General features: G+C 57.1%; 58 protein-coding genes and 3 tRNA genes (1 of these 61 only partly in view). 21 read left to right on the top strand and 40 right to left on the bottom strand.

The genetic code is table 11. The annotated features are described in order from the left end of the window. The 11 genes from LLF79_RS17075 to hpaG all read right to left on the bottom strand — a co-directional run. On the bottom strand, positions 1-403 hold the 5' portion of the coding sequence (locus LLF79_RS17075; protein WP_008501309.1) for a YafY family protein. Its footprint begins 515 nt before the window's first position; the window shows 403 of its 918 coding nt (coding positions 1-403); it begins with the start codon at positions 401-403; its stop codon lies off the left edge, out of view. A gap of 177 nt (positions 404-580) precedes the next feature. Then, the gene (locus tag LLF79_RS17070; protein ID WP_044597195.1) at positions 581-1,093 is read right to left on the bottom strand and encodes a 4-hydroxyphenylacetate 3-monooxygenase reductase subunit; all 513 of its coding nucleotides are present in this window, start codon (positions 1,091-1,093) and stop codon (positions 581-583) included. A gap of 17 nt (positions 1,094-1,110) precedes the next feature. Then, positions 1,111-2,673 carry a 4-hydroxyphenylacetate 3-monooxygenase, oxygenase component gene (gene hpaB, locus LLF79_RS17065; protein ID WP_008501307.1) on the bottom strand — a complete coding sequence of 521 codons (1,563 nt, stop codon included), beginning with the start codon at positions 2,671-2,673 and terminating at the stop codon, positions 1,111-1,113. A 195-nt stretch (positions 2,674-2,868) separates the two neighbouring features. After that, positions 2,869-3,759, bottom strand: a complete 891-nt coding sequence (hpaA, locus tag LLF79_RS17060; RefSeq protein WP_008501306.1) for a 4-hydroxyphenylacetate catabolism regulatory protein HpaA — start codon at positions 3,757-3,759, stop codon at positions 2,869-2,871. After that, entirely contained in the window at positions 3,731-5,083 is a 1,353-nt protein-coding gene (gene hpaX / locus LLF79_RS17055) for a 4-hydroxyphenylacetate permease (RefSeq protein ID WP_023345388.1), read from the bottom strand. The genes hpaA and hpaX overlap by 29 nt, the downstream gene beginning before the upstream one ends. Before the next feature lie 21 nt (positions 5,084-5,104). Further along, complete coding sequence (gene hpaI, locus LLF79_RS17050) at positions 5,105-5,902, bottom strand: 4-hydroxy-2-oxoheptanedioate aldolase (protein ID WP_063617508.1); 798 nt, start codon at positions 5,900-5,902, stop codon at positions 5,105-5,107. A gap of 9 nt (positions 5,903-5,911) precedes the next feature. Next, complete coding sequence (gene hpaH / locus LLF79_RS17045) at positions 5,912-6,715, bottom strand: 2-oxo-hept-4-ene-1,7-dioate hydratase (protein ID WP_032675898.1); 804 nt, start codon at positions 6,713-6,715, stop codon at positions 5,912-5,914. Between the two features lie 106 nt (positions 6,716-6,821). Beyond that, positions 6,822-7,202, bottom strand: a complete 381-nt coding sequence (locus LLF79_RS17040; RefSeq protein WP_008502110.1) for a 5-carboxymethyl-2-hydroxymuconate Delta-isomerase — start codon at positions 7,200-7,202, stop codon at positions 6,822-6,824. A gap of 9 nt (positions 7,203-7,211) precedes the next feature. After that, a complete protein-coding gene (hpaD, locus tag LLF79_RS17035) occupies positions 7,212-8,063 on the bottom strand; it encodes a 3,4-dihydroxyphenylacetate 2,3-dioxygenase (RefSeq protein ID WP_008502109.1) in 852 nt (283 codons plus the stop codon). A 2-nt stretch (positions 8,064-8,065) separates the two neighbouring features. Beyond that, complete coding sequence (hpaE, locus tag LLF79_RS17030; RefSeq protein WP_219369257.1) at positions 8,066-9,532, bottom strand: 5-carboxymethyl-2-hydroxymuconate semialdehyde dehydrogenase; 1,467 nt, start codon at positions 9,530-9,532, stop codon at positions 8,066-8,068. Beyond that, positions 9,529-10,806: a 4-hydroxyphenylacetate degradation bifunctional isomerase/decarboxylase gene (gene hpaG / locus LLF79_RS17025; RefSeq protein WP_227879954.1), complete on the bottom strand. Its 1,278-nt coding sequence runs from the start codon at positions 10,804-10,806 to the stop codon at positions 9,529-9,531. The genes hpaE and hpaG overlap by 4 nt, the downstream gene beginning before the upstream one ends. 270 nt (positions 10,807-11,076) lie before the next feature. Between hpaG and hpaR the strand changes: the two genes are divergently transcribed. Next, on the top strand, positions 11,077-11,517 hold the full coding sequence (gene hpaR / locus LLF79_RS17020; protein WP_008502106.1) for a homoprotocatechuate degradation operon regulator HpaR: 441 nt from the start codon (positions 11,077-11,079) through the stop codon (positions 11,515-11,517). An 83-nt stretch (positions 11,518-11,600) separates the two neighbouring features. Continuing rightward, entirely contained in the window at positions 11,601-13,265 is a 1,665-nt protein-coding gene (gene tsr / locus LLF79_RS17015) for a methyl-accepting chemotaxis protein (protein ID WP_023293346.1), read from the top strand. Positions 13,266-13,403: 138 nt separating this feature from the next. On the opposite strand, the gene LLF79_RS17010 is transcribed toward tsr, so the two are convergent. The 17 genes from LLF79_RS17010 to LLF79_RS16930 all read right to left on the bottom strand — a co-directional run bounded on the left by LLF79_RS17010 (position 13,404) and on the right by LLF79_RS16930 (position 28,222). Continuing rightward, positions 13,404-13,910, bottom strand: coding sequence for a GNAT family N-acetyltransferase (locus LLF79_RS17010; RefSeq protein WP_227879953.1), 507 nt, complete (start codon positions 13,908-13,910; stop codon positions 13,404-13,406). A gap of 29 nt (positions 13,911-13,939) precedes the next feature. Further along, on the bottom strand, positions 13,940-14,413 hold the full coding sequence (locus tag LLF79_RS17005; protein ID WP_025912120.1) for a hypothetical protein: 474 nt from the start codon (positions 14,411-14,413) through the stop codon (positions 13,940-13,942). A 2-nt stretch (positions 14,414-14,415) separates the two neighbouring features. Then, a complete protein-coding gene (locus LLF79_RS17000) occupies positions 14,416-15,156 on the bottom strand; it encodes a winged helix-turn-helix domain-containing protein (protein WP_023326651.1) in 741 nt (246 codons plus the stop codon). Positions 15,157-15,282: 126 nt separating this feature from the next. Next, entirely contained in the window at positions 15,283-16,239 is a 957-nt protein-coding gene (locus tag LLF79_RS16995; RefSeq protein WP_023293343.1) for a spore coat protein U domain-containing protein, read from the bottom strand. Next, entirely contained in the window at positions 16,230-18,362 is a 2,133-nt protein-coding gene (locus LLF79_RS16990; protein ID WP_227879950.1) for a fimbria/pilus outer membrane usher protein, read from the bottom strand. The genes LLF79_RS16995 and LLF79_RS16990 overlap by 10 nt, the downstream gene beginning before the upstream one ends. Positions 18,363-18,438: 76 nt before the next feature. After that, the gene (locus LLF79_RS16985) at positions 18,439-19,215 is read right to left on the bottom strand and encodes a molecular chaperone (protein ID WP_227879948.1); all 777 of its coding nucleotides are present in this window, start codon (positions 19,213-19,215) and stop codon (positions 18,439-18,441) included. A 2-nt stretch (positions 19,216-19,217) separates the two neighbouring features. Beyond that, positions 19,218-19,712 (bottom strand): spore coat protein U domain-containing protein, encoded by a 495-nt coding sequence (locus LLF79_RS16980; RefSeq protein ID WP_023293340.1) that lies wholly within the window; start codon positions 19,710-19,712, stop codon positions 19,218-19,220. Positions 19,713-19,890: 178 nt separating this feature from the next. Next, the gene (locus LLF79_RS16975) at positions 19,891-20,529 is read right to left on the bottom strand and encodes an EAL domain-containing protein (protein ID WP_021240598.1); all 639 of its coding nucleotides are present in this window, start codon (positions 20,527-20,529) and stop codon (positions 19,891-19,893) included. Between the two features lie 180 nt (positions 20,530-20,709). Then, the gene (opgB, locus tag LLF79_RS16970; RefSeq protein WP_227879946.1) at positions 20,710-23,001 is read right to left on the bottom strand and encodes a phosphatidylglycerol--membrane-oligosaccharide glycerophosphotransferase; all 2,292 of its coding nucleotides are present in this window, start codon (positions 22,999-23,001) and stop codon (positions 20,710-20,712) included. A gap of 270 nt (positions 23,002-23,271) precedes the next feature. Continuing rightward, a complete protein-coding gene (locus LLF79_RS16965) occupies positions 23,272-23,754 on the bottom strand; it encodes a DUF2501 domain-containing protein (RefSeq protein ID WP_021240596.1) in 483 nt (160 codons plus the stop codon). Positions 23,755-23,837: 83 nt separating this feature from the next. After that, entirely contained in the window at positions 23,838-24,575 is a 738-nt protein-coding gene (gene dnaC / locus LLF79_RS16960; RefSeq protein WP_008502094.1) for a DNA replication protein DnaC, read from the bottom strand. After that, a complete protein-coding gene (gene dnaT, locus LLF79_RS16955; protein ID WP_227879944.1) occupies positions 24,572-25,117 on the bottom strand; it encodes a primosomal protein DnaT in 546 nt (181 codons plus the stop codon). Before dnaT ends, dnaC begins: the two co-directional genes overlap by 4 nt. Positions 25,118-25,265: 148 nt before the next feature. Further along, positions 25,266-25,694: an organic hydroperoxide resistance protein gene (locus tag LLF79_RS16950; protein WP_008502092.1), complete on the bottom strand. Its 429-nt coding sequence runs from the start codon at positions 25,692-25,694 to the stop codon at positions 25,266-25,268. A gap of 84 nt (positions 25,695-25,778) precedes the next feature. Further along, positions 25,779-26,231: a MarR family winged helix-turn-helix transcriptional regulator gene (locus LLF79_RS16945; protein ID WP_023293337.1), complete on the bottom strand. Its 453-nt coding sequence runs from the start codon at positions 26,229-26,231 to the stop codon at positions 25,779-25,781. A 41-nt stretch (positions 26,232-26,272) separates the two neighbouring features. After that, positions 26,273-26,914, bottom strand: coding sequence for a TetR family transcriptional regulator (locus LLF79_RS16940; RefSeq protein WP_008502090.1), 642 nt, complete (start codon positions 26,912-26,914; stop codon positions 26,273-26,275). Positions 26,915-26,981: 67 nt separating this feature from the next. Beyond that, positions 26,982-27,455: a threonine/serine exporter gene (locus tag LLF79_RS16935; RefSeq protein ID WP_008502089.1), complete on the bottom strand. Its 474-nt coding sequence runs from the start codon at positions 27,453-27,455 to the stop codon at positions 26,982-26,984. Next, positions 27,446-28,222 (bottom strand): threonine/serine exporter ThrE family protein, encoded by a 777-nt coding sequence (locus tag LLF79_RS16930; RefSeq protein WP_021240591.1) that lies wholly within the window; start codon positions 28,220-28,222, stop codon positions 27,446-27,448. The genes LLF79_RS16935 and LLF79_RS16930 overlap by 10 nt, the downstream gene beginning before the upstream one ends. 410 nt (positions 28,223-28,632) lie before the next feature. Here LLF79_RS16930 and LLF79_RS16925 point away from each other — a divergent pair, with 410 nt between their 5' ends. Together LLF79_RS16925 and bglJ are read left to right on the top strand one after the other, a co-directional pair. Further along, complete coding sequence (locus tag LLF79_RS16925; RefSeq protein ID WP_227879943.1) at positions 28,633-29,370, top strand: response regulator transcription factor; 738 nt, start codon at positions 28,633-28,635, stop codon at positions 29,368-29,370. Then, on the top strand, positions 29,367-30,002 hold the full coding sequence (bglJ, locus tag LLF79_RS16920; protein ID WP_032622978.1) for a DNA-binding transcriptional activator BglJ: 636 nt from the start codon (positions 29,367-29,369) through the stop codon (positions 30,000-30,002). The genes LLF79_RS16925 and bglJ overlap by 4 nt, the downstream gene beginning before the upstream one ends. Positions 30,003-30,040: 38 nt before the next feature. On the opposite strand, the gene LLF79_RS16915 is transcribed toward bglJ, so the two are convergent. Continuing rightward, positions 30,041-30,499, bottom strand: coding sequence for a YbaK/EbsC family protein (locus LLF79_RS16915; RefSeq protein WP_008502085.1), 459 nt, complete (start codon positions 30,497-30,499; stop codon positions 30,041-30,043). A 328-nt stretch (positions 30,500-30,827) separates the two neighbouring features. On the opposite strand from LLF79_RS16915, the gene LLF79_RS16910 reads away from it, so the two are divergent. After that, complete coding sequence (locus LLF79_RS16910; RefSeq protein ID WP_008502084.1) at positions 30,828-32,174, top strand: PTS cellobiose transporter subunit IIC; 1,347 nt, start codon at positions 30,828-30,830, stop codon at positions 32,172-32,174. Positions 32,175-32,257: 83 nt separating this feature from the next. Here the strand turns inward: LLF79_RS16910 and fhuF are convergent, their stop codons facing one another. Continuing rightward, on the bottom strand, positions 32,258-33,046 hold the full coding sequence (gene fhuF / locus LLF79_RS16905) for a siderophore-iron reductase FhuF (RefSeq protein WP_021240589.1): 789 nt from the start codon (positions 33,044-33,046) through the stop codon (positions 32,258-32,260). Between the two features lie 95 nt (positions 33,047-33,141). Further along, positions 33,142-34,206, bottom strand: coding sequence for a GGDEF domain-containing protein (locus tag LLF79_RS16900; protein ID WP_227879942.1), 1,065 nt, complete (start codon positions 34,204-34,206; stop codon positions 33,142-33,144). Positions 34,207-34,421: 215 nt separating this feature from the next. On the opposite strand from LLF79_RS16900, the gene LLF79_RS16895 reads away from it, so the two are divergent. Next, entirely contained in the window at positions 34,422-34,691 is a 270-nt protein-coding gene (locus LLF79_RS16895) for a DUF1435 domain-containing protein (RefSeq protein WP_175441116.1), read from the top strand. 39 nt (positions 34,692-34,730) lie between these two features. Here the strand turns inward: LLF79_RS16895 and LLF79_RS16890 are convergent. The 4 genes from LLF79_RS16890 to rsmC all read right to left on the bottom strand — a co-directional run bounded on the left by LLF79_RS16890 (position 34,731) and on the right by rsmC (position 36,262). Then, positions 34,731-34,817: transfer RNA gene (locus LLF79_RS16890), tRNA-Leu, on the bottom strand. A 42-nt stretch (positions 34,818-34,859) separates the two neighbouring features. Further along, positions 34,860-34,946, bottom strand: a tRNA-Leu gene (locus LLF79_RS16885). 28 nt (positions 34,947-34,974) lie between these two features. Continuing rightward, positions 34,975-35,061: transfer RNA gene (locus LLF79_RS16880), tRNA-Leu, on the bottom strand. A 172-nt stretch (positions 35,062-35,233) separates the two neighbouring features. Further along, positions 35,234-36,262 carry a 16S rRNA (guanine(1207)-N(2))-methyltransferase RsmC gene (gene rsmC, locus LLF79_RS16875; protein ID WP_008502080.1) on the bottom strand — a complete coding sequence of 343 codons (1,029 nt, stop codon included), beginning with the start codon at positions 36,260-36,262 and terminating at the stop codon, positions 35,234-35,236. A gap of 102 nt (positions 36,263-36,364) precedes the next feature. Here rsmC and LLF79_RS16870 point away from each other — a divergent pair, with 102 nt between their 5' ends. The 8 genes from LLF79_RS16870 to LLF79_RS16835 all read left to right on the top strand — a co-directional run bounded on the left by LLF79_RS16870 (position 36,365) and on the right by LLF79_RS16835 (position 42,727). Beyond that, positions 36,365-36,778 (top strand): DNA polymerase III subunit psi, encoded by a 414-nt coding sequence (locus tag LLF79_RS16870; protein ID WP_008502079.1) that lies wholly within the window; start codon positions 36,365-36,367, stop codon positions 36,776-36,778. Further along, a complete protein-coding gene (gene rimI / locus LLF79_RS16865; RefSeq protein ID WP_008502078.1) occupies positions 36,747-37,190 on the top strand; it encodes a ribosomal protein S18-alanine N-acetyltransferase in 444 nt (147 codons plus the stop codon). Before LLF79_RS16870 ends, rimI begins: the two co-directional genes overlap by 32 nt. A 20-nt stretch (positions 37,191-37,210) precedes the next feature. Next, a complete protein-coding gene (gene yjjG / locus LLF79_RS16860; RefSeq protein WP_008502077.1) occupies positions 37,211-37,888 on the top strand; it encodes a pyrimidine 5'-nucleotidase in 678 nt (225 codons plus the stop codon). Positions 37,889-37,979: 91 nt separating this feature from the next. Beyond that, a complete protein-coding gene (gene prfC / locus LLF79_RS16855; protein WP_008502076.1) occupies positions 37,980-39,569 on the top strand; it encodes a peptide chain release factor 3 in 1,590 nt (529 codons plus the stop codon). A 299-nt stretch (positions 39,570-39,868) separates the two neighbouring features. After that, the gene (osmY, locus tag LLF79_RS16850; protein ID WP_008502075.1) at positions 39,869-40,486 is read left to right on the top strand and encodes a molecular chaperone OsmY; all 618 of its coding nucleotides are present in this window, start codon (positions 39,869-39,871) and stop codon (positions 40,484-40,486) included. A 127-nt stretch (positions 40,487-40,613) separates the two neighbouring features. Next, entirely contained in the window at positions 40,614-40,775 is a 162-nt protein-coding gene (locus tag LLF79_RS16845) for a DUF1328 domain-containing protein (protein ID WP_003856556.1), read from the top strand. 120 nt (positions 40,776-40,895) lie between these two features. Next, positions 40,896-41,948 (top strand): patatin family protein, encoded by a 1,053-nt coding sequence (locus tag LLF79_RS16840; protein ID WP_008502074.1) that lies wholly within the window; start codon positions 40,896-40,898, stop codon positions 41,946-41,948. Then, positions 41,945-42,727 carry a TatD family hydrolase gene (locus LLF79_RS16835; RefSeq protein WP_227879936.1) on the top strand — a complete coding sequence of 261 codons (783 nt, stop codon included), beginning with the start codon at positions 41,945-41,947 and terminating at the stop codon, positions 42,725-42,727. The genes LLF79_RS16840 and LLF79_RS16835 overlap by 4 nt, the downstream gene beginning before the upstream one ends. Here the strand turns inward: LLF79_RS16835 and LLF79_RS16830 are convergent. Together LLF79_RS16830 and LLF79_RS16825 are read right to left on the bottom strand one after the other, a co-directional pair. Then, positions 42,722-43,582 carry a YjjW family glycine radical enzyme activase gene (locus tag LLF79_RS16830; RefSeq protein WP_227879931.1) on the bottom strand — a complete coding sequence of 287 codons (861 nt, stop codon included), beginning with the start codon at positions 43,580-43,582 and terminating at the stop codon, positions 42,722-42,724. The two genes, LLF79_RS16835 and LLF79_RS16830, sit on opposite strands and share 6 nt — an antisense overlap. Continuing rightward, on the bottom strand, positions 43,557-45,104 hold the full coding sequence (locus LLF79_RS16825) for a YjjI family glycine radical enzyme (RefSeq protein ID WP_227879929.1): 1,548 nt from the start codon (positions 45,102-45,104) through the stop codon (positions 43,557-43,559). The genes LLF79_RS16830 and LLF79_RS16825 overlap by 26 nt, the downstream gene beginning before the upstream one ends. A gap of 262 nt (positions 45,105-45,366) precedes the next feature. Here LLF79_RS16825 and deoC point away from each other — a divergent pair, with 262 nt between their 5' ends. The 4 genes from deoC (at position 45,367) to deoD (ending at position 49,670) form a co-directional block, all read left to right on the top strand. Next, positions 45,367-46,146: a deoxyribose-phosphate aldolase gene (gene deoC, locus LLF79_RS16820; protein ID WP_003856543.1), complete on the top strand. Its 780-nt coding sequence runs from the start codon at positions 45,367-45,369 to the stop codon at positions 46,144-46,146. 101 nt (positions 46,147-46,247) lie between these two features. Then, positions 46,248-47,570, top strand: a complete 1,323-nt coding sequence (gene deoA, locus LLF79_RS16815; protein ID WP_032635526.1) for a thymidine phosphorylase — start codon at positions 46,248-46,250, stop codon at positions 47,568-47,570. A 53-nt stretch (positions 47,571-47,623) separates the two neighbouring features. Next, positions 47,624-48,847 (top strand): phosphopentomutase, encoded by a 1,224-nt coding sequence (gene deoB / locus LLF79_RS16810; RefSeq protein ID WP_023326663.1) that lies wholly within the window; start codon positions 47,624-47,626, stop codon positions 48,845-48,847. A 103-nt stretch (positions 48,848-48,950) separates the two neighbouring features. Beyond that, positions 48,951-49,670, top strand: a complete 720-nt coding sequence (deoD, locus tag LLF79_RS16805; RefSeq protein WP_003856538.1) for a purine-nucleoside phosphorylase — start codon at positions 48,951-48,953, stop codon at positions 49,668-49,670. A gap of 85 nt (positions 49,671-49,755) precedes the next feature. Here deoD and lplA read toward each other — a convergent pair whose 3' ends face one another. Further along, positions 49,756-50,772 (bottom strand): lipoate--protein ligase LplA, encoded by a 1,017-nt coding sequence (gene lplA, locus LLF79_RS16800; RefSeq protein ID WP_039023920.1) that lies wholly within the window; start codon positions 50,770-50,772, stop codon positions 49,756-49,758. 39 nt (positions 50,773-50,811) lie between these two features. After that, positions 50,812-51,456 (bottom strand): YtjB family periplasmic protein, encoded by a 645-nt coding sequence (locus LLF79_RS16795; RefSeq protein WP_227879927.1) that lies wholly within the window; start codon positions 51,454-51,456, stop codon positions 50,812-50,814. 117 nt (positions 51,457-51,573) lie between these two features. Here LLF79_RS16795 and serB point away from each other — a divergent pair, with 117 nt between their 5' ends. The 3 genes from serB (at position 51,574) to nadR (ending at position 55,270) form a co-directional block, all read left to right on the top strand. Continuing rightward, positions 51,574-52,542 (top strand): phosphoserine phosphatase, encoded by a 969-nt coding sequence (serB, locus tag LLF79_RS16790; RefSeq protein ID WP_008502066.1) that lies wholly within the window; start codon positions 51,574-51,576, stop codon positions 52,540-52,542. Positions 52,543-52,616: 74 nt separating this feature from the next. Beyond that, positions 52,617-54,002: a DNA repair protein RadA gene (radA, locus tag LLF79_RS16785; protein WP_003856523.1), complete on the top strand. Its 1,386-nt coding sequence runs from the start codon at positions 52,617-52,619 to the stop codon at positions 54,000-54,002. Positions 54,003-54,037: 35 nt separating this feature from the next. Beyond that, positions 54,038-55,270 carry a multifunctional transcriptional regulator/nicotinamide-nucleotide adenylyltransferase/ribosylnicotinamide kinase NadR gene (gene nadR, locus LLF79_RS16780; RefSeq protein WP_006810194.1) on the top strand — a complete coding sequence of 411 codons (1,233 nt, stop codon included), beginning with the start codon at positions 54,038-54,040 and terminating at the stop codon, positions 55,268-55,270. A gap of 54 nt (positions 55,271-55,324) precedes the next feature. Here nadR and LLF79_RS16775 read toward each other — a convergent pair. Then, positions 55,325-55,854: zinc-binding dehydrogenase (locus LLF79_RS16775; RefSeq protein WP_227879925.1), on the bottom strand; the 530-nt coding region annotated here is incomplete at its 5' end.

Raw genomic sequence — 55,854 nt, 5'->3', positions numbered from 1 at the left:
TCGATTTCTCGATTTTCGTTAAATGACGGCGAATATCGCGTTCTACCGTATGTTCCGCTTCATTGCCAAGAATAAGAATATGGTTTTCGTCTACGCGCGTTTCAAGCTTTTGCCAGAATTCCATATTTCTTTCAGGGAAAAAGCTGTCGGCATTCAGAAAGTTAGCCAGAGTGTGATGCAATCCTTGCCCACCCGGCGATTGTGCGGAATGAATCAGCCGATATAGACCGTTACCGGTATGTTCAACAATGGGCGAGAGGGCATTTAAATCCCGGTAGACGGTGCGTTCGGTAATTTTAAATTTCTCCATTAGCGCACCGCGGTTTACCACACCGTTTAAATGTAGCTCAAGGAGAATATCGACCAGACGTTCAGCCGAGCGGCTCCGCGTCGTTTTAGCCATAAGGTCATCCTGTATATATAGGTATGCGCTGAATGATGCGGGTGCACTGACAGGCGGCGTCAGTATTCAGGCACAGAAAATTTCTCTTATGGGTATATAACGGCGTGATTTAGCGGAAACCTTAGGAGTTTTTGCAGAAAGCGGCGCTGGCCGGAAAAAAGGCCAGCGCGAGGGGGGTCACACGGCGACTTCCGTCTCCAGCATGACCGGGTGGAAGCGGCGCCTGAAGTAGATCAGGCCGTGGCCCGCGTCACTCAGAATGATGTTTTTAATTTCAACCAGATAAACCAGATGCGTGCCGATGGTTTGCACCTGGCTTATTTCGCCTTCAAGGCTGGCCAGCGCGCCCTTCAACACCGGCTGCGCCAGCGGCCCTTTCTGCCAGCAGGAGAGGGCAAAGCGCTCTTCCATCGTCATACCGGTCATCCCGGCGAAATGGCGCGCCATGATCTCCTGCTCGTGGTTCAGCACGTTAACGCACAGCCTGCCGTTGCCCTGGAATACCGGGTTCATGGCGCTGTTGGCGTTGATGCACACCATGACCGACGGCGGGGTGTCCGTGACCGAGCAGACGGCGGTGGCGGTGATGCCGCAGCGGCCCGCCTCGCCCTCGGTGGTGACCACGTTAACCGCCGCCGACAGGCTACTCATTGCGTCGCGAAAACGCAGGCGTTGTTCATCTGAATGCATTGCAACCTCCCGCTGCGCTATTTCAGCAGCTTGTCCAGCATGTTGATATCGCTGTTGTTGTGCAGGTGTGGCACCGTCCAGCCGTGTTGGTCGTATTCGGACATACAGCGGTCGACCATCGCCATCATCTTGTCCATATTGCCGGAGCTCTGCGCCTGGCGCAGACACTGCAGGCGAATTTCATCCTGGCTGCCGGAGTAGTTAATTTCGTACAGCTCGTGACGGCCGCCAAACTCGCTGCCGATGGCGTCCCACATCAGCTTCAAAATCTTGATGCGTTCGACGTGGTCCATGCCGTTGGAGCCGCGCACGTATTTCGCCAGATACTGGTCGATCTGCGGGTTGTTCAGGTCCCGCGCGCTGGACGGCAGGTAGATCAGCCCGGAGGTGACGTTACGCTCGATGATGTTCTTGATCTTGGCGTAGGCCATCGGGGCCATCACGCGGTAGGTCTGCAGCGCGGCGTGATCCGGCAGATACGCACCGTTGACCCACGGGGTGGCTTCGGAACACATGGAGTCGCTCAGCGCCCAGAACATGTTGCGCCAGGCCACCACTTCGCCGAGATCCGCCTGCACGCCGCGGAACTCCAGGGTGCCGGTACACTCCAGGGATTTCTTCAGCAGGGCGGTGATGAAGTCGAGCTTCACCGCCAGGCGCACGCAGGCCTGCAGCGGGTACATGCGGGCGAAACCGCCTTCCATCGTCCAGCGGCGGCAGCGGTCGAAATCGCGGTAGATCAGCACGTTTTCCCACGGGATCAGCACGTGATCCATTACCAGAATGGCGTCGTTTTCGTCAAAGCGGCTGGAGAGCGGGTAGTCGTACGGGGAGCCGGTTGCGCCTGCCACCATCTCGTAGGAGGCGCGGGAGATCAGCTTCACGCCCTCGGCATCCATCGGCGCGACGAACATCAGCGCGAAGTCCGGGTTTTCGCCCATCACCTGCGCGGAGCCGAAGCCGATCATGTTGTAGTGGGTCAGGGCGGAGTTGGTGGCCACCACTTTCGCGCCGCTGACGATAATCCCGGCGTCGGTCTCTTTCTCCAGCTTGATGTAGACGTCTTTCACCTCGTCCGCCGGCTTGTGGCGGTCGATCGGCGGGTTAACGATGGCGTGGTTGAAGTACAGGCCGGTTTCCTGAATGCGGGTGTACCAGTTCCGGGCGTTCTGCTCGAACTGGCCGTAGAAGGCCGGGTTGGCGCCCAGCGCGCAGCCGAACGCGGCTTTGTAGTCCGGCGTGCGGCCCATCCAGCCGTAGCTCAGGCGTGACCACTCGGCGATGGCGTCGCGCTGCTGGCGCAGGTCGTCGGCGCTTTTCGCCACGCGGAAGAACTTGTGGGTATAGCCGCCGCTGCCGGTGTCGGTGCCCCAGCACAGCGTGTCCTGCATGTCCGGCTTGTGCAGCGCGTCGTACATCTGCGCGATGGAGGCCGCCGCATTGCGAAACGCCGGATGGGTGGTGACGTCTTTGACGCGCTCGCCGTAGATGTAAATCTCACGCCCGTCCTGCAGGCTTTTTAAATACTCTTCACCGGTTAACGGGCGTTTGGCGTCTGCGCGGAACTCTTCAGGCTTCATAGGGACCTCGTATCGGAATTGTGTTGTTAAATTTATGTTTTGTTTTTGTTGTTTAATTGAAGCCTGAGAGGGGCGTAACGTGAAGGGACGATTGGGACAACGACGGGTACTTTTCGGGTGGGTTGTGGTTTTGTGATCTGTGCGGCTTTTCGGCGGGTGGCGCTGCGCTTACCCGCCCTACGAACCGTGATGCGTTCAGGAAACCGGTACTTTCTGGGCCCGGTATGCGCTCGGCGAGCACCCCACTAAGCGATTAAAAAAGCGGGCGAAATAGGCCGGATCTTTGAACCCCAGCTGCCAGGCAATTTCGCTGACGGTGCTGTCGGAGAAGAGCAGCAGGCGTCGGGCCTCGCGCAGCTGGCGGTCGAAGATCAGCCGTTTTGGCGGGCGGTTGGCGAAGCGGCGACAGATATCGGTCAGGCGGGATTCGGTCAGGTGCAGCTCGCTGGCGTATTCCGGCACCGTCCAGTGCTGGTGGTAGTGGGTGTCGATCAGCTGGGTAAAGCGCTGGAACAGCTTCAGCTCGCCGCGCATGCCGCCTGACGCGTGGTCGTCGAGCTTCGCGTTGCGCAGCAGCAGGGTGAAAACCGCCTGGGCCAGCAGGACCAGCGTATGCTCGCGCCCGGGCAGCTGCTCCGTGGATTCACGGGCAATCAGCTGCCAGTAGTGCTTAAGCGCCGCCAGCTCGTCCGGCCTGTCGGCCAGCGAGAGGCAGATCCCCGGCAGGCCAAACGCCTCCCGCGTGCCGGGGTAGAGCACCTCAAGCAGCGGCCAGATCAGATCCTCGCGCACCGTCAGCACGTGTCCGTCGCTGTCGGATTCGGTGATAAACGCGTGCGGCACCGACGGCGGCGTGAGGACGAACAGCGGGGCCTGCACCGAATAGCGGTGATCGTCGAGCTGGAGCTCAATCTGCCCGGTATCGAGAAAGTGCATCTGAAAATACTGGTCGTGACGATGCGCCTGCATGTCGCGGCCAAAAAAGGCCGCCATGCGGGCGAACGACTGGTAGTGCACATCGTCGGTGCCCAGACTTTCGTCGTACTCCTTGCTGATATCAATGTTGGCGATAGGGCTCTGGCACATGATCGTTCCTCTGTTGATCCCGCTGCGTCATCGGAATGCGCGTCAGCACCAGCGCGCCGACCACCAGCAGCCCGGCCACAAACCACAGCCCCGAGCTGAAGCTGCCGGTCGCGTCGCGCAGGATCCCAATCAGCAGCGGGCTGACGGCGGAGCCGACGTTGCCGATGGCGTTGATCACCGCCAGCGCCACCGCGCGGGACTGCAGGCTAATCACCCGATCCGGCGTGGTCCAGAATATCGCCATGGCGGTAAACGATCCGGTTGAGGCCATGATGATGCCAAGCAGCTGGATCAGGCTGTGATCGGTCGCGGAGGCCAGCATCCATCCCGCCGCGGCGAACAGGTACGGCAGGATGGTGTGCTTTTTTCGCTCTTTCAGCCTGTCGGAGCGGCGGCTCCACCAGATCATCCCGAGGATGGTGCAGAACTGCGGGATCGCCGCCAGCAGGCCGATGACGATGTTGCTGCTCCCCGTGTTAAAGCTTTGCAGGATTTGCGGGGTCCAGATGTTGATCGCGCTCAGCGTATTGGTCAGGCAGAAGTAGGCCAGCGTGTAGAGCAGTACCGCCGGGGTCAGCACCTCGCGCAGCGTCGAGCGCGGCGTGACGGATTGGGCAATGGCAACCTCCTGCTCGCGGGCGATCATCGTTTTGAGCGCCTGCTTTTCGTCCTCATCCAGCCAGGTGGCCTGATCCGGCGTGTCGTTGAGGTAAAACCAGGTCACCACGCCGAGCACCACCGACGGCAGCCCCTCCAGCAGGAACAGCCACTGCCAGCCCTTGAGGTTCCACAGCCCGTCCATCGCCAGAATGTACCCGGAGAGGATTGAGCCGAGCATCATGGTGACCGGCATGGCAATCATAAACAGCGCGTTGGCGCGGGCGCGGTGATACGCCGGGAACCACCAGGTGAGGTAGACCAGAATGCCCGGCAGGAAGCCGGCTTCGGCAATGCCCACCAGCATGCGAAGGACGTAAAGGGTTTCGGGGCTGGTGGCGAACATGGTGCAGGTGGAGGCAATACCCCACACCACCATGATCCCGGCGATCCAGCGGCGTGCGCCGATCTTCGCCAGCATGATGTTGCTCGGGATCCCGCACAGCACGTAGGTGACGTAAAAGAGCGTCGCGGCCAGGCCAAACATGGTTGAGGTGAGGCCCAGATCTTTGCCCATCGTCAGCCCGGCGAAGCCGATGTTGATGCGATCGAGAAACGAGAAAACAAACAGGATAAAGAGAAAGACGATCAGGCGTCGGAACAGCTTGTGAATGACGCGGTGTTCAACGGCTTTATTATCATGGGCTTGCAGGGTAGAGGTCGTCATGGTGCGCTCCAGATCTTACGTTTAGTAGACGGATTTATTGTTATTAACTGACGTAACCGGTTGTTCGATAAAGCGTGCCGCCAGCGCTTCCGCGCCGCGGGCGAGCAGGGTCGTGTCGACCCCGACGGCGACAAACCGCGCGCCGAGTTCAAGATAGCGTTTTGCCAGCGGCTCGTTCGCCATCAGGATGCCTGGGGCTTTACCCGCAGCGCGTATCTGTGCGATCGCCTGTTCAATGGCGGCCTGCACCTCCGGGTGCTGCGGATTGCCGGCAAAGCCCATGTCGGCGCTGAGATCCGCCGGGCCGATAAACACGCCGTCGACGCCTTCCACGTCCAGGATCTGCGGCAGGTTTTTCAGCGCCTCACGGGTTTCGATCTGCACCAGCACGCACATGGCGTCGTTGGCCTGCTGCAGGTAATCCGGAATGCGGTTCCAGCGCGAGGCGCGCGCCAGGGCGCTGCCCACCCCGCGAATGCCCGCGGGCGGGTAGCGGGTGGCACGTACCGCCTGCCGCGCTTCGTCGGCGTTTTGTACCATCGGCACCAGCAGAGTTTGTGCGCCCACGTCCAGCAGCTGTTTGATCTGCACCGGGTCGTTCCACGACGGGCGGACCACCGGCTGGCTGGGATAAGGGGCGATGGCCTGCAGCTGTGTCAGGACGGTCTGCACGCTGTTCGGCGCGTGCTCGCCGTCGATCAGCAGCCAGTCGAAGCCTGCTCCGGCCAGCAGCTCCGCGCTGTAGCTGCTGGTCAGCCCCAGCCATAGCCCAATTTGCGGACGGCCCGCCTGCAGCGCCGCTTTGAATGCGTTTTGCATGGTTATCTCCTAGACAAAGCGGCAGCTGATGGAGCCCATGTTGCCGTAGTCGACGTGGAAGGTGTCGCCTCTGCTGGCGGGCACCGGGCGGGTAAACGAGCCGCCGAGAACGATCTGGCCAGGCTCCAGCTGCACGTCATACGGGGCGAGCTTGTTTGCCAGCCACGCCACGCCGTTCGCCGGGTGGTTAAGCACGCCTGCGGCGACGCCGGTCTCTTCGATCACGCCGTTGCGGTAGAGCAGGGCGGAGATCCAGCGCAGGTCCAGCGCGTCGGGCTTAATCGGACGGCCGCCGAGGATCACCCCCGCGTTGGCGGCGTTATCGGAGATGGTGTCGAACACCTTGCGCGGGCGCTGGGTGTCCGGGTCGACGTTGTGGCAGCGGGCGTCGATCAGCTCCAGCGCGGGGATCACGTAGTCCGTGGCGTTGTAGACGTCGAAGATCGTGCAGTTCGGGCCGCGCAGCGGTTTTGCCAGCACGAACGCCAGCTCCACTTCAATGCGCGGGACGATAAAGCGGTCGACCGGGATGTCGCTGCCGTCGTGGAAGAACATGTCATCCAGCAGCGCGCCGTAGTCCGGCTCGCTGATCTGCGAGCTGGCCTGCATCGCTTTGGACGTCAGGCCGATCTTGTGGCCCTTCAGCACGCGGCCTTCGGCGATCTTCAGGCTGACCCATTCGCGCTGGACGGCGTAGGCGTCGTCGATAGTGATCGTCGGGTAGTCGAGGGAGATCTGGCGGATCTGCTCCCGGGACTGCTCCGCCTGATGCAGACGATGGGCGATCAGGGTATGGGTGTGTTTATCGAGCATGGCGTATCCTTTATGCGGCTGTTGCCGGGTGGCGCTTCGCTTACCGGGCCTACGTTCGAGCCGTTGTAGGTCCGGTAAGCGAAGCGCCACCGGGCGAAAAAGATGTCTACTTAAACAACGCGTGCACGTTGTTTTGTTTGTAATTAAGCGTCGGGTGCAGCTCGTCCAGCTCAAACGACAGCGCCAGATAGCGGCTCGCCATCAGCGCCGCGAAGTGCGTTTTAATCAGCGCAAACAGCATTTCACCGACCTCTTCCCGGCTCTCCAGACTGCGCCCCGCGCCAATCTTCAGCGTCATATGGACAAAGGCGTAATCGTGCTTGCCGTCGGCCATCTGCCAGGTGTCCAGCCAGTGGGCGCGGCTGCGGATACCGCCGATAGGGAAGATGCCCGTGGCGGCGAGCGCCTCGTTCACTTTGGCGAACAGCCCCGGCAGGTCGGCCTGCTCGCGGATGTTGTCGGTACATTCAGCTATAAAGTGCGGCATGGTGGCTCCTTAGGCGGGCAGCGGGAAAACGGCGTTGACCTGGCCGGTGCCGGAGCTGGCGAACAGCTCGGTGAGAAACTCCACCTTGCCGTCGTATTTGTCCCAGCCGAGCATCCCCAGCAGCATCACCGTGTCGTGCATATTGCCCTCGCCGTAGCAGTAGTCGGCGTACTCCGGCAGCATGCTGCAGAATTCTTTGAACTGACCCTCGCGCCACAGCTTCACCACGCGCTCGTCCATCTGGCGGTCGAACTCCCGGGTGTAGCTGTTCATCCCTTCTTCCGCGCGCTGGTCGTCGATAAAGCGGTGCGACAGCGAGCCGCTGGCGAGCACCGCCACGGTGCCGTCATATTTTTCGATGGCGCTGACGATGGCCTCGCCCAGCCTGCGGCTGTCGGCGAAGTCGTGAACCGTGCAGAACGCCGAGATGGAGACCACTTTGAAGTGCTTATCCGCGTTCATGTAGCGCATTGGCACCAGCGTGCCGTACTCAAGCTTGAGGCTCGGAATGTTGTGCGCTTTGGCGCGCACGCCACGCTTCACCGCCTCGTCGGCGATCAGCTGGCCGAGTTCCGGGTTGCCGTCGTAGTCGTAGGTCATGTCGCGGATAAAGTGCGGCAGCTCGTTGCTGGTGTAGACGCCCGAAAAATGGTCCGCACAGTTGATGTGATACGCGCTGTTCACCAGCCAGTGGGTGTCGAAGACGATAATGGTGTCGACGCCCAGCTCCCGGCAGCGCTTGCTGATCTCTTTGTGTCCGTCGATGGCGCCCTGGCGGCAGCCGTGGTTTTTGCCCGGCAGTTCGGAGAGATACATCGACGGCACGTGGGTGATTTTTGCCGCTAACGCTAATTTGCCCATTTTCAGATCCCCCACTTTGGAATCGGATGGTCGCCCATGGAGATGCAGACGTTCTTCATCTCCGCGAATACCTCGAAGCTGTACTCGCCCCCCTCGCGGCCGGTGCCGGAGGCCTTCACGCCGCCAAACGGCTGGCGCAGGTCGCGCACGTTCTGGGTGTTGACGAACACCATGCCGGCTTCAATGCTGCGCGCCAGGCGCAGCACTTTGCTGACGTCCTGGGTCCAGATGTACGATGCCAGGCCGTACTCCACGTCGTTGGCCAGGCGCAGCCCTTCCGCTTCGTCCTTGAACGGCAGCAGGCAGGCCACCGGCCCGAAGATCTCCTCCTGCGCCACGCGCATGCGGTTATCAACATCCGCCAGCACGGTCGGGCGCAGGAAGTTGCCGCCCTTCAGGTGCGCAGGCAGATCGGTCGGTTTGTCCGGGCCGCCCGCCAGCAGGGTTGCGCCTTCCTCGATGCCGAGGCGGATATAGCCGGAGACTTTTTCCCAGTGCTGTTGGCTGATGAGCGCGCCAATCTGGGTGTTCGGATCGGTCGGGTCGCCCACGCGCAGGCGGTTGGCGCGCTCGGCAAAGCGCTTGACGAATTCCGGGTAGATGCTCTGCTGGATAAAGATGCGCGAGCCGGCGGTGCAGCGCTCGCCGTTGATGGAGAAGATGGTGAACAGGGCGGCGTCCAGCGCGCGCTCGATATCTGCGTCTTCAAAAATCAGTACCGGGGATTTGCCGCCCAGCTCCATGGAGTACTTCTTCAGCCCGGCGTTTTTCATGATGTTGCGCCCGGTGGCGGTGCCGCCGGTGAAGGAGACGGCGCGCACGTCGTGATGCCGCACCAGCGCATCGCCTGCCGTCGCGCCGTAGCCCTGCACCACATTGAGCACGCCCGCCGGAATACCCGCTTCGAGGGCCAGTTCGCCCAGACGGTCGGCGGTGAGAGGGGAGAGCTCGGACATCTTCAGCACCGCGGTATTGCCTAAGGCCAGACAGGGCGCGACCTTCCAGGTGGCGGTCATAAACGGCACGTTCCACGGCGACACCAGCGCGCAGACGCCCACCGGCTGCACCAGGGTGTAGTTGAGCATCTTGTCGTCGACCGGGTAGGTCTTGCCGTTCATCTGCTGGCACACCTCGGCGAAGAATTCGAAGTTGTGCGAGGCGCGGGGGATCAGCACGTTTTTGGTCTGGTGGATCGGCAGGCCGGTGTCGGCGGTTTCCATGGCGGCGATCTCGGGCACGTTCTGGTCGATCAGATCGCCCAGGCGGCGCATCAGGCGCGCGCGCTCCTTCATCGGCAGGTTGGCCCACTTCGGAAACGCCTCTTTGGCGGCGGCAACGGCCTGATGGATTTCGGTTTCGCCGCCGGAGGCCACTTCTGCCAGGACCTCGCCGGAGGCCGGGTTAGTGGTGTGGAAGTAGTCGCTGCCCGCGACGTTTTTACCGTTGATCCAATGGTTTATCTTTTTCATTTTGCCGTCTCCTCACTCACAATTCGGTTCACCAGGCGTCCCACGCCTTCCACTTCCACCACCACCTCATCGCCCGGCACCACGTCGGACAGCCCCTTCGGCGTGCCGGTGGCAATCATGTCGCCCGGCTGCAGGGTCATAAAGTCGCTCAGGTAGGCGATCAGGAACGGGATGCTGAAGATCAGATCCGCCGTGGTGCCTTCCTGACGCAGCTCGCCGTTAACGAAGGTGCGCAGGGCGAGGTTGTGCGGGTCGGGAATGGCTTCTTTTGGCACGATGTTGGGGGAAATGGGGGTCAGCCCGTCGCGGCTTTTCACCCGCAGGTTCGGGCGGTAGTAGTTTTCGAGATAGTCACGAATGGCGTAGTCGTTGCAGACCGTGTAGCCCGCAACATAGTCCATCGCCTCGGCTTCGCTCACCTTGCGGGCGGTTTTACCGATGACCACCACCAGCTCCGCTTCATAGTGCATGTACTCGACGTTGTTCGGGCGCACCGAGGTCTGGTTGTCGCCGTTGAAGGTGTTCGGCGCTTTGATAAAGACCAGCGGCTCGGTGGGCGGCTTGAAGTCCAGCTCGCTGGCGTGATCGGCATAGTTCAGGCCGAGGGCAAACAGCGTGGCGTGCGGCGGCGTGCGGTGCGCAATAGTGACGTCGCGCTCGTCCACCACCGGGTTTTCCAGCGGTGGAAATCCTTCCGCCAGAATACGTACCCGATCGCCCGGGCGGATCTCAACGCGGCTGTGCGGGGTACCGAGCAGGATCGCATCGCCGGGATTAAGGGTGGCGAACTCGCTCAGGGCGCTCAGCAGTTCGGCAGCGTTACGCTGCAGATCGGCGGTGTTCCAGTGGTCCGCTTCACGGCCGTTGATCTCGGTGATGATGGTCAGGCTATCCACGTTATCAACGGCGACCGGTTCGCCGAGCGGGCAAAATCCGTCGCGGCATTTGGCCTTGATGGCCGGGCGGTAGAAGCTCTCTTCCGGCAGGCTCACCTCGTTGGCCAGCGCATATCCGGCGATGTACGCCGCGGCGTCCTCCACGCGCACCTTGCTGGCGGTTTTACCGACCACCAGCGCTACCGTGGCGCCGCTCAGCACCGTTTCCCCCTGCGGGTACGGAATGGGGTCGCCCGCGCGAATCACGGTGTTATGCGGTTTGATAAACCACACCGCCGTTTTCGGCGGCGTGTTGTAGGGGGCTTTTTCAAACGCCTCTCGCCAGGCTTCGCGCTGGCTCTGATGGTTGAGGGCGACGGCAAAGACGGTACCTTTCATTCACATACTCCTCAGGCCGGAGGTCCGGTTTGGATTTCATTAATATGTTAATGATCTGGTTTTATGCTTTTGCTGATTATTTCGCAATCAGAAGTGAAAGATTTGTGATACGAATAACAATAAATTTACATATTAGTTTTAATTAATATTAAAATCAGAGGGTTAATAAACTTAGTGGGTTTCTGTTAGACTTTTTGACGGAAAACGTGTTGTTTATAAAAGCATCTTTTATGAATTGTTTACGTGTTAATGATGTGAAGGGGAGAGGCTATGCATGATTCATTAACCATCGCGCTGCTGCAGGCGCGGGAAGCGGCGATGTCCTACTTCCGACCGATTGTGAAGCGCCATAACCTGACCGAGCAGCAGTGGCGCATTGTGCGCGTGCTGGCTGAACATCCGTCGATGGATTTTCACGATCTGGCGTTTCGCACCTGCATTTTGCGCCCGAGCCTCACCGGCATTCTGACGCGCATGGAGCGCGACGGCCTGGTGCTGCGCTTAAAGCCGCTGAACGACCAGCGCAAGCTGTACGTCTCGCTGACCAAAGAGGGCAATGCGCTGTATGAGCACGCCCAGGCGCAGGTGGAGGAGGCGTATCAGCAGATTGAGGCGGAATATACGCCGGAGAAGATGAAACAGCTGACGGCGCTGCTGGAAGAGTTTATTGAACTCGGAAACCGACATAACGCAGCGCGGGAAGAAGAGTAAAAACCACAAATTTCAGGATGAATTTCGTAAAGTTTTCCCTTTCCAGGCCGAAAATTCTGTATCTGTCTGAGGAAAGAGAAAACATGTTAAACCGTATCAAGATTGTCACCAGCTTAATGCTGGTTTTAGCGATATTTGGCCTTTTACAACTCACATCCGGTGGTCTTTTCTTTAATGCTCTGAAGAATGACAAAGAGAATTTCACCGTCCTGCAAACCATTCGCCAGCAACAGTCCACGCTGAACGGCAGCTGGGTAGCGTTGCTGCAAACCCGTAATACCCTGAACCGCGCGGGTATTCGCTACATGATGGATCAGAGCAATATCGGCAGCGGCGCGACCGTGAACGATTTGATGCAAATCGCGTCTGCGTCTCTGAAACAGGCGGAAAAAAACTGGGCTGCCTACGAAGCCCTGCCGCGCGATCCGCGTCAAAGCGATGCGGATGCCATGGAGATCAAGCGTAACTATGATATTTACCACGGCGCGCTGGCGGAGCTGATCCAGCTGCTGGGCGCGGGCAAAATCAACGCCTTCTTCGACCAGCCAACCCAGAGTTACCAGGACGGTTTTGAGAAGCAGTACGTGAGCTACCTGCAGCAGAACGACAAGCTGTACCAGATGGCGGTCGAAGACAGTAACAGCTCCTACAGCCAGGCTATCTGGGTGCTGATCGGCGTCCTGATTGCCGTGCTGGTGGTGATTGTGGCCGTCTGGCTCAACATCAAGCAGACGCTGATCTCTCCGCTGAATCGTCTGATCGACAACATTCGCCATATCGCCAGCGGCGACCTGGTGAAGCGCATTGAGGTTCAGGGCACCAACGAGATGGGTGAACTGGCCGACTCGCTGCGTCATATGCAGGGCGAACTGGTGCGTACCGTTGGCGACGTGCGTAACGGCGCGAATGCGATCTACAGCGGCGCGAGTGAAATCGCGATGGGCAACAACGACCTCTCCTCCCGTACTGAACAGCAGGCCGCTTCCCTGGAAGAGACCGCTGCCAGCATGGAGCAGCTGACGGCGACCGTTAAGCAGAACGCCGAGAACGCCCGTCAGGCGAGCCATCTTGCGCTGAGCGCCTCTGAAACCGCGCAGAAAGGCGGCAAAGTGGTGGACAACGTGGTGCAGACCATGCGCGATATCGCAGGCAGTTCGCAGAAAATTGCCGACATTATCAGCGTGATCGACGGCATTGCTTTCCAGACCAACATCCTGGCACTGAACGCGGCGGTAGAAGCGGCGCGTGCGGGCGAGCAGGGCCGTGGTTTTGCGGTGGTAGCAGGTGAAGTGCGTAACCTGGCCCAGCGCAGCGCCCAGGCGGCACGCGAGATCAAGAGCCTGATCGAAGACTCCGTGGGTCGCGTGGAAGTGGGTTCAACGCTGGTCGAAAGCGCCGGTGAAACCATGGGTGAGATCGTGAATGCGGTTACCCGCGTCACGGACATCATGGGTGAAATCGCCTCTGCGTCTGACGAGCAGAGCCGCGGTATCGACCAGGTCGGTCTGGCGGTGGCAGAGATGGATCGCGTGACCCAGCAGAACGCCTCGCTGGTGGAAGAGTCTGCCGCAGCGGCAGCCGCACTGGAAGAACAGGCAAGCCGTCTGACGCAGGCCGTGGCGGTGTTCCGCATTCAGCAGGAGCAGATGAAAGCGCGTGAGTTCGCTTCTGCGAAAACCGTTGCAGCACCGGCGATGGCGCGTAAAACGGTTACCGCTGATGCAGGTGATAACTGGGAAACGTTCTAACGCCGTATGTTGTGCCGGGTGGCGGCTGCGCCTTACCCGGCCTACGTTTTGGGGCTTTTGCCGGGTGGCGGCTACGCCTTACCCGGCCTACTGTTCAGGGTTTTGTAGGCCCGGTAAGCGCAGCGCCACCGGGCGGTATTACAGAGGCAGGCGCATGGCGCAGCGCGTTTCATACGCGAAACCGTGCGCTGTCTCTTCTTCCCTTTTCCGACGCAGTTCAGGCGTCAGGGTCGTCATTTTTTCAAACCCCAGCCGCGCATAGAATGGCGCATTCCACGGGACGTTCCTGAACGTCGTCAACGTCAGCGCTGTCATCCCCCTGTTACGGGCATGGTCTGCCACGCAGGCGATGAGCTGCCTGCCGATCCCTTTTCCCTGCCAGTCCAGATCAACCGAGAGTTCGACAATAAACAGTGAAGACGGATGGGCTTCGGCAAGGATAAACCCGACGGGCTGGTCGTTTGCCAGCGCCAGCCAGCTTAACCCGCGTTCGACATAGTCGAGGTGTTGCTCAGCGGAAATGACCTCGCCATCGGCAAGCCAGGCGAGTGCCGGGAAGTCACGGAAGCGCCCGGCCGCCGCGCGTTCAATGGCGGGCAGGGCGGCAATGTCGTTGAGGGTGGTGGGGCGAATGCGAAGAGTCATGGCGGCAAGTATAGCCTGACCCGTCGACATTATTCCGAGCAGATCAGCACCGGCGAATAGAAATTGCTGATCACCAGCGCGTCTTCCGGCGTGCGCTCGATCGTCAGAAGCCTTTTATTGCCCAGCGTCAGGCCGGCAACGTATTTTTCAAAGACCCCGGGCGGCATGGCGTCATGGCTAAAACGCTCCACTTTTTGAATAGCGATCTCATACAGTTCGCCCTCCACGTGACGCCATTTAAACATCTCCTGCCGAGAAACCTCCCAGCTGCGTGGGGCATTCACCACGCTGCCGTTAACCGTGATGTACCCGGTTTTGTCGGGATGAAAACGCATAATGATCTCACCGTCAAAGGTGAAATCGTGGTTGTCGCGCCGGTCGGAAAAGGTCAGGTTTCCGTCGCAGGCCACCGACAGCGGGGGCGTGTGAAAGTACCACGCCAGCACGGTGCCCAGCAGCAGCAGGTTGAGGATCAGGGTTAGCCAAACTTTTTTGTGTCTCATCATCACCACTCGTAATAGTAAAGCGTACGACAGGCGCTGGCTTTACCCTGCGTGAGGGAACATTGGGAGAGCACCAGCCGCCCTTCGTGGCCGTAGAAAAGCGTTCTCTGAATGTGCATGTAGAAAATTGAATTTTTCAGGCACGGAAGATGGCCGTCCTTCTGAAGCGTTTGCGCCAGCGCTATTGCCTTCCCGTGAAATACGTCCGCCAGCGGCGTAAAGGTGTAGACCGGGCAGGTGCCGATATGCGTCAGCAGATGGATCTCCCTTTGTGAATTTTCTGGCTTGATCAGCGCGATCCAGAGGCATAGCGCAACGACGACCAGCGTGAGCGCGCCGCAGAACAGCCATTCAGGGCGAACGCGCCATGCAGGTTTCGCCGTTTCGGCGGTCGGTGGAGCCTCCTCCAGCGGAGTGACCGTAACGTCCGCGCTGAGCATAAAGCCCGTTTTCGGTACGGTAACGATAAGCAGCGCGTCGGGAAGCAGGGCCGCCAGCATCTTGCGCAGAATGCTGATGTACTGGTTTAAGGAGTTGTTAGACCCCTGAAGCCCTCGCCGATCCCAGACTTCCTGGAGAAAGGTTTCCCGTTCAACCACGTTCCCATGATGCTGTACCAGCAGCTTCATGATGGTATTGGCCGTACAGGTGAGGAGCTGCGCATCCTCATCCGGCGCATTGATAAGAGAAACAGAACCGTCCTCGTCGTTATAGACGATGGCGTCAGCAAGCAGGTATTTCATAAGTTGTTGTAATAAAAACAGAGATAAAAAATAAAAAGAGAAGGTCTACGCCTTCCGGGCTGCATTGCTGGCTATTTTAACGCCACTGTTACCGATAACATTGATCCAGACAGGATTTTGGGTGGTTTAATAAGTCAGCGTGATAATCACGTCATCAATAAATTCCCCGGTACCGGTTAGCGGCTGTGCCGGGACCTCGCCGTAAACGGTGTAGTTCTGGGTGCCGCCAGCGGGATTGGTGACCTGCAGCGCATCGCCGCTGCTTTGATCTCCCCAGCGTTGCGTGGCCGCCTCATTCTGCCAGAGCCCGTAGCGCAGGCACTGGCCCTCGTTGTTGCAGAGCTGCCGCTGATTACCGCTGGCATGGTTGCCTTTGCCCATGGCAAGGGTGAATGCGGTTCCGGCCGGACAGCGCGTGGTCAGGGTGGCGGTGGAACGCGTCGGACGCAGGGTCGCGGTGCTGGTCAGGGTGCCGAAGTTAAGGGGTGTCACGCGCTCGATGTAGCATCCCTGGCTAATTTCGGCCTGCGCGCTGGTGCCGCCCTGCACCTGCTCCCCCTCTGCGGAACCGTCCGAGCAGTTTTGCAGGGCATCCTGACGCAGGGCGCTGTGCCAGGCGATGCGCAGATTCATGTTGTAGTTGTAATAGTGGTAGGCCGGAAGCTGGCTTTGCCCTGCCGGAATGGTAGCGATAAGCGGAAAGGTACCGCTGACGTTGGCATTGCTTTGCGCGGCCAGAGTCTGCTGAATCAGGTTCCCGCTGCTGGCAGGCCCCAGCTCCTGAGAGCGTGCTGCGCCGTTCAGCAGGCGGAAGAGGAGGGTGTACTGTTTTCCCTCCTGGTCCCCCGGCGAGATCATCTCAAAGGGCGGGGCGTCTACGCTGCTCAGGCAGACGTTGAGATATTCCGTCCTGCCCTCGTTGTCGGCCTGGCAGCTAAACTTGACCTCGGTGTTGACGGAGGTGGTATTGCCCGCCACGACGTTGCCAAAGTTAATGGCGGGCATGGAGGTTATCCAGCAGGCTGCCGCCATCGCCTTTACGGACAGGACGAGCAGCAATAATAACGGCGCTCTTAATGACACAGTTGTTCTCCCATATTCTGTATAGATGACGCGGTACGGGGCGCCGGAAGCGCGACCCGGCACTCTCCCTCACCGGTCTTCACCACCAGTTCACCCGGCAGGGGCGGATCTTCAAGCCAGATAAAGCCATCGCGGCCCACGATGGTGGCACCCTGCGGCGTTGACACGACGCTGCCCAGCGGGAGCGGCCTGCGGCGGCTGTCGACCAGCCGGGCCTGAACCGTGACGGCGTGATGGACGTTAAAATCGACTTTGACCGCGCTGTTGTTGCCCGGCCTGGCATGCATGTCGGTGACGGGGGCGATCACATCGGCGGGCAGATCGAGCGGGTTAATGCTGACTTTGCTGTTGTGGTAGCGCGGCAGGTCGGTCAGCAGGAGGTAACCGTCCTCATCCGTTTCACCGGCCGGACGGTTTTCCAGCATCACCGGTACGTGCCCAATGCCGTGCGTGGAGACCAGCGCCATGCCCTGCTGGATGTAGCGCAGCGCGTGCAGGCTGCCGTCCAGCAGCGTCAGGCTCCCTTCGGCTGAGGCGTACTGGTTGCGCTGGCTGGCACCTTGCTGCAGCCCAACGTGCCATTCGCCCGCGCGGCCCAGATAGCCTGCGTCTGCATATCTTTCACGCCGTTCGCCAAAGCCCTGGCCCAGCTCCCATGACCAGCCGCCGGCCTCATCGTCCGGCTGGTGGCGGTAATCCATGCGTGGTTTATCCCGGCTGGCCTGAACGGAGAGCGTGTCCTCGCGACCCAATGGGACGGAAAGCAGTAGCTGAACCTGACTCGACGCATCCGTAAACGAGCGGGTATAGCTCAGCGTGGTGGAGATGTGTGCCGGCAGCGACACCGACCAGGAGGCATTGAGGTAGCGCTGCGTGCTGCCCTGAATGTTCTGCTGTACCCAGCCCGCGCCCACGGTGCCGAAGTGGGGGACGGACTGGCTTACCCACACGCTGTCGCTGCGTCTGACGGGGGCGGCACCGCTCATGCGGGCGTTGTCGGCGAAATCCGCCTCGGTGCGGACGGTGCTGGCAGAAATGCCCGTTCCTCTGCCGTTCCACTGCCAGCCGAGGCCCCACTGAACGCCCTGACCGTAAGGGCTGTCGCTCACGGCAACGTGCTGGCTAACCACCCCTACGGCGGGAGAGACCAGCCAGTCTGCGCCCATGCCCACGTTGTGCAGCCTGCGCTGCTGTTCCGTATGCAGCGCCAGCGTCAGGTGATTATTCACCCCATAGCGCCAGCCCGCGTCCAGCAGCGGCGAGGCGGCATAGTCGTCGGAGTGCAGGGCGTAGTTTTCCCGCATCCAGCCGATGTCCAGCGAACCGCTGCTTAGCCCTTCCGCCAGCATGCCCGGCGCGCCGTAGAGATCGAGCTGTACGGTGCGACGCTGGCCGTTGATATCGGTAATCACCACCTCCGCCTGCCCGCTTCCGGTGAAGGAGGGCAGGGTATCCAGCAGAAAGTCACCCGGCGTGACGCGCTGGCTGCTCTGCTTAAGGCCGTCGATATACAAATCGACCGTGGAAGGCAGTACGGCCGTGTCGCTGTAGCGGCTGCGCGGTTCGGTATTGAGTTGCGGATTGAGCTCAAAATTACGTGCCCAGTGCAGCCCGCCAAAGCGCACCTGTCGGCTCCAGCGGGTGCCGGTGGTGATGCTGTCGCCCAGCGCCAGCGTGGTCAGCGAATCGGTGTTGTCCCACTGCCAGCGGGTTTCGAGACGCGTGTGGGTCGGTCGACCGGCGCTGTTTTCCTCCCCGGCATGGCTTGAGAAACTGCTGCTGAACGTTCCGGGTAATCCTCCGGATGCAGTCAGCATGGTCTGGGCGTTGAGCTGGCGCTTCCCCTGCGCATCGCTAGCGTAGAGCGCGTATCCGAGCGTATAGGCGCTGACGGGTTGCGCATCAGGGTAGCGATACATCGGCGCGGGCTTTGAGGCGGTGAGATGCTGCTGGCCCTCGAGCGCCTCTGCCTCAGCGGTAATCGACACCTGCTGGGACAGCACGTCGAGATTAACCTTCATGCCCGGCAGGGACGTCAGCTCAACCCATTCGGCGCGATCGTCCGGGGCGTGAAGCCCCAGCTTTTTCATGTCGCTGCGGCTTATCCATAACGCATTATCCACCACCCGGCAGGCCTAGAGCTCGCCTCGCGGGGCGTGGTTCACGGTAATGGCCAGCCATTGTACGGTGTCGGCGGGTTCAGTCCGGGCTGACAGCATGAGCGGTAGCCAAAACAGGAGCGCGAGAAGCGAGCGGGCGCAGGGGTATCTGGCTGGCATGGTGGTCATCATTGAGATAGACGCGCAGCGTGCTGAGCGCGTGACGTGAAGCGTGTTTAAGCGGCAAAAGGGCGGTTTGTCCCGGGAGCACATAGCCCGCCAGGCCTTTAATCGACCCTACAACCTGCCCATCGGCCGTCAGGGCCTCAAGGTGGCTCAGACGGATGTGGCGGTTTCCGGCATTAAAGCAGCGAAGGGTGGCCGGTATTTCAGACTGCTCACAGCTCAGGGCATCGTGGCTGACGGGCGCGCTCTGGTTACCGGCAATAAACACCGGAATCGAGTAGCGCAGCAGGAAGTGCACCGCGGTGGGATTGGCGGCACGGGACGTGGCGTCCGGCAGTTCGTCGATAACCAGCCGGTAACTTTGCTCCTGTGCACGGATGCCGGGCTGCATGACGATAATACGCACCAGCTGCTGCTGGCCCGGCGCCAGTGATGTCATCGCCGGGCTGCTGACCACCTCCCCGGTGGCCACCAGCACATCTTTACCGTTTTTTTGCGTCCATTCGTACACCCGAATCTGCGCAGGGATGGCCGCTTTCCCACTGTTAGTGAGATAGACCGCCGCTGCCCGCTGGTCGCTCTGCAGATCGAGCGTTACCGGGGCCACCTGAAGCGTGGCGGCCAGCGCGTAGCGTGACAGCAGCGCCAGCATCATGAGCCACAGAATGAAGCAGGAAAGATAGCGACGCACGATCAGTACTCCAGTTTTAACGTGATATCGTCGCTGTAGGTACCTGCCTGGGCGGTTGTCAGCGCCCCGGCGTCAATCACGCCATACAGCGTTTCTTCCTGTTCCGCACCGTTGCCGGTATCGTCCAGCCCATTCGTGCCGGTGATTTGCGTCTGTTTGCCTTCGTCAGCAAAGAGCTTCCACGCAATCTTCTGCGCGCCCGTGTCGCCGTTTTCCGGCTTCAGCCAGAAGGTTCCATTTTCGCCGTCGTTGCTGGTGGCGGTCAGAGTGAACGGCGTGCCGTTGGTACAGACGATATCGACCTGCGTTTTGGCCTGGATTTCGCTCGACTCATCGGAGCCGTGACGCGAGAAGTTGAGGTCGTTGGCTTTGAGGGTGCACGACTTCACGACCTCAAGTGATACGTGCATCGTCGCGCTTGCGGTGCTGTCTGCGGCGATCGCAGCAGCAGGAAGCAGGAGAACGGAACAACATACAACGGTGGGAATAATTTTCATGATCTTATTTCCTGACGTGAGTAACAGTGCAATTACAAAGCGAATGACTGAGCGTCCAGCAGGCAGCGTTTTTGATGGAATGCCGCCAGGTTGTGGCAGCAACAAGTGGGGCAAGGCCATAAACAGGCATTGCCGCGCAGAACGATGACCATATCGCCAGCATTCGGAATGAGAGGGGTCATTTTCTGCCCCACAGATAGCCCTGGCCGTAATCGGCCGCGCTGGCGCGGGCCAGTGCGAAATCACCTGCGGTTTCAATGCCTTCGATCAGCACCTTGCTGGCGACGCGCTTGCACTGGCGGGTGAGATGCAGAAACTTCGCCTGCTCGGTCCGTCCGTTCCAGAAGGTATGTTTGTCAATTTTGATGCCGCAGAAGCGGATCTGGCTGGTCAGAAGTTCGGGAAGAAGGTCTTCGCAAACATCGTCTGCCCACACTTCTATCCCCCACTGATGGAGCGTTGCGATGCATTTCCGCAGCGCCCGGCTTTGCGTATCGTCGAGTTGTACCATCGAATGGAGATCGGTGACCTCGATAGCAAGTCTCTCCGGGCAGGGTGTTTCTTCTTTGAGCCTGTCGAGGAAGTCCGTGTCCAGCAGTAAATCCGATGTCGCATTGAGGTAATACTTGTCGCCATCCTTGCAAAACATGGCGTGACGAAGCTGCGCAAAGAAGTGCGCTTTACGCTGGGTCGCGGTCATCGAGCCAAAGTAATCTTCAAGATTGACGTGGGGCTTTGCCGTGGACAATACCTCCCAGGCAATCACATTTTCACTGCGCAGTGCCCGGATGGATTCGAACTTATAGCCGGTTAGCATGATAAAAGTGCGTAACGCTCCGTGGTGATTTCAGGAGCTGCACATTTTATGGATTTGAATTTTGACAGGATATTTATAGATAAAAATGGCTTATATAAAGTGTTTTTATCTATTTTATAAGATTTATAAAGGATTATTTATTTTCATAAGCGCCCGGCAGAACGCCGGGCGCGACGCGCATTAACCCGCTTTGCTGATGATTTTGATTTCGACCATGCCAATTCCGATCTCGCGCGGCGAATGCCCAAGAATATTTCCCTCATTCGTGGACTGCGGGTCCGGCGGTACAATCACCAGGGTATTGCTGCGCGAAGGATTCTCAAAATGCAGCGTTTGTGTGCTCACGTCGTTTCCAAGCGTTAACGTCTGCTCCCGATCGCCCACGCGCACGGGGACGGGCTTGTTAGCATTCGGCCCATAGGCCCTGGCGGTGATCACCAGGTCGAACTGTTCCGGCAGGGGATGGGTGTACTCAATTTTCACCTCATTGCCCAGCTGCGCGTTGGACCAGCGTCCCCAGGACTCCGGCCGCGAGATGCCGCTAAACTGTTTCACTTCTTCCGGCGCGCCGGCCACGTTAAAGATAAAGCTGTCCGCTTTGTAGCGAATATCGTTGTCGACGATTTTCAGCATGTCGACGTTACGCTGATAGCGCGCGGTATCAATCACCGTATCGTTGAAGGCGGTTTTGCCTTTCCAGTTTGCCTTATCCACGTGCTGCACGGTTTGCTCGCCGCCGAGCTGGCCCTGAGAAACACACCAGTCGGTAGAGAGCGCCAGCGGCTGCGACCAGAGCTGGCCCATTTTGTAGCACCGGTCGACCCAGACGAAGTTATCGCGTGGCGCAAAATCGGCCAGCTGATAGCGCAGCGGCGCGGAATACTCGCTTTCTGGCAGCGGCTCAACGCGACCCTCCGACACGCGTACCAGCAGCGGCAGGCGGAAGTTGCTGCCCGAGAAGGCAATGGTGTTTTTATCCCGATCGACGGTGAAGTCTTTCATCTCTTTCGGGAAATTCCACAGGCGGATGATGTCTGGCTTCCAGGCGAGAATTTTTTCCTTCATGTTGAGGAACACTTCCGACAGGGATTGCCCCGACAGCGTGCTGCGGCCCAGGCCAATAAAGTTGTCGCCGCCCAGAATGTCCAGCACGGTGGCGCCGTTATCCATGGAGTTGCGTTTGGTGGCGATCTCCTCCTGCTGCGGCTGGTCGCCGCGCAGGACGAAGAACAGATTGCTGCGATCCTGCTTGTTGAGCTGGTCCCACGCGCTGTTTTTCATCGCCAGGTGATCGGACGAGACGACGATGACGGTGTTTTTAAACCAGGGCGAGGCTTTGATTTTCTCGACCAGCGCGGCAATGTGCTCCTGACTGCAGGTGACGGCGCTAAATGATTTATTGTTTTTACCATCAATGTCATAGCTTTTGCGCTTGCAGGTGCGCGAGACAAACCCGTCCGGATGGTGAGTGTCCACCGTCAGCGCAAAGAGAGAGAAACGCTTGCCCGCGCGGGACAGCTCCTCGAATTTCTTCCAGGTTTCGTCGAGTACCGTATCGTCATAGAAGCCCCAGTCGTTGCGGTAGCTCGGATCGGCAACCGTCGTTTTTAACTCTTCTGAGCCGTACAGGTGGTCAAAACCGTGGGATTTCAGGAACACATCTTTTCCGGCGAAGCGCAGGTTTGCTCCCTGCATAAAATAGTTTTCGTAGCCGGAGTTTTTCAGGATATCGCCGAGGCAAATATTCTGCGGGAAGAAGGTCGACATGGAGGCTGAGGCGTTACCTTCAAAAGGCGCGAACAGCGGGATACCACACTGGGAGGCAACCATCCCGGCAATCGTATAATCCGTGCCGGGCAGCTGCATGGTGTGGCTGAAATCGAGACCTTCATTTTTCAGCGCGCCCAAATCTGGCGTCAGGTCCGGGAAGGCATCGTTATCAAAGTAGGTGCGCTCCAGGCTTTCACCGTAGATATAGACCAGATTGAGCGTCGGGTTGGCGATCGTTTTCGACGGCTCTTTGTAGTAAGCCGCGAAATCCGGATCGCCATCGCGCGACTGGGATTTCACCAGCTCGGTGATCTGATGGAACGCCGGGCTGGCGTCGACGGAGGCCAGCGCCAGGAATAACGCCAGCAGGCTGTAGCCATGATGGTGTGGATGATGGCGACGGCGACGCAGCACCCAGGCCAGCGCGCCAAAAATCATCACCAGCGCGACGATAAGGCCGAGCCCCGGAAGTATGTACTTACCCACACCTGCGCCCGTCAGGCTGTTCGTCAGGGTGTAGAGCACCGCATCGTTAATACCGTCACCGGTAAAGTAATCGCTGGCGTATAAGGTAATGTTTAAAATAATAAAAATGCCGAGCACCACCAGCGTGGCGATAAACCACCAGGTGTGACGGCCGGCTTTCCAGGCGTAAACGCCGACAGAAGCCAGAAAAAGGATAAGAGACAAGAATTCTGACAACAGCATATCCTCATGACGCCAGGTGCTTCGCTGGCTAACTGTTTATTTTTTGGGTGTTACAATGTAATTGCGATGTCGTTAAGCTGCAATTTTAGTGTCACGAAAGTGTGCTGTTGTTAGGATTTGGTTTAGAAAATCGTTTTTATGAAGATGTGCACATCCTGACAAACGGACGCTGAGACGGTGGCAGGCAGGAAAAACGCTCATTTAGCGCCGCGCTGCAAGACTATCGCACTAAACGCGGCGTGTTGTGGCAGAAAATGGGGTGGATCAGGAGATGAAATTAACGCCTTGTTTCAGCACCAGATCGCAGGCTTTGGTTTTCACCTGTTTGGCCAGAGAAGAGTTGCCGAGGGTGCTCAGGTTAAGCTGCTGACCGTTCTGCGCGTTAAGCAGGCCCTGAATGCCGTCCATGTAGTTGGTGTCCGCTTTTTGCTCCTGGGTATCCAGACCCAGTTTACCCAGCACCTGGTTTTTTACATTTTGCGCGTCGGTCACGGAGGCCAGCTTTTGCTTCGCGCAATATTCCAGAATCCCCGCCGCGTTGTTCATCGTCCCCGCGCTCAGGCTCTGGGAACTGTTGCCCAGCAGGCTGGTGAGGGAAGAGGCGGAGAGTCCGCCCTGCGTGCTGCTGCTCTCTTTGGTCAGCTCATTTGCTGCGCTTGACAGGGACTCCTGCCAGGACGCCGCCTGCGCTGCGCCGGTTACCAGCAGCGCGCCTAAAAAGGTGCTGATTAGAATCTGTTTTTTCATCATGGCTCTCTCAAAAAGGTCCGTTTTGGGCCGAAGGGGTTCCAGTATATACCTGCGACCTGTCGGCGATTCCTGGAACTGTCTTAATACTCTTTCCCGGTGACGCGGCTGCGGTAACTGTCCCAGTCGAAGATGACATAGAGACTGTTACCCAGCTTCATGCGGTCCATGACGCGTTCCCCCAGCAGGCGGGTCATCTCGTCGATGTTGTGGTTTGTCAGCATGCCGGTGGGGCGTTTGGACGAGGAGCGGCGATCGACAATCTGGTTGATGATGACTTTTTCATAGCGGGATTCCGTCTGAACGCCAATCTCATCGATGACCAGCAGGTCGACGTTACTCAGATCGTTAAGCAGCTGTTCTTCGCTGGTTTCACGGTTGCTGAAGGTGTCTTTCATCGCGGACATGATATCGGCCACGGTGATGATGAGGACCGATTTACCGCGCAGAAGCAGCTCGTTGCAGATGGCGGCAGCAAGGTGGTTTTTGCCGGTGCCCGGCTTGCCGCTAAAGATGAAGCTGGCGATATTGCCGTCGAATTCATCCACGTACTGCCGCGCGGCGGCAAGCGCGTTCATCTGCCCGGTGGTCTCAATTTTATAGTTATCGAACGAGCAGTTCTGGTGCAGGGGACGAATACCGGAACGGTTAAAGGTGCGCTGCATTTTCATCGCCCGATTTTCGCGGGCGAGCGCGGCGGCGCGGATCTTGCCTTGCTCTTTTTGCCACGCCAGCAGCTCTTCACCGGTGGTGAATGCAGGCTTCACGTTGGCAGGCATCATTTTTTGCAGACGTTTCATCAGGTCGCCGACGTTCTTCATTTCGCACCTCGGAATCCGCTGGGGATCTGTTTATCCGGTTCTGAAAAGGCATTGATATCACGTTTTGGCTGGCCGTTGTTGCCGGCGCGGGTAATCTGAAGATGACGCGCGAGCTTTTGCTGCCACTGAATATGGGTGAACACTTTACCCTCCGCCTGCCACCAGGCGGTAAACGCGGCAAGCTCTTCCGCTGTGGCGGGTTGGGTTAACGCAATGCCCCACAGCGCTGCCTGCCGCTGAAAATCTGCATCCGGCTGCCAGCCCGCATAGAGGGCAAATTTACCCATCGGAACGGTCACGGGAACGTTAACCGGTTCATCAAAGAACTGGGTATCCAGCGTGACATCGCTTGCCGGGCGTGCCAATTGCGCTTCGATCTCCAGAAGCTGTGCCAGACGTTCCGGTGTGATTGCGTAAAACGACGGCGCGTTGTCGGCAAAAACCGCAACCGTGCCGCCTTCGGCGTGGATCAACACACCGCGTGGGTCGCGCATAAAGGCATCAATACCAGCAATGCTGGTGGTCAGAATTCTGGAGGACATAACGCTTACTCTACTGATGACTACGGGCGTGATAGGGGCTTATGGTAGCACAGAGAGGGGAAAGGAAAGGAGGGGATTTCCCCGGTGGCGCTGCGCTTACCGGGGCTACAGTCGTAGGCCGAATAAGCGCAGCGCCATCAGGCAGTTATCACGCAATGATGTTCAGCGTGACGTCGATGTTGCCGCGGGTCGCGTTAGAGTACGGGCAAACAATGTGTGCCGCATCGACCAGCTTTTTAGCTTCCGCAGGATCCATACCTTCAACATGGATGTTCAGTTTTGCTTCGATACCAAAACCGGTAGGCAGCGGACCAATACCCACTTCGCCTTCAATAAAGGCATCTTTTGGCAGGGTAAATTTGTCGCGTGCGGCCACGAACTTCATCGCGCCCAGGAAGCAGGCAGAGTAGCCCGCGGCAAACAGCTGCTCAGGGTTGGTCACGTCTCCCCCCATGCCGCCCATCTCTTTTGGCACACCCAGTTTGACGTCCAGTACGCCATCGGAGGAGGTGGCACGACCGTCACGGCCACCGGTGGCTTTTGCTTTGGCGGTATAAACAACTTTTTCTAAAGACATGGCAGGCTCCTCATCTTGTTTAAATGTGTGCTATTAAATAGCGTACGATATATATAGGTAAATAAGGACGCGTAAAGTATAGCGTTACGCGCGGTGTAGCTGTTGTCGCAAAAGTTCGAGCTGCTGTTTGAGCGCCAGCAAGGTGTCTGTATCACACTGCGCTGCGCAACCTACCGCATGGGGGATACCCAATGCCTGCTGCTGGAGTTCACGTCCCGCTTCACTCAGGGTGACGGCGACCTGACGCTCGTCTTTGCGCGAACGGTGGCGGTTGATGAGCCCGGCGCTTTCCAGACGTTTCAACAGCGGCGTCAGGGTCGCAGAGTCAAGGAACAGCCGTTCACCGATGTCCGACACCGTCATATCATCCTGCTCCCACAGCACCAGCATCACCAGATATTGTGGATAGGTCAGGTTCAGCGGTGCCAGCAGCTGCCGGTACAGCTTGTTAAGCGCCAGGTTTGCCGAATAGAGGGCAAAGCAGAGCTGGTTATCCAGCTTGAGCGCAGCGGTTGCATCGTTCGTTTTCGCGTTCATGAGATGAATATAGATAGTGTACGATTTAATTGCAAGCAATTTTATGGGCAGGTGTAACGGAGCGCCACCTGAACGGCCATTTTACGGTAGTGCTGGCGCTGCGCCTGCTCGTCTGCGCCTTCTTCAAACAGCAGCGTAAAGGTGTAGCTGTTGGCAACGTAGTGAAAGCTGAAGCTGCTTATCAGACGATGAAGATCGCGGGCGTCAACCGTCTCACTGAAGAGCTGTTTTTCTTTCCCCCGGCGCAGGATCTCCTCCAGCAGATCGAGCGCGCTGCGGTTGACCTGGCGGAGATAGCTCGACTGCTGCATAAAGCGGCCGCGCTGCATGTTTTCCATGCAGATAATCCGGATGTAGTCAGGGTGGTCGGCATGATAGTCAAAGGTGGCTTCAACCAGATTGACCAGCGCTTCGACCGGGGGCATTCCCGTCAGGCTTAGCGCTTTTTCGCTGGCGCGAATCTGGGTGTAAACATGTTCAAGTACGAGGAGATAGAGGTTCTCTTTATTCTTGAAATGGTAAACCACCATGCGTTTGGTGGTGCCCGCTTTCTCTGCGATCTGCTCCATCCGTGCACCGTTCAATCCATACTCGGCAAAAAGCGCGATGGCGCTCTGAAAGATTTTCTCTTTCAGGCTGGATTCTTCACTGTGCTCGGGGTGTTCGCTGCCAGGGTTAGCCACATCCTTTCCTTATTTTCACCAAACGGACCAGACGGATTATCTCCACGGCAGCGAAATAACACAAATATCAAACGCGTGGGCGTTTACGGTACAGCCACAGGCCGGGGATCGACAGCCCGATGGAGAGCGCGCCGACGATGGACGAGGCCTTAAGAAAGTTGCTGAGAAGAAGGATCATCTGAGGCTCGGTATAGCCGAAATGGCTGATTTTCACCGCGGAAATCATCGCGGTATAGGCCGATATCCCCGGAAACATGGGGATCACGGCCGCAACGGTGAATACTTTGGGATGCGCCAGATACCAGCGCGACCACTGGATGCCGATACTGCCGACCAGCATGGATGCCATAAATGTTGACCATTCGATGTTAAAACCCGTCGTCATCATCACCATTCGCGAGCCATGGCCAATCGCGCCCAGCAGCGCACACCACGGCAGCGCGCGTTGCGGTACGTTAAATACCATCGCGAAGCCGACGGCAGGAATGGCGGCCAGAAGCATGTCCTGCGCCAGCGCCAGCAGAAAATCGATCACGCCCATCCGCGTAACCCCCAAAGTGTCATGGCCATGACCACGCCGATGCAGGTCGCCAGCGTCAGCAGGCTGGCGATAGCCCAGCGAGCCAGGCCGGTATTGATGTGCCCTTTAAACATGTCGGCGACAGCGTTGATCAACGGAAAGCCCGGGACCAGCAGAAGCACGCTGGCGGCCATGGCAACGGTCGGCGTGTTGGCAAACTGCGGCAGGCGCAGCAGCAGACCGGAAACCGTGGTGGCGACAAACGCGGTAATGCAGAAGTTAATTTGCGGATGCAGCTGCCGATGCGTCAGCAGCTGGCGAACATACATGGCGATACTGCTGGCGAAAAAGGTGATGATTGCACCGTCCCAGCCGCCTTTGTTGAGCTTACAAAAGCAGGCGCACGAGAGCCCTACCATCACCACGACGAGCCAGCGCGGATAACGTAATGGCTTGATCTGGTTGAACCGTTTTTCAATGTCACTGAGATCGAGAAGCTTATGTTCTGCAAGGATGACAATGTGCTGCACTTCGGTCACGACGTGCATGTTGATGCCGCGGTCATGGTTTTTGCGCGTGGAGGTCAGGCACTGACCGTCCTTGATTGTGGTCAGCACAATGGCGTTGGATGAGATTGCGCTTTCGACGCTGTCCATCCCTAGCGCCAGCCCCAGCCGGGTGGAAAGCTCCTCAACCAGCGCGCTTTCCGCGCCGTGCTGGAGCAGAAAAAGACCGCACTGAATACATAGCCGCGTGATAGCACGCTGCGTTGACCGCTCTGCCTGCATGTATTGTCCTGAAAAAAGATGGATAGTTTTCTGTTAACCCATAGTGGGTACTTTTAGCACAGAGTGCAGTCCCTCTTGCTGTGGGCCAGATCAAGGTTTGTGCAAACAGTTGCAGTCCGTGTCGTGGAAGGGGGAAGGGATTAATTTATCAATACCATGAATTATAAATACCAAAATATAAAATATTTGTATTTAGTTATTCTAATTTTATATTGTCGTTATTTTAATGTCTCCACAATTAATTTTTGTTTCGCTTTGTGAGATATTACTGCTGTTTAGGCATTTCTTAAACTAAGCATACATCTCATCTTCTGCTTGTATTAACCAGTCTTACACTCAGGGACGAAAATACTCATACGTTGATGCGTTTTAACGTTACTCATCAAATGAAAAATGGACACGGAGGGTCTATGTTGTCATTGCATGGTAAGCATGGCGTTGTCATTAGCCGGATGCCCGTGATGCAAAACGGGTTAGGGGGCCTGATGGCACGTCATTTCCCCGAATTTGAATTGAGCTATTGCTGCTCATTGCAGGAATTAACGCTGCTCCAGTTGCGCCGCGCGGACGTCATTATTGCCGATATTTCAGGCGAATACAGAAACCCTCGGGGTGCGCTTGAAGAGTATTACGGTTTATTGAATCAATACCGGGATATTCACTGGATCTTTTTAGTCTCGCGGCCGCTTTACCCTATTGCGGTTGAGTTACTTATGCGCCCGGAAAGCACGTTGCTTTCTGACATGGAGCCTATTGAAGGCGTGGTTAACGCTATTCGGGCCGGTAGCGAGCGGGCAGAGCGGATTAGCCAGACGTTATTAACTCCGGAACCACAGAGTACGGAGAATGAAAATGAACACGTTATCGCGCTCACGCACTCCGAACGTAAGGTCCTGCGTCTGTTAGGGAAAGGATGGGGGATTAACCAAATCGCCACATTGCTCAAGAAGAGCAATAAAACCATCAGTGCGCAGAAAAACAGTGCGATGCGACGGCTGTCATTACGAAGTAATGCGGATATGTATGCCTGGATCAACAGTACACAGGGAATGAGAGAGCTGAGTTTGCTATCAGCCTATGGAGAGTTCGAGGAATGGAAAAAACCGATTCAACAAGACATATCGCCATCATCGAAAATTGCGCGATGAGTGCCGTCGGGCTACAGCATCTTTTTGCGATGCCCGGCCTGAGCCATTATCAGCTACACCTGTTTAGTGAATTTGACAGTTTTAAGAATGCACTTCATCACGTTAATTTTTTCTCGCTGATCTACTCCCTTTCCGATGCGCGAGAGGAGCGCCGTAACTGCCTGGCGCACCTGCGGGATCTGGCGTTTACGCACGGTCATATCCAGCGCATCATTTTGGTTTCTGACGAGATGGAAGCACGGCTAATTAGCCATCTTTCGCCATCGCGCCTGCACGGAGTAGTCAGTAAATCGGTGACGCTTGAGCATCTGCAGAAGGAACTCGTGGAGTTGCTGAGCGAAACGCTGCGCATCAATGACAATATGCTGAATCACTGGTACCGGAGTCAGAACAGGATGCTAAGCCCCACAGAACGGGCAATATTGCGTTATATGTCCTGCGGGTATTCCATCCCTGAAATCGCGGCACAGCTTGAACGGAATATTAAGACCATTCGGGCACATAAGTTTAATGCGATGGTGAAACTGGGTGTGAATTCAGACGTAGGGTTGCTCGATGCGGCGGATATTATTACGCATCTTCCTGCAAGAGAGCCGCAATGTTTGGCTCTCCTCACGCCCACATTTTTATAACCCGTCTTTTGCGCGCCAGATATACTCTGGCGCGTCAATCAGATACAGACATCCACCCATTTTGCGGAAGTCAGTTCTGCCATTCTGTCAGGTGAAATGCGCACAGCGCTGTGAATTGCGCCTGCGGCGGGCAGCACTTCGGCGTACTGCTTCAAAGAGATATCGCAATATACCGCGAGCGGGTTTTCCAGTCCGAACGGGCATACACCGCCAACGGGATGACCGGTAATGGTCACCACTTCATCACTGCTGAGCATGCGCGCTTTCGCACCGAACGTGTCTTTGAGCTTTTTGTTATCCAGACGCGCGTCGCCTTTCGCCACCACCAGGATCACCTCATTTTTAACCTTGAGTGACAGGGTCTTGGCGATTTGTCCCGGCTCGACACGATGGGCGGCAGCAGCCAACGCAACGGTAGCAGTACTTTGACTAAGCTCAATAACGTCTATATCCGGCGCGTTGTCGGCAAAAAACTGCTGTACAGACTGCAAACTCATTGTTTCCTCCTGACAAATATCCTGCGTAATCTGTCATAAGAATTTATGCTCTGTAAATATCTCTTAAGTAACAAATACCCCAAACGGCTGATTTCTGGATCCTCTTCACAATCACAGAAACCGGTTACAGTAACCGGTTGCAGAGCGCGGAGCGTAGATTAATACTGAGTACGTAACGTCCCCTGTATCCAATAATAAGAGCCAAATATGAAACCATTTCGTCTGAGCAGTACCGCTGGTTGGCAAGCCAGCAAGGTTGTGAAGCTGATGTATGGAACAACGTGCGGCGCGTATGTGCCCGTAACAAACGTCTGACAGGAGATCTGCCATGTCTGCCAACCATGCTGCGTTTAATCTGATATTCCGTTTCGTCGAAAATTACGTCAGCCCGATAGCCGGGCGGATCTCTTCCCAGCGTCACGTTATGGCGATTCGTGACGGGTTCATCTCCGCGATGCCGTTTATGATTGTGGGTTCGTTTTTGTTAGTCTTTGCTTACCCACCTTTTTCGCCTGATACCACCTGGGGTTTCGCCCGCGCCTGGCTGGATATGGCGAAGCAGTTTGAAGGCCAAATCCTGACGCCGTTTGATATGACGATGGGCATCATGTCCATTTATATCTGTGCCGCCATTGCCTATAACCTTGGCAAACACTACGTCAAATCTCATCAGCTGGACCCCTTTATGTGCGCCATGCTGTCGCTGATGGCGTTTCTGCTGGTCGCGGCACCGAAAACCAAAGGCACGCTCCCTGTCGACAGTCTGGGGGGAACGGGCATTTTTACCGCGATTCTGGTGGCGATTTATTGCGTTGAGATGATGCGTTTCCTCAAAGCGCATAACATCGGCATTCGTCTGCCGGACCAGGTCCCGCCGATGATCAAAAACTCTTTTGATCTGCTGATCCCGGTGCTGGTGGTGGTGGTGACCCTTTATCCTCTGAGCCTGGTGATTCAGTCTCAGTTTGGCATGCTGATCCCGCAGGCCATTATGTCGGTCTTTAAACCTCTGGTTTCCGCGGCAGATTCCCTGCCTGCGATCCTGCTGGCCGTGTTGATTGGTCATCTGCTCTGGTTCGCCGGGATCCACGGTGCTGCTATCGTCTCCGGGATGCTGCAGATGTTCTGGCTGACGAACCTTGGCGCAAACCAGACCGCGCTGGCCGCCGGTCAGCCTTTGCCGCATATTTTTATGGAAGCGTTCTGGACGTTCTTTATCGTAATTGGCGGGTCGGGCGCCACGATGGGATTGGTGATTTGCTATCTGCGTAGCCGTTCAGCGCATTTACGCTCTATCGGGCGTTTGAGCGTAGTACCCAGCTTCTTTAACATCAACGAGCCGGTCATTTTCGGTACGCCAATCGTGATGAACCCGGTGTTTTTTATCCCGTTCCTGCTGGCACCGATGGTTAACGCCGTTCTGGCGTGGGCGGCGATGACGTTTGATTTGATAGGCCGCGTTATCTCCGTGGTCCCCTGGACGGCACCGGCACCGATAGGCGCAGCGTGGGCCCTGGGCTGGGATTTCCGCGCGGCGATTCTGGTTGTGGTTCTGGCCTGCGTATCGGCGATCATCTACTTCCCGTTCTTCAAAGTGTATGAGAAGCAGCTGCTGGAGCAGGAAGCGGAAGAAGCGCAGCGTAGCGCGGAAGAGGACAATCAGCAGGTGGCCTAGGTAAAAACAAAACGGCAACCCAGGTTGCCGTTTTTTGTTTTTGTAGGCCCGGTAAGCGAAGCGCCACCGGGCAAATCACTGCTTTACTTCAGCGTGCAATCCCCACACTGCTTAACGTCCGGCAGGCGATAGCGCTGGCAGCAGGTGCGGCGAACCAGAAGCCCATCACGGAGCACGACGGTACGGAATAGCGGGTTGTCACGGCCATCGGAAAGCTGCTTTGCAAAGAAACAGGACTGACGCAGGGCCTCAACGTTCTCATCACCGAGAAGCGGCTTCATTTCCGTTAAATACCAGTGGATTAAATAGCCCGTATTGCTCCAGATAAGCTTCCCGTTAATCTCTCCCGTCGCTTCCAGCGCTTCCACCACCGGGATCAGGGCCTGCGTGATGAGCCGCTCCATACGTTCCTGAGCAGTGAGGCGTTCAGCGCTGTGGTCTTCGTGGAGATCAATCCAGAAGCAGGCAGCACGTCCGGTTTCGTGAAACTCGACGTGGAAATTATCCGGCGAGAGTTCAAGCATGCTCTTCTGTGTTAACAGCGCCAGCATGAGCGGAGGCACCATCAGCCCGATATACCACTGCGCCCAGAGGGAGAGCAGGGGTTTATTTTCCCGCGTAAGGGTAGGCTGGTTGCGATAGATATGGTCGGAATAGGTGGCCAGCAGTGATTGCAGCTTAGACGGTTGGCGCCACTCTGAGAGCGTCATCGCGTGGGACGGGGGCGCTTCATCAAGCCGGATAAAGTCCAGCAGGTGGGCACGCGTTTCCGCAATCTTTTCCCGTATCGCATCTGCAAGCGAAGCATTCCCGCTGGTGAGCGGCGCTCGCCAGAGGAGAGGTTCGACGATGTGTGCGGTATGCGTGGCCATAGTATAGATAGAAATCTAAATGATAATGATTGCCAATCCTAACTATTGCTCATACCAATGGCAAGACTTTTGTCCTGGTGACCTCGTCGGTAGGTTTATGCCGTCTGAATCTCTTCGCTTAACAGAATGTTATTGCGTCCCATATGCTTTGCTTCATAGAGGGCTTTGTCCGCTTTTTCCAGCGCGCCTTCCACGTCTTCATCCTCAAAAATGGCGATGCCAATGCTGATAGTGACGTTTGTCGCGACGCTTTCGTTAAACAGATGCGGGATTTTCAAATCATACACTTTCTGACGGATCCGCTCGGCCGTCTGGCGAGCGTGTTCGAGTGAAATGTTGGTCAGCAGCACCATAAACTCTTCCCCACCAAAACGCGCCACAATATCGCGAGAACGTACGGCGTCACGGATTGCCGCAGAGACGCGCTTCAGCGCCTGGTCGCCCATCATATGGCCGTAATGGTCGTTATAGGCTTTGAAGTGGTCGATATCCATCAGCAGGACAAAGTGTTCGCCATTTTCTACCGTGGGCAGATTCTCCAGACGGCTTTGCAGACCGCGACGATTATAGAGCCCGGTAAGCGGGTCCATCATGCTGAGGTCGGTAAGGGTTTCTCGTTCTTCCAGAAGGCGAGAGAGCAGCTCCTGAGCGAAACGGTCGTTGCGTCTTTGCAAAATGTTATGAATAGCAATTGCCACCACAGGAAGTGCGAAAGAATAGGTCATTCGCAGCCATATATCGTGATCGCTTAACCACAGGCAGACAATAAAGGTGGGCAATGAATGCAGCGTAAACGCTTTGATATTACTGGCGAACGACAGCGTGCCGATAAAAAGTACCGTTAAAAGAGCAATTAGCAAATACGTCGCATGGTCCTGAGTAATTAAGGCGAATTTGGAGACAATTTGCCAGGCCCATAAAATACCGAAGATCGCTGAAACGACAGGAATATTTATCTTCCGCGCGCGCTTTCTCCAGTGCCAGACGAACAGGCCAGTACTGATGGCGAAAATAGCAATCAGAGGGGCAGAAAACAGGCGTACAGAATTGAGCGGATTTGTTACCGAGAACACTGCCGAGGTTGCGTTCAGAAATAAAAATAAACGTAACGATAATTGATATTTTCTGTGAACCAAAGACCGCCAGGATTGTGATGTCATAGTCGCGTGTTTTTATTAAAATTTAATTAAAACAGATAAATAGGTGTTATTTCGCAATAAAATATGCAAAAAACTCAAAGAGTAATTATCAGAAAATCTTTAGACGTTGTTAACAGGTGCGCAATTTATCACCTTAGACAATTCCTGTCATTACGGGAAAGGTAAAGGTCGATGGATTTTGATTCATTCAGCTGGCAAATGATAATTTTTGTTATATGATATTGGTTATCATTATCGTTGATAGAGGGAAAAGCATGTTGAACAGAGCGCTGGGCAGTGGTTGGGGGGTACTGCTACCGGGAGCCATTCTCGGCGGTTTGACGTTTGCCGATCTCTCTCTCGATACCTGGAAAGTCATCATCGCGTCAGGACTGTTAGTCACGTCAGGCATGATCTGGCATAAGCAGTTACGTCACTTTGTTTTACTGCCATCCTGTGTCGCGCTGGTCAGCGGAATTCTGGTGATACTAATGAGTTTGAAATAACAGGGATAAAGAAGAAATTCAGAGGGGTTGTAAGATAATTGGTGCGAGGGGGGGGACTCGAACCCCCACATCCGTAAGGACACTAACACCTGAAGCTAGCGCGTCTACCAATTCCGCCACCTTCGCACAGTCATCTTACTCTTTATTGCTATGTTGATATCGCCTCGTTGGTGCGAGGGGGGGGACTCGAACCCCCACATCCGTAAGGACACTAACACCTGAAGCTAGCGCGTCTACCAATTCCGCCACCTTCGCCCAGTGCGAGCAATATCATCGTGATTTATGGTGCGAGGGGGGGGACTCGAACCCCCACATCCGTAAGGACACTAACACCTGAAGCTAGCGCGTCTACCAATTCCGCCACCTTCGCATACCATCGATACTGTAAAAGTATCGTAACCACGGAGGCGCATTCTAGATGTTTTCAGCTTTACGTCAACAGAAAAGTGCGCGTGATGCCTTGATTGATGCAAAAATGGCCGATGGACGCGCCGTGTATAGCCGGATGGCGCTTTCGCTTATCCGGCCTACAGGGGAGGCGATTACTTTTTGGCCTGACGCGTCATCACGGTGCGGTAGACCTTAAAGCGGCCGGTCTGGGCGATAACTTCGTGGAAGCCAAAAGTTTCATCCAGCACTTTCGGGTATGCCAGGAAGGCGTTCGCGACGATACGCAGCTCACCGCCGCTGTTGAGGTGACGAACTGCGCCACGGATCAGCGCTTGTGCCGCTTCCAGGCTGGTCTCCATACCGTCGTGGAACGGCGGGTTAGAGATGATCATGTCGAAGCGACCGGTGATGTCGGAGAAGACGTTGCTGGCAATGACTTCGCCTTCAATGCCGTTTGCGGCAAGCGTTGCGCGGCTGGCTTCAACCGCCGGGGCGCTCACGTCACACAGGGTTAAGCGCACTTTTGGCGAATGGCTGGCGAGCACGGTAGAGAGCACGCCCGCACCGCAGCCTACGTCCAGCACTTTGCCTTTGGTGTGCGGCGTCAGGGTGGAAAGCAGCAGCTTGCTGCCCGTATCCAGCGCGTCACGGCTGAACACGCCCGGCAGGGTTTTGATGGTCAGGCCGTCAAGCTGGTACTCGTCCCAGTATGCCTGCGCATCAAACGTTGTCTGTTTTTCCAGACGGCCATGGTACAGACCACAGCGGCGAGCGCTGTCGACTTTATTCAGCGGCGCGTAGCCTTCCAGCAGCTGTTCCGCGCTACGCACGCCGCTGCGGTTTTCACCGACCACGAAAATATCGCAGCCGACTGGCAGCAGGGAGAGCAGGTTCATCAGCTGGAACTGGGCTTCCGGTTTATTCTTCGGCCAGTAGTAGATCAGCGTATCGCAGTCGGCGATATCGCTCTGCTCTGCCACCAGGCTAAAGCGCGCGCGCTCGCCCATCTGGCGGCTCAGCACCTGCCAGTGGTGGTAGTATTGGGTGTGGGCACGGCTTTCAGCACAGTCGAAACGCGCGGGCAGGTCATCCTGCATATCTCCGGCAAACAGAATACGGCTTTCTTCGAAATCATCACTGTGACGCAGCAAGACTTCACTTGCCGGGGTAAATGCAGACATGAATTGTTCCTCAATAAACTCAGGCGGGGATTATAGTAGGTAGATGGCGCACTTTCGACACATTTGCTATATTTGCGCGCCTGAGAGACAGGAGTTTTCCCTATGACATCCCGACGAGACTGGCAGTTGCAGCAGCTGGGCATCACCCAGTGGGCTTTGCGTCGCCCGACGGCGTTGCAGGGCGAAATCGCCATCTCCATCCCGGCGCACGTTCGCCTGGTGATGGTGGCGGAAGAACTGCCTGCCCTGAATGACCCCCTGATCGGTGATGTCCTTCGCAGCCTGAAGCTGACGGCCGACCAGGTTTTACCGCTGACGCCAGAGCGTGTCGCGATGCTGCCTCCTGATAGCCGCTGTAACAGCTGGCGTATCGGAGAGGCAAATGAGATCTCTCTTCAGGGGAGCCAGATCTGCTCGCCAGCGCTGGACGAACTGAAAGCCAACCCAAAAGCGCGCAGCGCGCTATGGCAACAAATCTGCGAATATGAACACGATTTCTTCCCTCACGACGCCTGACCTGTCCACCGCGTTCGCGATTGAAACACGCGCCCACGCGTTTCCGTGGAGCGAAAAAACCTTCGCCAGCAATCAGGGCGAACGGTATCTGAACTACCGCCTGGACGTTGACGGCACCATGGCCGCTTTCGCGATCACGCAGGTTGTTCTTGATGAAGCGACGCTGTTTAATATCGCGGTTGATCCCGCGTTTCAGCGCCGCGGGCTGGGAAGAGAACTGCTTGAGCATCTCATCCGTGAGCTCGAAACCCGTGACGTTTTCACCCTGTGGCTGGAGGTGCGCGCGTCGAATGTCGCCGCTATCGCGCTCTATGAAAGCTTAGGCTTTAACGAGGCGACAATCCGCCGTAACTACTACCCCACCGCAGAGGGACGTGAAGACGCCATCATAATGGCTCTGCCGATTGGATAATAAAAAATAAGGTTGTAACGATGAAATGGGACTGGATTTTCTTTGATGCCGACGAAACGCTGTTTACGTTCGACTCGTTCGGCGGCCTGCAGCGGATGTTTCTCGACTATAGCGTAACCTTCACCGCTGAAGATTTTCAGGACTATCAGGCGGTCAACAAACCGCTGTGGGTGGATTACCAGAACGGTGCCATCACCGCGTTACAGCTTCAGCACCAGCGCTTTGACGTCTGGGCGGAACGCTTAAAGGTCAGTCCGGGAACGCTGAACGAGGCTTTCCTCAACGCTATGGCCGATATTTGTGCGCCCCTGCCGGGCGCGGTTTCCCTGCTGAATGCGTTGAAAGGTAAGGTGAAACTGGGGATCATCACCAACGGTTTTACCGCCCTGCAGCAGATCCGCCTTGAGCGCACCGGCCTGCGCGATCATTTTGACGCGCTGGTGATCTCGGAAGAGGTTGGCGTGCCGAAGCCGGATCCGCGAATTTTCGACTACGCGCTGGCGCAGGCTGGCAATCCCGACCGCGATCGTGTCCTGATGGTGGGGGATACCGCAGAGTCAGATATTCTGGGCGGCATGAAGGCTGGTCTGTCGACCGTCTGGCTCAATGCGCATGGCCGCGTGAAGCCTGAAGGCATCGAGCCGACCTGGACCGTGACGTCGTTGAACGAACTGGAGCAACTCCTGTGTAAACAATGATTGCCTGCCCCCCGTTGATGGGTAAAATAGCCGCAATTTTGTATTCCATGATGCGTGGCGTGCTGCCGCGCTTATAAAAGAAGATTTAATTATGACGTTGTCTCCTTATCTGCAAGAGGTGGCCAAGCGCCGCACTTTTGCCATTATCTCGCACCCGGATGCCGGTAAAACGACCATCACTGAGAAGGTGTTGCTGTTCGGACAGGCGATTCAGACTGCGGGTACCGTTAAAGGCCGTGGCTCCAGCCAGCATGCAAAATCCGACTGGATGGAGATGGAAAAACAGCGTGGTATTTCGATTACCACCTCCGTGATGCAGTTCCCGTATCATGACTGCCTGGTGAACCTGCTGGACACCCCGGGCCACGAAGACTTCTCCGAAGATACCTACCGTACCCTGACGGCGGTGGACTGCTGTCTGATGGTGATCGACGCCGCGAAAGGTGTAGAAGATCGTACCCGTAAGCTGATGGAAGTGACCCGTCTGCGCGATACGCCGATCCTCACCTTCATGAACAAACTCGACCGTGACATCCGCGATCCGATGGAGCTGATGGATGAAGTGGAAAACGAGCTGAAGATCGCCTGTGCGCCAATCACCTGGCCAATTGGCTGCGGTAAGCTGTTCAAAGGGGTTTATCACCTCTATAAAGACGAAACTTACCTGTATCAGACCGGTAAAGGCCACACCATTCAGGAAGTGCGCATCGTGAAAGGTCTGGACAACCCGGATCTGGACGCGGCGGTCGGCGAAGAGCTGGCCGCGCAGCTGCGCGACGAGCTGGAGCTGGTCAAGGGCGCGTCTCACGAATTCGACAAAGAGCTGTTCCTGAGCGGCGAAATTACCCCGGTCTTCTTCGGTACCGCACTGGGTAACTTCGGCGTTGACCACATGCTCGACGGTCTGGTGGAGTGGGCGCCGCAGCCGATGCCGCGCAAAACCGACACCCGTGAAGTGGAAGCGAAAGAAGAGAAGTTCACCGGCTTCGTGTTTAAGATTCAGGCCAACATGGACCCGAAACACCGTGACCGCGTGGCCTTTATGCGCGTGGTGTCCGGTAAATATGAAAAGGGCATGAAGCTGCGCCAGGTGCGTATCGGGAAAGACGTTGTCATCTCCGACGCGCTGACCTTTATGGCGGGTGACCGTTCGCACGTTGAAGAGGCCTATCCGGGCGACATCATCGGGCTGCACAACCACGGCACCATCCAGATCGGTGATACCTTCACCCAGGGCGAAATGATGAAGTTCACCGGTATTCCGAACTTCGCGCCGGAGCTGTTCCGCCGCATTCGTCTGCGCGATCCGCTTAAGCAGAAACAGCTGCTGAAAGGCCTGGTTCAGCTCTCCGAAGAGGGCGCCGTGCAGGTGTTCCGCCCGATTGCGAACAACGATCTGATCGTGGGTGCGGTCGGCGTGCTGCAGTTTGACGTGGTCGTTGCGCGCCTGAAGAGCGAATACAACGTAGAAGCGATTTACGAATCGGTGAACGTCGCGACCGCGCGCTGGGTTGAGTGTTCTGACGTGAAGAAATTCGAAGAATTCAAGCGTAAGAATGAAGTTCAGCTGGCGCTGGATGGCGGCGATAACCTGACCTATATCGCGCCAACGATGGTCAACCTGAACCTGACGCAGGAACGTTATCCGGACGTTCAGTTCCGTAAAACCCGCGAGCACTAATCCCCTCTCAGAGCACGGCATTCGCCGTGCTCTTCTTTATTTCCTGTCTTATTAATCCCTTGCGGAATGTTCTTAATTCAACGCAATTTCACGCTATTCGCCCATTTTTTACCCAATTCTGAAAGCGGCTCTGTGAGAGTGATCTATATTTAACTCAGTGTTTAACACCGGGCGTGGATAAATTAACTGTTCAATGCATGACTTTAGGTTATCCATTTTGCTCGCGTGTTTATTCGCAATATATATCACTAATAAGGAAGTACGTAGCCCGAATAACGGGTCAACACAGGAATAGATCGATGAATATGACAAGACTGAAGATTTCTAAAACTCTGCTGGCTGTAACACTGGGTAGCGTTCTGGTGAGCGGCTCCGCCCTGGCGGAAAGCAGCACCATGGATAAAGCACAATCCACGGCCGATAGCGCAGGGCAAAAAATCGATAGCTCTATGAATAAAGTCGGCAATTTCATGGATGACAGCTCTATCACAGCAAAAGTGAAGGCCGCACTGGTGGATGATGAAGCCATCAAGAGCACCGATATTTCCGTTAAGACCGACAAGAAAGTGGTCACGCTGAGCGGCTTTGTTGAAAGCCAGGCTCAGGCTGAACAGGCGGTGAAAGTGGCGAAAGGCGTCGAAGGCGTCGCCTCCGTCAGCGATAAGCTGCACGTGCGTGACGGCAAAAACGCGTCGGTGAAAGGTTATGCCGGTGATGCAGCCACCACCAGCGAAATCAAAGCTAAACTTTTAGCAGATGACATCGTGCCGTCCCGTAAGGTGAAAGTGGAAACCACCGATGGCGTGGTTCAGCTTTCCGGTACGGTAGATTCGCAGGCGCAAAGTGAACGTGCCGAGTCCATCGCGAAAGCGATTGATGGTGTGAAAAGTGTTAAAAACGATCTGAAAACGAAGTAAATCTCGACCATTCGCCCGTCTGGCTAAACCCTGCGGGCGAAATAAGAACGACTCTGGAAAAACGCCGGTGAGTGACCTGAGCGCTCACGTTTAGCGGCCGACATTAACTATGGTAAAGGAGAAGCTTATGTTTCGTTGGGGCATTATATTTCTGGTTATCGCGTTAATTGCCGCCGCATTGGGCTTTGGTGGACTGGCAGGTACAGCGGCATGGGCAGCTAAAATTGTCTTCGTTGTGGGTATTATTCTGTTCCTGGTCAGCCTGTTTACAGGGCGTCGACGTCCATAGCAAACGCAATATTCCTTCAACAAAATAAAGCCAGTCACTGTGACTGGCTTTTTCTTATTTGCGTAACAGGTCGGGTGCGTTACTGTGGTGTTATAAAATAATCAAAACAGGAAAGCAGAGGTGGGGCAACGAATTCCCGTTACGCTCGGCAACATTGCGCCGCTGACGTTAAAACCGTTTCGCGCGGGTCAACTCGCGCTGGTCTGCGAGGGTGGCGGACAGCGCGGCATTTTCACCGCTGGCGTGCTGGACGAATTTATGCGCGCGCAGTTCAACCCCTTTGACCTTTACTTCGGCACCTCTGCCGGGGCGCAGAACCTCTCTGCCTATGTCTGTAACCAGCCCGGCTACGCGCGAAAGGTCATCATGCGCTACACCACGGCGAAAGAATTTTTTAACCCGGTGCGGTTTGTGCGCGGCGGCAACCTGATCGATCTCGACTGGCTGCTGGAGTCAACCTCCAGCCAGATGCCGCTGGCCATGGATACTGCCGCCCGTCTGTTTGATAGCGGTAAAGAATTCTGGATGTGCGCCAGCCGGGGCGATGACTATTCCCCGGGCTATTTTTCGCCTCAGAAAGAGAACTGGCTGGACATTATCCGTGCCTCCAGCGCGATCCCCGGCTTTTATCGTACCGGTGCCCTGCTGGACGGTATTAGCTATCTGGATGGGGGGATCAGTGACGCGGTGCCGGTGCAGGAAGCCGCCCGTCGCGGGGCGAAAACCATTGTGGTGATCCGTACCGTACCGTCGCAAATGTATTACACCCCGCAGTGGTTTAAGCGGATGGAGCGCTGGCTGGGCGACAGCAGCCTGCAGCCGCTGGTGAACATCGCGAAGCAGCATGAAACCACCTACGGCGCGATGCAGCGCTTCATTGAGAAACCGCCGGGCAAGCTGCGTATTTTTGAAATCTATCCGCCTAAGCCGCTGCTGAGCATGGCGCTGGGCAGTCGCGTTCCTGCGCTGCGCATGGATTACAAAACGGGGCGGCTGTGTGGGCGCTACTTCCTGGCGACGGTGGGTAAAATGCTGGCGGAGCAGCCGCCGCTTCATCGTCATAAACGCATTATTACGCCGCCTGCGATTGTCGCCAACGACGCCCTGACGGTGCCCCTGGTGGACATTCCGCAGGCGAATGACGCTTTACTGGATAACGAGGATCTGGCGTGATGCACCGCTTTGTCGATACCCATTGCCACTTTGATTTCCCGCCGTTTACGGGAGATGAAGAGCAAAGCATTGCGAAAGCGGCCGAGGCAGGCGTTCAGGCCATTATTGTGCCTTCAGTGGAAGCGGCTTACTTTTCCCGCGTGCTGGATCTTTCCACGCGTCACCCTGCGCTCTATGCGGCGCTCGGCCTGCATCCGATCGTGATTGAGCGGCATCGGAATGAGGACATTGAGCGACTTGATGAGATAGTGCAGACCGCAGGCGACAAGCTTGTCGCCATCGGTGAGATCGGCCTCGATCTTTATCGCGAGCATCCGCATTTTGAGCGCCAGCAGACGATCCTCGACGCGCAGCTCAGGCTGGCGAAGCGTCACGATCTGCCGGTGATCCTTCATTCAAGACGCACACACGATAAGCTGGCAATGCACCTGAAGCGTATCGATTTGCCGCGTAAGGGCGTCGTGCATGGTTTCTCAGGCAGCCTGCAGCAGGCGCAGCGTTTTATCGAGCTGGGCTACAAAATCGGCGTTGGGGGCACCATCACCTATCCGCGCGCCAGCAAAACCCGGGACGTGATGGCACAGCTGCCGCTGTCGGCGCTTCTGCTGGAAACCGACGCGCCGGACATGCCGCTGAACGGTTTTCAGGGCCAGCCGAATCGTCCGGAACAGGCGGCGCGCGTGTTTGCCACCCTGTGCGAACTGCGAAAAGAGACTGAAGAGGCCATAGCCGGTGCGCTGCTGGAAAATACGCGTTCGGTATTTGGCATCACGCTATAGATAAAGCGCCGGACGGATCACCGTTATCTTCTGTTTTTCCAGCGCCCGCGCCAGCGGTTCAACGTCTTCCGGCGTGGCGCTGCGCCATGACGCCGCCTCACCGTACACGCCATGCGCATGAAACGCGTTGAGGCGCACCGGCACGTTTCCAAGCCCGTGGATAAACGCCGTCAGCGGCTTCAGATGTTCCAGATAATCACACTGTTCCGGAATCACCAGCAGGCGGAGCTCCGTTAAACGATTACGATCTGCCAGCCAGCGGATACTCTGCTTGATCTGCGGGTTTTCGCGCCCGGTCAGGAAGCGGTGGTGTTCGTTCCCCCATGCTTTCAGGTCCAGCATCGCGCCATCCAGTACCGGCAGCAGCTTTTGCCAGCCGGTTTCGCTTAACAAACCGTTGCTGTCGACCAGGCAGGTCAGATGATTCAGGTCGGGATCGGCTTTGATCGCGGTGAACAGCGTCACTAAAAACGGTAATTGCGTTGTGGCCTCACCGCCGCTCACGGTGATCCCCTCGATAAACGGTGCGGATTTGCGGATCTGTGAAAGGATCTCCTCCACGCTCAGGCGGTGCGCCATGGGCGTTGCCTGCTGCTGGCACAGGAGCAGGCAGGTGTCGCACTGCTGGCAGTCACTCTCCTGCCACCAGACGCGTCCCGCCTGTATGGTCAGCGCGTCGTGCGGGCAGTGGGGCACGCAGTCCCCGCAGTCGTTGCAGCGGCCGATCGTCCACGGGTTGTGGCAGGTTTTACAGCGCAGGTTGCAGCCCTGCAGGAACAGGGCCAGGCGGCTGCCCGGCCCGTCCACGCAGGAAAAAGGGATGACCTGACTAACTAAAGCGCATCTGCTGTTCATGGCTTATCACGCGCGGCTGACGTTCCAGAATACGGGTATTGCGCGCGGCTTCTTCACCCAGCCAGGTGGTATTGGTGCGCGATCCGGCTTCCCGGTACTTCTCCAGATCTGACAACCGCACCATATAACCGGTGACGCGCACCAGATCGTTACCCGCGACGTTGGCGGTAAACTCGCGCATCCCCGCCCTGAACGCGCCGAGACAGAGCTGGACCACCGCCTGCGGGTTACGTTTTACCGTCTCATCCAGCGTCAAAATATCGCTGATCCCGGAAGCGTAGTGCTTGTGGTGCGGCGCCACCGCCAGCAGGTGGCTGATGGGATCCGGCTCGTCGCCGTAGGGCAGGCGCGCGCCCGGCGTGGTGCCCGAATCGGAGCTGATCCCCGACTGCGCATGCAGCATCGCGCGCTGCTTCCAGCCGTGTTTCACCGGCGTGTTTTCGACAAACGCCGCAAGCTGTTCGCTGATGCGATAGCCCAGCGCGTTGGCCTGCTCGTCTTTGCCGTAACGCCCAGTCATCCCGGCTTTCTCACAGAGCACGTTTACCGCTTCTGCCAGGCCGTACATGCCAAACATTGGCACAAACCGATCGGCATCAATCAGCCCCTCTTTCACCAGGAAGCTATTCTCAAAGAAGCCGGATTGTTGATACAGGAAATCGCAGCGGGCATCGATGATGGCCATTTGCTGCTGGCAGTAATGCGGGAGGGCGCGGCTGAAGAAGTCTTCCATTGACGTACTGTGTTCGGCGATGGCCTTGAGGTTGAGGCGCACCAGGGTGCTGCCACCGCCTGCCAGAGGCAGGGAGTTGTAACAGCTCACTACGCCGTAATGGCCTTTTGTGAAAATTTTATCATTCACCGGGCCATTAGAAATATGCGGTTTACTGCATTCACATATGTTTTTCGCCACCTCAAGCAGCAAATCATCCGGGGTGATCGCTGGGTCATAAATAAAGGTCAGGTTCGGCACGACCTGCTTCAGCTCTGCATCGGCACGCAGAATGGCGCGCGTGACGGGGGTATCTTCCGGCCCGATATTGGCATGCATAAAGGCATCGGGCAGCGTACGGTCGAGATAGCGCCAGAAACGTTTTATTCGGCTATTGATTTCTTCTTGTGTTAGAATTCTAACATAAGGTTGCAGCAACGCATCAAGCTGACCGAGATAGACCGGCATCGATGTGACGGACGGAACATGGTGGTAGAGGATGGTTAACAGTGAGAGGGCGTCGTCGAGATCTTTTGCCCCTTCCAGCTCCAGCCATTCTGAACCATTAGCCAGAAATTTTGCGTAATCCGGCAGAACGTAACGGGGTTTGTAAGGCGCATGGCCTTCGAACATGTCGCAGATGAACCCCTCGTCCAGCGCGGCGCGCGCAGCTTCAGGAAGTGCCGGATACGGCAGGTAGTTTTCCGCTTCCAGCGCCAGAAAATGACGTTTTTGTTCCGGGGATAACGCCGGGCTTGTCACAATCTGCTGGCAACGTTGTTGCAGGGCGTCGGGGCTGGAGTGGGACATGTTCGCTTCCTTGAGTGTTCTGCGGATGATGAACGGATTGTAGAAAGCCTGCCTGTCGGCACTTTTGATCCGACAGGGGGTATCGCTGCTTTAGTCCGCAATATGCGCGCTAAAGTTTGAAGAAGATCGCATTACAGCAATGCAAATTTGCACGCAGTTTTCATTAACTGTGATGAATGTCGAAGTGTGGATGCGGGTGGATGTTAGAATACTCACAGACCCGCAAGGTAAAATTTATACGGCACTGCCGTTGGAGAATGTTATGACCGATTTAACTGCAAGCAGCCTGCGCGCGTTGAAACTGATGGACCTGACTACCCTGAACGATGACGACACCAATGAGAAAGTCATCGCTCTGTGCCATCAGGCGAAAACGCCGGTGGGCAACACCGCAGCCGTCTGTATCTACCCGCGCTTTATCCCGATTGCCCGTAAGACGCTGAAAGAGCAGGGCACCCCGGACGTGCGCATTGCAACCGTCACTAACTTCCCGCATGGCAACGATGATATCGAGATTGCGCTGGCAGAAACCCGCGCGGCGATTGCCTACGGCGCAGACGAAGTGGACGTGGTGTTCCCGTACCGCGCGCTGATCGCCGGCAACGAGCAGGTCGGTTTTGACCTGGTGAAGGCCTGTAAAGACGCGTGTGCGGCGGCAAACGTGCTGCTGAAAGTGATCATCGAAACCGGCGAGCTGAAAGAAGAGGCGCTGATTCGTAAAGCCTCTGAAATCTCCATCAAAGCCGGTGCGGATTTCATTAAAACCTCTACCGGTAAAGTACCGGTAAATGCGACCCCGGAAAGCGCGCGCATCATGATGGAAGTGATCCGCGACATGGGCGTGTCCAAAACCGTTGGCTTCAAACCTGCGGGCGGCGTGCGTACCGCGGAAGACGCGCAGCAGTTCCTGGCGATTGCCGACGAACTGTTCGGCGCCGACTGGGCCGATTCCCGTCACTACCGCTTCGGCGCCTCCAGCCTGCTGGCCAGCCTGCTGAAAGCGCTGGGTCACGGCGACGGTAAGAGCGCAAGCAGCTACTAAGTTTGAATTGCCGGGTGGCGCTACGCTTACCCGGCCTACCCGGATCGTGGTCGGGTAAACCGTACCCGCCACCATTCACCCGATTCCTCATGGGGGTTACCGTGTTTCTCGCACAAGAAATTATTCGTAAAAAACGTGATGGTCATGCATTAAGCGACGAAGAGATCCGCTTCTTCATCAACGGCATTCGTGATAACACCGTCTCAGAAGGGCAGATTGCGGCTCTGGCGATGACCATTTTCTTCCACGATATGTCGATGCCTGAGCGCGTGTCGCTGACCATGGCGATGCGAGATTCAGGAACCGTTCTGGACTGGAAAAGCCTCAACCTTAACGGCCCTATTGTGGATAAACACTCCACCGGCGGCGTGGGCGACGTGACCTCCCTGATGCTTGGCCCCATGGTGGCCGCCTGCGGCGGTTACGTTCCGATGATCTCCGGGCGCGGCCTGGGCCACACCGGCGGTACGCTCGACAAACTGGAAGCCATTCCGGGCTTCGATATCTTCCCGGATGACAACCGCTTCCGCGACATTATTAAAGACGTTGGTGTGGCGATTATCGGCCAGACCAGCTCTCTTGCTCCGGCAGACAAGCGTTTCTACGCGACCCGCGACATCACCGCGACCGTTGACTCCATCCCGCTGATCACCGCCTCTATCCTGGCGAAGAAGCTGGCAGAAGGGCTGGACGCGCTGGTGATGGACGTGAAGGTAGGCAGCGGCGCGTTTATGCCAACCTATGAACTCTCTGAGGCGCTGGCCGAAGCGATCGTTGGCGTCTCCAACGGCGCGGGCGTGCGCACTACCGCACTGCTCACCGACATGAACCAGGTGCTGGCGTCCAGCGCCGGTAACGCCGTCGAAGTGCGTGAAGCCGTCCAGTTCCTGACGGGCGAATACCGCAACCCGCGTCTGTTCGACGTCACCATGGCGCTGTGCGTGGAGATGTTAATCTCCGGCAAGCTGGCCAAAGACGACGCTGACGCCCGCGCGAAGCTACAGGCGGTGCTGGACAACGGCAAAGCGGCGGAGATCTTTGGCCGCATGGTTGCGGCGCAGAAAGGCCCGACCGACTTCGTCGAAAACTATGCGAAGTACCTGCCGACCGCGACGCTCAGCAAAGCGGTGTATGCCGACAGCGAAGGGTTTGTCTCGGCAATGGATACCCGCGCGCTGGGTATGGCGGTCGTGTCTATGGGCGGCGGCCGTCGTCAGGCGTCAGATACCATTGATTACAGCGTCGGCTTCACCGATATGGCCCGTCTGGGCGACAGCGTTGACGGCCAACGTCCGCTGGCGGTGATCCACGCCAAAGATGAAGCCAGCTGGCAGGAAGCGGCGAAAGCGGTGAAGGCGGCTATTACGCTTGACAATAAAGCGCCGGAAACCACACCGACTGTCTATCGCCGTATCACCGAATAGCGGTATACTGATCTGATCGATAATTTTTGAAGCACTACGTACGGAGAACAATTATGAAACGTGCATTTATTATGGTGCTGGACTCATTCGGCATCGGCGCAACCGAAGATGCGGAACGTTTTGGTGACGTGGGTTCCGATACCATGGGTCACATCGCGGAAGCCTGTGCGAAAGGCGAAGCGGATAACGGTCGTAAAGGCCCTCTGACTCTACCTAACCTGACCCGCCTCGGGCTGGTGAAAGCGCATGAAGGTTCTACCGGTAAAATCGCAGCCGGTATGGATGCTAACGCGGAAGTGGTGGGCGCCTATGCCTGGGCGCACGAGCTCTCCTCCGGTAAAGACACCCCGTCTGGCCACTGGGAAATCGCCGGTGTGCCGGTGCTGTTCGACTGGGGTTATTTCTCCGATCACGAGAACAGCTTCCCGCAGGAGCTGCTCGATAAGCTAGTGAAGCGTGCCAACCTGCCGGGCTATCTCGGCAACTGCCACTCCTCCGGTACCGTGATTCTGGACCAGCTCGGCGAAGAGCACATGAAAACCGGCAAGCCGATTTTCTACACCTCCGCTGACTCCGTGTTCCAGATTGCCTGCCACGAAGAGACGTTTGGCCTGGATAAACTCTACGAGCTGTGCGAAATCGCCCGTGAAGAGCTGACCGAAGGCGGCTACAACATTGGCCGCGTGATCGCGCGTCCATTTATCGGCGACAAGGCGGGTAACTTCCAGCGTACCGGTAACCGTCACGATCTGGCCGTTGAGCCGCCGGCGCCAACCGTGCTGCAGAAGCTGGTCGATGAGAAAGACGGCCACGTGGTGTCCGTGGGCAAAATCGCGGATATCTACGCTAACTGCGGCATCACCAAAAAGGTCAAAGCGACCGGACTCGATGCGCTGTTCGATGCCACCATCAAAGAGATGAAAGAAGCGGGCGACAAGACCATTGTCTTCACCAACTTCGTCGACTTCGACTCCTCCTGGGGTCACCGTCGCGACGTAGCGGGTTATGCTGCGGGTCTTGAGCTGTTCGACCGCCGCCTGCCGGAGCTGATGGAGCTGGTGGGTGAAGATGACATTCTGATCCTGACCGCGGACCACGGCTGCGATCCAACCTGGACCGGTACCGATCACACCCGTGAGCACATTCCGGTGCTGGTGTACGGCCCGAAAGTGAAGCCGGGTTCGCTGGGTCACCGTGAAACCTTCGCGGACATTGGCCAGACCCTGGCGAAATACTTTGGTACGTCTGACATGGAATATGGCAAGGCCATGTTCTGATGTCATTGCCCGGTGGCGCTTCGCTTACCGGGCCTACGGTTTTGTAGGCCGGGTAAGGCGTAGCCGCCACCCGGCAAAAACAACAAGTTAAAAGGAACTGAAGATGGCAACTCCTCACATTAATGCAGAAATGGGTGATTTCGCTGACGTCGTATTGATGCCGGGCGACCCGCTGCGCGCGAAGCACATTGCAGAAACCTTCCTGGAAGACGTGCGTGAAGTGAACAACGTTCGCGGCATGCTGGGCTTCACGGGTACTTATAAAGGCCGCAAAATCTCCGTTATGGGCCACGGCATGGGTATCCCATCCTGCTCCATCTACACCAAAGAGCTGATCACCGATTTCGGTGTGAAGAAAATCATCCGCGTGGGCTCCTGCGGTGCGGTGCGTATGGACGTTAAGCTGCGTGACGTGGTGATCGGCATGGGCGCGTGTACCGACTCTAAAGTCAACCGCATCCGCTTTAAGGATCATGACTTTGCGGCCATCGCTGACTTTGACATGGTGCGTAACGCGGTTGACGCGGCAAAAGCGCTGGGCGTTGACGCGCGCGTGGGCAACCTGTTCTCTGCCGATCTGTTCTACTCGCCAGAAGGCGACATGTTCGACGTGATGGAAAAATACGGCATCCTGGGCGTGGAAATGGAAGCGGCCGGTATCTACGGCGTAGCGGCTGAATTCGGTGCGAAAGCGCTGACCATCTGCACCGTATCTGACCATATCCGTACCCACGAGCAGACTACCGCTGCCGAGCGTCAGACCACCTTCAACGACATGATCAAAATCGCGCTGGAATCCGTTCTGCTGGGCGATAAAGAGTAAGAGCTGTTATGCCGGGTGGCGGCCTCGCCTGACCCGGCCTACGGTTTTGTAAGCCCGCTAAGCGCAGCGCAAGCGGGCTTTTTTACTAGCGCACGGCCTGTGCAACCCATGCTGACAAATCCCTTAACTCTTTTTCCTGCTCCGGAAAATCGCCGATCAGCGCATCACACTCCTGCTGCAACATATCCGCCCGATACAAACAGCCCTGCAGACGAGCGGCTAACGCCTCTAACGGTGCCGGATTGAGACTATCCGTAAAGACCTGCGTGCGGGTGATATGGCCTTTCTCCACGTCGAAGTGCAGCTCCACGCCGCCCCAGGTAAACCGTTCGTCCAGCAGATGGGAAAAGGCAGGGGCCTGACCGAAGTTCCACTCCCAGCTGCTCTGGCGCGCAAAGGTTTCCGCGAAGTTGGGCAGGTCCGGGGTTTTGTCAGGGGAGATCGCTTCAGCTTCTACCCGCTCGCCGTAATGTTCGAAGAAGGCTTCACGAATCGCATCGCAAATCTGCTCGTGAGTAATCCCGGGCAGCAGTTCCACCAGATTCGCCACGCGCCCGCGCACGGAGGTGATGCCCTTAGCCTGAAGCTTTTTCTTATCTGGATTAAGGTAGTTAGCCAGACGGCTGAGATCGGCGTTCAGCAGCAGGGTACCGTGGTGGAATCCGCGATCCATCGTTTCGCGATAGGCAGAGCCGGATACCTTGCGGTCGCCATCGGGCGTTTTGACCACCAGATCGTTACGTCCGGAGGCTTCAGCCGTCACGCCGAGCGAATTGAGCGCGTTGAGGACGATGGACGTTGAGATGGTTTTGTCGTATTCCGGTTTGCCCGCCATAAAGGTAAAGCAGGTATTGCCTAGATCGTGGAATACCGCGCCGCCGCCGCTGCTGCGGCGCGCCAGACGGACGTTGTCCTCTTCCATACGGCGGGTGTTGCACTCTTTCCACGGGTTTTGCGCACGACCAATAACCACCGTATCGGCATTGCGCCAGAGAAACAGTACGCGCTGGGTGGCAGGCATCTGGCGGAAGATGCACTCCTCCACCGCCAGGTTAAACCAGGGATCGTAAGAATCAGAGATAAGCAGGCGTAACGTCGACATGGCAGAGTTCCTTTTCCGAATCATCCGCCTACTTTATCACTATTCTTTCTTCTCGCTCTCTTCGTCTTCAGGGACGGATTTGCTGGCGGTCAGCAGGAACGGGGATTGCTGCCAGCGCGTGCGCTTGCCGCGAAGCAGGGTACGCGCCAGCACAACGCCGATGGCGAGTGAAAGCAGCAGCATCAGGCGTAGAATGTTGGTGGTATTATCGACCTGTTTGGCTTCAGTGGGCAGGGTGTGGGTATCAAGGGTGAGGCGCAGATAGCCCAGCGGGCCATTCTTCCCCTGAATAGGTTCAACAAGCTGTTGGTTGAAGTAGCCGCCGGCTTTTTTGCCGTCCAGCGCCAGCCTGTCTCGCACGTCGACGTGCTCACCCGCGCGGGCAATCAGGTTGCCTTGCTCATCATAGACACCGGCATCAAGAATGCGGCTGTTCTCCGTGAGCATGCGTAAAACCTGGCCTATCCGCTTCTCGTCAGGCGTTTCGTTACGCATGGACGGCGCGACGTTGAGCGTGACCTGGCGTGCCAGCGTGCGGGCCAGCTCTTCAAACTGCGGGTTGCGTTGCCGTTGATGGTTCTGGCTAAACCACGATGCCCCTTGCATCAGCACCACTAAGAGTGCGAGACAGGAAAGGACAATCACGGCGCGATGGAGCCGGAATTTCAGTTTTGCGCGAGCCATATTCCACCTGCTGAAAATTTACGGCTTAATGTTGCCAGAAGTGATGGTTACAGGGTAGCCTCATGCGTTATTTTCCCTCTGCAACCTTCCGGCGCGAACGAAATTACAGGAGCTTTAATGCCGAACATTACCTGGTGTGACCTGCCAACGGATGTCTCTTTATGGCCAGGATTGCCGCTCTCTTTAAGTGGCGATGAGGTGATGCCTCTGGATTACCACGCCGGTCGTAGCGGCTGGCTGCTGTACGGACGCGGTCTGGATAAGCAACGCCTGACCCAGTATCAAACCAAACTGGGAGCCGCGATGGTCATCGTCGCCGCCTGGTGCGTGGAAGACTACCAGGTCATTCGCCTGGCGGGCTCTCTGACGCAGCGCGCCACGCGCCTGGCGCATGACGCCGGGCTGGACGTCGCGCCATTGGGTAAAATTCCACACCTGAAAACGCCGGGCCTGCTGGTTATGGACATGGACTCTACCGCCATTCAGATCGAGTGTATCGACGAAATTGCGAAGCTGGCGGGCAGCGGCGAGCTGGTGGCGGAAGTCACCGAGCGTGCGATGCGCGGTGAGCTGGATTTCACCGCCAGCCTGCGCCAGCGCGTGGCGACCCTGAAAGGGGCCGATGCCAACATTCTGCGCCAGGTGCGCGACGTGCTGCCGCTGATGCCAGGGCTGACGCAGCTGGTGCTGAAGCTGCAGTCCCTCGGCTGGAAGGTGGCGATCGCCTCCGGTGGCTTCACCTTCTTCGCGGATTATCTGCGGGAAAAACTGCATCTGACCACCGTGGTGGCCAACGAGCTGGAGATCATGGACGGCAAGCTGACCGGCCAGGTGATCGGCGATATTGTGGATGCCCAGTACAAAGCCAATACGCTGACGCGCCTCGCGGAAAAATATGAGATTCCGGTTGTCCAGACCGTCGCTATCGGGGACGGCGCGAACGACCTGCCGATGATCAAAGCGGCCGGTCTGGGCATTGCCTACCATGCCAAGCCAAAAGTGAATGAAAAGACGGAAGTGACTATCCGTCACGCTGACCTGATGGGGGTGTTCTGCATTCTCTCCGGCAGCCTTAATCAGAAATAACGGTCTGCTTTGTAGGCCGGGTAAGCGTAAGCGCCACCCGGCTCGCAGGCCGCAGAGAAATAACGAGGTAAACCGTGGCGAAAGCTCCAAAACGCGCATTTGTCTGTAATGAATGTGGTGCGGATTATCCGCGCTGGCAGGGGCAATGTAGCGCCTGCCATGCCTGGAACACCATCACCGAAGTGCGTGGTGTGGCGGCTTCGCCGAGCGTGGCGCGCAATGAACGCCTGAGTGGCTATGCGGGCAATGCGGGCGTGTCGAAGGTACAAAAACTTTCAGACATCAGCCTGGAGGCGCTGCCGCGCTTCTCCACCGGCTTCAAGGAATTTGACCGCGTGCTCGGCGGCGGCGTGGTGCCGGGCAGCGCGATCCTGATCGGCGGTAACCCGGGCGCGGGTAAATCGACTCTGCTGCTGCAAACGCTTTGCAAGCTCGCCGAACAGATGAAAACCCTGTACGTCACGGGCGAAGAATCACTCCAGCAGGTGGCGATGCGCGCGCACCGCCTGGGCCTGCCGACCGGCAACCTGAACATGCTGTCGGAAACCAGCATCGAGCAGATCTGCATGATCGCCGAAGAAGAGCAGCCGAAGCTGATGGTGATCGACTCCATCCAGGTGATGCACATGGCGGACATTCAGTCCTCGCCGGGCAGCGTCGCGCAGGTGCGTGAAACCGCGGCCTACCTGACGCGCTTTGCCAAAACGCGCGGCGTGGCGATTGTGATGGTGGGTCACGTGACCAAAGACGGCTCGCTGGCGGGACCGAAGGTGCTTGAACACTGTATCGACTGCTCCGTGATGCTCGACGGCGACGCAGACTCTCGCTTCCGTACCCTGCGCAGCCATAAAAACCGCTTTGGGGCGGTTAACGAACTGGGCGTGTTTGCCATGACCGAACAGGGGCTGCGCGAAGTCAGCAACCCGTCGGCCATCTTCCTGAGCCGGGGAGATGAGATCACCTCCGGCAGTTCGGTGATGGTGCTGTGGGAAGGGACGCGCCCGCTGCTCGTCGAAATTCAGGCACTGGTGGATCACTCGATGATGGGCAACCCGCGGCGCGTGGCGGTCGGTCTGGAACAGAACCGCCTGGCAATCCTGCTGGCGGTGCTGCACCGTCACGGCGGGCTGCAGATGGCGGATCAGGACGTCTTCGTGAACGTGGTCGGCGGCGTCAAAGTCACCGAGACCAGCGCAGACCTGGCGCTGCTGCTGGCGATGGTCTCCAGCCTGCGCGACAGACCGCTGCCGCAGGATCTGGTCGTCTTTGGCGAAGTGGGCCTTGCCGGGGAAATCCGTCCGGTGCCGAGCGGGCAGGAGCGAATCTCCGAGGCGGCAAAACACGGTTTCCGTCGCGCGATCGTTCCCGCCGCCAACGTGCCGAAAAAAATCCCGGAAGGGATGCAGGTTTTTGGCGTGAAGAAACTCGCAGATGCGTTAAATGTCTTTGACGACTTATAATTACGTATTCGATTTTGCAGGAGGCACCGTAATTTATGTCATCATTTGACTACATCAAGACCGCTATCCGCCAGAAAGGCTGCACGTTGCAGCAGGTGGCAGACGCCAGCGGCATGACCAAAGGCTACCTGAGCCAACTGCTGAACGCCAAAATCAAAAGCCCCAGCGCGCAGAAGCTGGAAGCGCTGCACCGCTTTCTGGGGCTGGAATTCCCGCGTATGCAAAAGAACATCGGCGTGGTGTTCGGCAAGTTTTACCCGCTACATACCGGGCATATCTATCTGATCCAGCGCGCCTGTAGCCAGGTGGACGAGCTGCACATCATCATGGGGTACGACGAAACCCGCGATCGTCAGCTGTTTGAAGACAGCGCCATGTCGCAGCAGCCGACCGTGCCGGACCGTCTGCGCTGGCTGCTTCAGACCTTCAAGTACCAGAAAAACATTCGCATTCATGCCTTTAACGAAGAGGGTATGGAGCCGTACCCGCACGGCTGGGACGTGTGGAGCAACGGCATCAAAGCGTTTATGGAAGAGAAGGGCATTGCGCCTAACTGGATCTACACCTCTGAAGAGTCCGACGCGCCGCAGTTCCGCGAGCATCTGGGCATCGAGACGGTGCTGATCGACCCGAAACGCACCTTCATGAACATCAGCGGGGCGCAGATCCGCGAAAACCCGTTCCGCTACTGGGATTACATTCCGACCGAAGTGAAGCCGTTCTTTGTGCGCACCGTCGCGATCCTGGGCGGCGAGTCGAGCGGTAAATCGACGCTGGTCAACAAGCTGGCGAACATCTTCAACACCACCAGCGCGTGGGAGTACGGCCGTGACTATGTCTTCTCGCACCTGGGTGGCGACGAGATGGCGCTGCAGTATTCCGACTACGACAAAATCGCGCTCGGTCACGCTCAGTACATTGATTTCGCGGTGAAATACGCCAACAAGGTGGCGTTTATCGATACCGATTTTGTCACCACCCAGGCGTTCTGCAAAAAATACGAAGGGCGCGAGCACCCGTTCGTGCAGGCGCTGATTGACGAATATCGCTTTGACCTGGTGATCCTGCTGGAAAACAACACCCCGTGGGTGGCCGACGGCATGCGCAGCCTCGGCAGCTCGGTGGACAGGCGGGAATTCCAGTCCATGCTGGTGGAGATGCTCAACGAAAACAACGTTGAGTTTGTGCACGTTGAAGAGTCAGACTACGACTCCCGTTTCCTGCGCTGCGTCGAACTGGTGAAGGAGATGATGGGGGAGCAGGGGTAAGCGTTAACCGCCCTCTCCCTTTGGGAGAGGGCCGGAGTGAGGGAATCAGTCCACTCAGAACTCAACCACCACTTTCCCACGCATATGCCCGTCCAGCACCTTGCGGTGCGCCTCGGTAATGCTTTCCACGCTCAGCCCGTGCAGCGTTTCACTCAGTGAGCTTTCGACCACGCCGTTATCCACCAGCTTCGCGACTTCGTCCAGGATCTCTCCCTGACGCGCCATATCAGCGGTCTGGTACATGCTGCGGGTGTACATAAATTCCCAGTGCAGGGCGGCGGATTTCGACTTCAGCTTGTCCTGGTTCAGCGGGTGTTCATTCTCCACGATAGAACAGATATGCCCCTGCGGTGCAATCAGGTCGCTGACCGCATCCCAGTGACCGTCGGTGTCGTTGAGGATGAAAATGTAATCCACAAAGGTCAGCCCGTGCTTCGCCAGTTCGCCTTTCAGATCGCGGTAGTTCACCACCACATCTGCACCGCGATCGCGGCACCACCGGGCGGAATCTTCTCGGGACGCGGTTGCGATCACCTTTACCTTGCTGTTGTGCTTCGCAAACGGGATCGCCAGCGATCCCACCC

This window comes from Enterobacter cloacae complex sp. 2021EL-01169 (assembly GCF_020733125.1).
GTDB lineage: Bacteria > Pseudomonadota > Gammaproteobacteria > Enterobacterales > Enterobacteriaceae > Enterobacter > Enterobacter roggenkampii.
This window is presented reverse-complemented; position numbering and strand designations above follow the sequence as displayed.

What these genes read in the sequence shown, in the direction of transcription:
- yjjG (WP_008502077.1), top strand. Translation starts at nt 37,211, where the DNA reads ATGAAATGGGACTGGATTTTCTTTGATGCCGACGAAACGCTGTTTACG.
- hpaH (WP_032675898.1), bottom strand. Translation starts at nt 6,715, where the DNA reads ATGCTCGATAAACACACCCATACCCTGATCGCCCATCGTCTGCATCAG.
- LLF79_RS16900 (WP_227879942.1), bottom strand. Translation starts at nt 34,206, where the DNA reads ATGACATCACAATCCTGGCGGTCTTTGGTTCACAGAAAATATCAATTA.
- dnaC (WP_008502094.1), bottom strand. Translation starts at nt 24,575, where the DNA reads ATGAAGAACGTCGGCGACCTGATGAAACGTCTGCAAAAAATGATGCCT.
- LLF79_RS17040 (WP_008502110.1), bottom strand. Translation starts at nt 7,202, where the DNA reads ATGCCGCACTTTATAGCTGAATGTACCGACAACATCCGCGAGCAGGCC.
- LLF79_RS16915 (WP_008502085.1), bottom strand. Translation starts at nt 30,499, where the DNA reads ATGAGTTTGCAGTCTGTACAGCAGTTTTTTGCCGACAACGCGCCGGAT.
- LLF79_RS17005 (WP_025912120.1), bottom strand. Translation starts at nt 14,413, where the DNA reads ATGAGACACAAAAAAGTTTGGCTAACCCTGATCCTCAACCTGCTGCTG.
- prfC (WP_008502076.1), top strand. Translation starts at nt 37,980, where the DNA reads ATGACGTTGTCTCCTTATCTGCAAGAGGTGGCCAAGCGCCGCACTTTT.
- LLF79_RS16950 (WP_008502092.1), bottom strand. Translation starts at nt 25,694, where the DNA reads ATGTCTTTAGAAAAAGTTGTTTATACCGCCAAAGCAAAAGCCACCGGT.
- hpaE (WP_219369257.1), bottom strand. Translation starts at nt 9,532, where the DNA reads ATGAAAAAGATAAACCATTGGATCAACGGTAAAAACGTCGCGGGCAGC.
- lplA (WP_039023920.1), bottom strand. Translation starts at nt 50,772, where the DNA reads ATGTCGACGTTACGCCTGCTTATCTCTGATTCTTACGATCCCTGGTTT.
- fhuF (WP_021240589.1), bottom strand. Translation starts at nt 33,046, where the DNA reads ATGGCCACGCATACCGCACACATCGTCGAACCTCTCCTCTGGCGAGCG.
- tsr (WP_023293346.1), top strand. Translation starts at nt 11,601, where the DNA reads ATGTTAAACCGTATCAAGATTGTCACCAGCTTAATGCTGGTTTTAGCG.
- LLF79_RS16975 (WP_021240598.1), bottom strand. Translation starts at nt 20,529, where the DNA reads ATGCTAACCGGCTATAAGTTCGAATCCATCCGGGCACTGCGCAGTGAA.
- LLF79_RS16965 (WP_021240596.1), bottom strand. Translation starts at nt 23,754, where the DNA reads ATGAAAAAACAGATTCTAATCAGCACCTTTTTAGGCGCGCTGCTGGTA.
- hpaG (WP_227879954.1), bottom strand. Translation starts at nt 10,806, where the DNA reads ATGAAAGGTACCGTCTTTGCCGTCGCCCTCAACCATCAGAGCCAGCGC.
- LLF79_RS16830 (WP_227879931.1), bottom strand. Translation starts at nt 43,582, where the DNA reads ATGAACAGCAGATGCGCTTTAGTTAGTCAGGTCATCCCTTTTTCCTGC.
- hpaX (WP_023345388.1), bottom strand. Translation starts at nt 5,083, where the DNA reads ATGACGACCTCTACCCTGCAAGCCCATGATAATAAAGCCGTTGAACAC.
- LLF79_RS16925 (WP_227879943.1), top strand. Translation starts at nt 28,633, where the DNA reads ATGTTGTCATTGCATGGTAAGCATGGCGTTGTCATTAGCCGGATGCCC.
- hpaB (WP_008501307.1), bottom strand. Translation starts at nt 2,673, where the DNA reads ATGAAGCCTGAAGAGTTCCGCGCAGACGCCAAACGCCCGTTAACCGGT.
- LLF79_RS16945 (WP_023293337.1), bottom strand. Translation starts at nt 26,231, where the DNA reads ATGAACGCGAAAACGAACGATGCAACCGCTGCGCTCAAGCTGGATAAC.
- rimI (WP_008502078.1), top strand. Translation starts at nt 36,747, where the DNA reads ATGAACACGATTTCTTCCCTCACGACGCCTGACCTGTCCACCGCGTTC.
- LLF79_RS16870 (WP_008502079.1), top strand. Translation starts at nt 36,365, where the DNA reads ATGACATCCCGACGAGACTGGCAGTTGCAGCAGCTGGGCATCACCCAG.
- LLF79_RS17000 (WP_023326651.1), bottom strand. Translation starts at nt 15,156, where the DNA reads ATGAAATACCTGCTTGCTGACGCCATCGTCTATAACGACGAGGACGGT.
- LLF79_RS16980 (WP_023293340.1), bottom strand. Translation starts at nt 19,712, where the DNA reads ATGAAAATTATTCCCACCGTTGTATGTTGTTCCGTTCTCCTGCTTCCT.
- deoD (WP_003856538.1), top strand. Translation starts at nt 48,951, where the DNA reads ATGGCAACTCCTCACATTAATGCAGAAATGGGTGATTTCGCTGACGTC.
- dnaT (WP_227879944.1), bottom strand. Translation starts at nt 25,117, where the DNA reads ATGTCCTCCAGAATTCTGACCACCAGCATTGCTGGTATTGATGCCTTT.
- hpaA (WP_008501306.1), bottom strand. Translation starts at nt 3,759, where the DNA reads ATGTGCCAGAGCCCTATCGCCAACATTGATATCAGCAAGGAGTACGAC.
- serB (WP_008502066.1), top strand. Translation starts at nt 51,574, where the DNA reads ATGCCGAACATTACCTGGTGTGACCTGCCAACGGATGTCTCTTTATGG.
- LLF79_RS16935 (WP_008502089.1), bottom strand. Translation starts at nt 27,455, where the DNA reads ATGGGCGTGATCGATTTTCTGCTGGCGCTGGCGCAGGACATGCTTCTG.
- osmY (WP_008502075.1), top strand. Translation starts at nt 39,869, where the DNA reads ATGAATATGACAAGACTGAAGATTTCTAAAACTCTGCTGGCTGTAACA.
- hpaD (WP_008502109.1), bottom strand. Translation starts at nt 8,063, where the DNA reads ATGGGCAAATTAGCGTTAGCGGCAAAAATCACCCACGTGCCGTCGATG.
- LLF79_RS16825 (WP_227879929.1), bottom strand. Translation starts at nt 45,104, where the DNA reads ATGTCCCACTCCAGCCCCGACGCCCTGCAACAACGTTGCCAGCAGATT.
- nadR (WP_006810194.1), top strand. Translation starts at nt 54,038, where the DNA reads ATGTCATCATTTGACTACATCAAGACCGCTATCCGCCAGAAAGGCTGC.
- hpaI (WP_063617508.1), bottom strand. Translation starts at nt 5,902, where the DNA reads ATGCAAAACGCATTCAAAGCGGCGCTGCAGGCGGGCCGTCCGCAAATT.
- bglJ (WP_032622978.1), top strand. Translation starts at nt 29,367, where the DNA reads ATGAGTGCCGTCGGGCTACAGCATCTTTTTGCGATGCCCGGCCTGAGC.
- LLF79_RS16895 (WP_175441116.1), top strand. Translation starts at nt 34,422, where the DNA reads ATGATATTGGTTATCATTATCGTTGATAGAGGGAAAAGCATGTTGAAC.
- deoC (WP_003856543.1), top strand. Translation starts at nt 45,367, where the DNA reads ATGACCGATTTAACTGCAAGCAGCCTGCGCGCGTTGAAACTGATGGAC.
- LLF79_RS16910 (WP_008502084.1), top strand. Translation starts at nt 30,828, where the DNA reads ATGTCTGCCAACCATGCTGCGTTTAATCTGATATTCCGTTTCGTCGAA.
- hpaR (WP_008502106.1), top strand. Translation starts at nt 11,077, where the DNA reads ATGCATGATTCATTAACCATCGCGCTGCTGCAGGCGCGGGAAGCGGCG.
- rsmC (WP_008502080.1), bottom strand. Translation starts at nt 36,262, where the DNA reads ATGTCTGCATTTACCCCGGCAAGTGAAGTCTTGCTGCGTCACAGTGAT.
- LLF79_RS16845 (WP_003856556.1), top strand. Translation starts at nt 40,614, where the DNA reads ATGTTTCGTTGGGGCATTATATTTCTGGTTATCGCGTTAATTGCCGCC.
- deoB (WP_023326663.1), top strand. Translation starts at nt 47,624, where the DNA reads ATGAAACGTGCATTTATTATGGTGCTGGACTCATTCGGCATCGGCGCA.
- LLF79_RS16795 (WP_227879927.1), bottom strand. Translation starts at nt 51,456, where the DNA reads ATGGCTCGCGCAAAACTGAAATTCCGGCTCCATCGCGCCGTGATTGTC.
- LLF79_RS17070 (WP_044597195.1), bottom strand. Translation starts at nt 1,093, where the DNA reads ATGCATTCAGATGAACAACGCCTGCGTTTTCGCGACGCAATGAGTAGC.
- LLF79_RS17010 (WP_227879953.1), bottom strand. Translation starts at nt 13,910, where the DNA reads ATGACTCTTCGCATTCGCCCCACCACCCTCAACGACATTGCCGCCCTG.
- LLF79_RS16930 (WP_021240591.1), bottom strand. Translation starts at nt 28,222, where the DNA reads ATGCAGGCAGAGCGGTCAACGCAGCGTGCTATCACGCGGCTATGTATT.